This is a genomic window from Paenibacillus sp. FSL P4-0338 (assembly GCF_038002365.1).
Lineage (GTDB): Bacteria > Bacillota > Bacilli > Paenibacillales > Paenibacillaceae > Paenibacillus_AQ.
Genome location: NZ_JBBOCG010000001.1, coordinates 5024116 through 5081242, shown reverse-complemented (window position 1 = coordinate 5081242; position 57127 = coordinate 5024116). Strand labels below are relative to the sequence as shown.

The following is a 57127-nucleotide window of genomic DNA, read 5'->3' as shown; positions in this document are numbered from 1 at the left end:
CTCAGGCGCGGCAATGCGCATCGTGACCTTCCCGCCCCCGGAGGGTGCGGCGTTGCTGAGGCTCAGACTGCCTCCGTGCTGCTCGGCCACAGACCTCGCAATATAGAGCCCCATTCCGTGGTGATCCCCGGAACTGCGGCTCGGATCGCCCCGGTAGAATTGGTTAGTCGCCTCCCGGAGGTCGGCCGCTGAGAAGCCGCTGCCGGTATCGGTAACCGTGAACTGAACCGCCGCCGCTTCACCCTGGACGAGCAGGGCAATGCTTCCACCGGGCGGGGTGTGCTCGGCCGCATTGGCGATCAGGTTCATGATTCCCCGCAGCAGCAGCTCCTTGTGGATGTACAGGAATTCCGGCAGCTTCTCATGCCGGACAGAGGTCCGCAGGTCCCTGCCCGCAGCCAGGGCCTTCATTTGCAGCTCCAGCTCGGCCATGATCTCTGCCGCCGGGACCCGCGTCTGCTGGCGGGATGAGCCGGCCTGCAGGCTGGACAAGTCAATGACCTCCTGCACGAAGGCTTCAATGTCTTCGGCGCTGCGGCGGATATAGCCGCTGTATTCACGCTGCGGCTCAGTCTCTACAATCTCCTGCAGCAGTTCAGCGTTGCCCCGGATAATGGTCAGCGGCGTCTTGATGTCGTGGGCCAGCGCGGAGATCTGCTCCCTGCGGGAGCGTTCCAGCTCCCACTGCTTCTCCAGTGAAGTCTGCAGGGCATCCTTCATCCGGTCCAGGGAGCCCAATACCTCGTCAATCTCCCGGATGCCGCTGGGCTGGACGGTGAACTCCAGATTCTCGCGCCGGATATTATCGGTCGCTTCCTGCAGCCCGGTCATCCGCTCCGAGAGCTTCCGGCCGAACCTGGCCGCGAGCAGGGCGGCCATCAGCAGGAAAACGAGCACGAAGAGCGCGGGGGCAAGCAGCTGGGGGTTCGGCAACGAGCTGCGCAGCAATGGAGAAGCGTACTGCGGCGTCAAGATATAACGGAAGATCCACAGCTTCTGCCCATGCTCAGCGGTGGTGTAGTAGTAGGAGCTTCTGTTGTTCCCCTCCTGGACAATTCTCCAGGCTTGCCTCGACTCTTTAGCCGTCAGATTGCCGGCCAGCGGCTTCCCGTCCAAGGTGAATACGGTGTACTCCAGCCGGCCCGGGACCTGGGGGGACTTATCCGCTCCGCCCGCAGCCAGCTGCTGCTTGAACTGGGCGATTTCCTTCTCGTCATAGTTGGCAGGCAGCAGCGCCCCCCGGGCGAACGCCAGTGTGAATGCGCCAACCAATATTCCCAGCAGCAGAACGGTACCGAGGCTCAACAGCAGCAGGTAGTGCAGAAAAAAGGTGCGCAGCCGCACGGTTTTGCGTTGTTTTACAGCTTCCACTTATATCCGATCCCCCAGATGGTTTCAATGGCCTCAAGCCCGTACCGGCCCAGCTTGGCGCGGATGTTCTTGACATGCTCCGTAATGGCACTGCTGTCACTCTCCCCGTCATATCCGAAGACCCCTTCATAGATATTCTCTTTGGAGAAGACCTGACCGCGGTGGCGGGCCAGAAACTCGCAGATTTCATATTCACTTTTGGTCAGCGGCACCTTGTCCTCCCGGGCGTACAGCTCTTTACCGGAGAGGTTGAAGCGTACAGGGTCCATATACAGAATGTTGCGCTTCTCCCGGTTCTCCCGCCGCAGATGAGCGTTGATCCGCGCCCGCAGCGCACCTATGCCGAAGGGCTTCATAATATAATCATCCGCCCCCAGTCCCAGTCCGTACATCAGGTCACTTTCCAGCGTCTTCGCCGTCAAAAAAAGAATGGGACAATCCACCGCCGTGCGGATCTCCCGGCACAGGGTGAAGCCGTCCACACCGGGCATCATCACATCCAGCAGAATCAGGTCATATGCACCGAGGTCGGTCCCGCGCACCAGCGTGGAATCAGAGAAGGTGGTTACCAGATGGCGGTCGGTACTGAGTGCGTTGGCTATCAGGGACAGGATGGCGGGTTCGTCGTCTACCACAAGTATTTTGGCCATAATATTAATTCCTTCATTTACAGATTTGGAGGCTAGTTATCCGCAGAGCGGCCCTCCCACTTGTAGAACCATAACATACTGAGGAGTCCGGCAGCTATCGTTGCTACTATGCAGATGGATACGCCGGTGGCCAATCTCGTTTCGGCAAAAGGCGGCAAGCCTCCCGAATGCTGAATCTCCAGCAGGGAGAGGAAACGGCCGCCCCAGGCGAAGGGGATATACGGCCACAGGATATCGCCAAGACCGGTCAGCATCAGGGCAGCGAGCAGGCTTCCCGTGATTCCTATGCCGATAGAGACGCCCCGTCCGAAGCGCAGGCTGAGCGCGAAGTGAAGCAGATAGAGCAGGATATTGCTTGCGAACAGGATCACGGACCCGGTGAGATAAAAGGGTATGCCGTGCCGGTCCTGTCCCAGCATTCCGGCAAAGCCCAGGCTGAACAGGACGAAGATCAGCAGGACAGCCCCCAGGCTGAATCCCAGCAGGAGCAGCAGCTTGCTGGCATAGGTGGTATTTCTGGCCGCAGGCAGAGACAGCATTCCCTGGAATCCTCCGGAGACGGCCTCCTGCTCCGCCACCATTGCACAGACCAGCCCGATGAGGGTAGGAAACGCACAAGCGACTGCCTGCATGAACCCCATCACCTTGCCCGCTTCACTGGCAGGGGAGATGGAATAGTAGGCCAGGAACAAGGCAGCCCCGATCAGCGGGGTCAGCAGATGGATCAGGAGAAACGGGGTGCGCCGTATTTTGAGCAGATCGGCCCTGAGCAGACCCGGAAGTGCATTCATGCTACTTCGCCTCCTGTCTACGGAACCATACGGTGGTGAGCAGGAACAGGATGGCGAACCATCCGAGAGAGACCAGCGTACCCGGAAGAATCATATCCGTGCTGCGCAGCGGGCTGTCCGCCGGGACCGGCAGGCCGTTCGGCAGGATGGACAGCACGGGACACATAAGCTTGGCGGTAATCGCATAAGGAATGTAATCCCATAAGCCGCCCCTGTCGAATTGAACTACACCCAGAGTAGTACCGGCCATATTCAGCAGGACCGCTGCGAATAACCCGAAGCGTGCCGCCAGGAACAGGCACAGCGGAATCTGCCACAGGAAGGTGAGGAAGATCAGTGCGCTTCCCGCCAGGCTGCTCAGCAGTGTAATCGTCTGTCCGAACAGCAAGCCCCCGGCGGAAACGCCGGTTAGGAACACGAGGAGGGCAGCCAGGAGCCAATACGCACAGGCGATGATTTTCCCGGCCCAGAGCGTTCCCGGTGTAAAGGGCAAGGCCAGCAGTCCGCGGTACTTCAGCTTCGCATCCTTCTGCAGCGCCAGCGAACAGACCAGACTCAGCGCTCCGGGCAACAGCATCGTGTACCACCAGTTGTAAGAGCCGCTCTGAAAAAAGCCGCCGCCCATCAGAACAGCGCACAAGAACAGAGTGAATACAGGAGCGATCCAGGCCAGCTTGGGAATGAAGGTACGCCGCCATTTCAGGTGTTCCGCTCTAACGATATTAAGCATGAGCGGCACCCTCCCTCCGGTGGGCTGTTACGACCTGCATGAACAGCGCCTCCAGGTCCTGATCCGGGGAGACCGCCCCCTGATAGCCCAGCACGCCGCCCGCGATGATGCCGATATGGTCAGCCGTCTGCTCCACCTCGGAGAGCAGGTGGCTCGACAGAATGACGGTGATTCCCTGCTCCGGGAAGGAGCGGATCAGCTCCCGCAGCTCCTGAATCCCGATCGGGTCCAGCCCGTTCGTCGGCTCGTCCAGAATCAGCAGCTCCGGCTGGTTCAAGAGCGCAATCGCGATGCCGAGCCGCTGCTTCATCCCCATGGAGAATTGTCCGGCGCGTTTCTTCCCGGTAGCGGTCAGATCGACAACAGCAAGCACTTCTTCGATCCGCGACTGCGGCAGTCCGAGGGCTAGCGTGCGTACCTTGAGATTCTCCCGGGCAGTCAGATTATCGTACAGAGGCGGTGCTTCAATTAATATGCCGATCCGGCTTAAGTCCTTTCGGGTCCATTCCCGGCCCTGGAAGCGGATGGTCCCGGAATCGGGCCGCAGCATACCGGTAATCATTTTGAGCAGGGTCGATTTGCCTGCACCGTTCGGACCAAGCAGCCCGTAGACAGAATTGCGTGCAACAGTTAACGATACGTTGTTGACGGCTGTCTGGCGCTTGAAGCTTTTACATAGAGCCTGTATTTCCAGAATATTATCCTGCATAGTATATCATCCTTTCTCTCCCTCTACTCTAAGGGCGGATTCTAAGGATTGTGTAAGGATGACATGGTAGGGGCCCCTGCCTGGGTGAACAGGAGGGGCTCTGTGTTGACTTTGCAGCAGCCGTCAGGAAGGATTAACGACGCCGGAAGGCGCCGCCGCGGGCCAGGGCAAAGAAGATCAATAGCGCAACGATGGAGCCGATAATAGCCGGAACAATGTGGAAGCCACCTACTACAGGGCCCCTTGGACCAAGCAGCTCGGAGCCCAGCCAGGAGCCGATGAACCCGGCGATTATATTGCCGAGTACGCCTCCCGGAACATCACGCCCGATCAGATTGCCGCTTAGCCAGCCGATGAGTCCACCTACGATGATTACCCAGAGCAGATACATTGATTTGTCCCCTTTCTAGTTGGTTTATTCAAGGTATGTTGAGAAGCGGGCAAGGTGAACTATCTGTGAAGGTTTATTTTTGAAAAGTATATAGCTAGCGGTCCGGCAGCAGCCAAGGCTAGTTGTACATCAGGGCGGACCGATTGAATGCGAAAAACCGAATACAATGTGCCGGGGCAGGGTGCGCGGGCGCAATGTGTGTGAATAACTGAATACAATTGATCGTCACGGGGGTTCGAACGGTGACGGAGAGTCTAACGTTCTCTCGCGGTGTTAATATTAGGTAGAAGAGGAGGGATCGGATGAACAAAATTCTCGTAATCGATGATGAAGCGGCTCTGCGGGACCTGATCGAGCTTGTGCTCCGCAGAGAGAATTATGAGGTGCGGACTGCGGAGAACGGAAGTGCGGGGCTTACGGCCCTGGATTCTTTTCAGCCGGATTTGGTGGTACTGGATCTGATGCTGCCCGATTGCTCCGGCTATGACCTGTGCAAGGAGATTACCAAGCGGCAGGCGGTTCCCATCATTATGCTGTCGGCCAAGAATGAGATTATAGATAAGGTCCTGGGACTTGAGCTGGGGGCCGAGGATTACATGACCAAGCCGTTCGATAACCGGGAGCTGCTGGCGCGGATCAAGGTGGTGCTCCGGAGAGCCCAGAACAGCGGTCTGCCCGCAGATGCTGAAGATACCCGGATCACTCATGAGGAGCTGACCTTCGATCTGGAGACCCGGGTAGTGCAGAAGGGCGGCGTTCCGGTTGCCCTGACGGCCAAGGAATTCAGAATTCTGGAGACGCTGCTGAAGCGCCCGGACAAAATCTATACCCGGGATGAGCTGCTGGAGATCGTCTGGGGCTATGACTTCATGGGCGACAGCCGCAGCGTGGATATGACGATTATGCGCTTAAGAAAGAAGCTGGAGGATGATGCCGAGAATCCGAAATATATCAGGACCGTCTACGGCTTCGGTTATCAGCTGGGAGGTGGCTCCGCCTGAAATACGCGACCCGGCTGGTGCTAATGTATTTGCTGTTCTCGGTGTTGTCCTTTGCCGTTATCATTATTTCGGTGAATAAGGCGATTGACTATTTCAGCTTCGTAACGATAGAGAAGCAAATGATGGAGAAGGCAGATCTGGGCGAGATGTCCTTCAGAGAGGTGCTCTCCAGGCACGAACAAGAGGTGGATGCCGGGCAGATGGAGGCGGTGGCGAGAAGCGCGCTGGAGACGTTAAAAGCCTCCGTCAAGGAGGTGCGGATCTACGACAGCAGCCAGAAGCTGCTGGGACTCGCTGTTGACGGGATTGTGATTAATAACAAGACCCCCGTCATTTTCCCCGGGAATATCCAGAACGCTCTTAAGGGTAATTATGCGTACACGGTCTCCGGGGATCACCTGCTGTACTTCGCAGTTCCGATCCAAGACAAATATTATCAGAACAGCTATGTGTACGAGTTCGTGGAGGATGTCTCTTATTTCTATACGATGATGGATCAGATCCGCTATATCCTGTTCGCCGGTGCGGGAGGGTTCATTATCCTGATTACGCTCTCCAGTCTTTTCATCGCCCGTAATACGACGAAGCCGATCAAATACCTGCTTGGCGCGACAGAGAGCTTCTCCAACCAGCAGTTCAGGGAGGTGCGCCTGAACCGGAAGGATGAGCTGGGCATGCTGGCTGCGGGCCTGAACCGGATGGGCATTCAGCTCAGCGACTATATCCAATATCAGAAGCAGTTTGTCTCGAATGTATCCCATGAGCTGAAGACGCCGCTAGCTGCCATCAAGGGGTTCTCACAATATTTGTACGAAGGTGAGGACGAGGATGAGGAGCTGCAGCGGATCTACTTCCATCTGGTGAATGAATCGGACCGCCTGACCCGGCTGGTCAATGAGCTGCTCATGCTGTCGCGCTTCGATAAGGCAGGGCAGGATGGAATCGATGCCGAGAAGACGGACCTGGCACAGCTGGCCGCAGGGGTAACCGCTGGATTGAGGACCAAGGCGGACAGTAAGGGGATAGAGCTTACGATCCGGCAGGGGCCGCCCGTCTTCGTCTATGTCAACCGGGTATTGATGTCCCATGCGATCGCGAATGTACTGGACAATGCCATTAAATACTCCGGTCTCCGTACCCGGGTAAGCATTGAAACTTCGGTCCGGGAGCAGGAAGCTGTCGTGCAGATCAGCGATCAGGGCATCGGAATCAGCGCGGATGAACTTACCCGCGTCCAGGAACGCTTCTACCGGGCACGGAATGCCAGCGCGGCAGGCGGAACGGGGCTGGGGTTATCCATCTGTAAGGAGATCGCCGAGAAGTTCGGCGGGCACCTCAGCATAGAGAGCCAGCTCGGAACCGGAACCACCGTCTCCATCCATCTGCCGCTTAGTTGACGTTACAAGACTGATACAACTCTGTTATTACACTAATAAATGGTTTTCGTATACTAACCTCATACCAAACAAACAACGCGCTCATCGCGTACATTCATGGAGGGATTACTTATGGGAACATTTAAAAAACCGGCAGCGCTGCTGCTGCCCGCAGTATTATTAATGACACTTCTGGCCGGATGCCAGTCCGATTCGGCCGCTCCGGCGGCCACCCCTTCGGGAGAACCTACAGCTGAAGCGGTGTCCACAGCTGCACCGGAAGCTTCGGCTACCCCTGCTGCTGAGCCTGCGGCGACTGAAGCTGCTCCGGTCGAGCCAACCCCAGCGGCTTCAGCGGGCAGCTCCGAGGCGATCAAGGAGGGAACCATTGAGAAGGAAGGAAATGTGATTCTGAAGGAGCTGGCTTTTGTCCATAAAGATCACACTATCGCCCTCTCCGACATTGTGGATGATACCAAGCTGGAGAGTATGCTGGGCAAGGCAACGGCGAAGAAATCGCACACGTATTCCTTGGATGACGGTAAGAATATGGATACCCTGATCGGCAGAACAGAGAACACGTATACCTTCCCGGGCCTGGAGATTAAGACGATTGATTCGGGTGACGGCAAGCAGTTCTACATCTTCAGCATTAAGATTACCGATCCGAAGTACACTACGGTCCGTAATATCAAGGTTGGAGACAGCCTGGACACACTCAAAAAAGCCTATCCCGAAGGCAAACTGACCGGAGACGGGGCACCTGAGGAAGAGGATGACTACCGGTTCGCCCCAAGCAACTATGTGGATTATATTCTGTTCCATGTCAAGGGCGCTAAGATTGAAAGCATCAGCATCTCTACTCTGCTGGACTAAGAAGCCTGTACCCCAGTTCAGCCGGATTGAAAAAGAACAGCCCTGCCGCTTCATGGCCTCTAATGGTCATGAAGCGGTCAGGGCTGTTCGTCTGTGTATCTTATTTCCGGGCGGACTACCCTATTCCGCTGGAGCTGGCGCAAGCACCCGCACCGTCTCCCCCTCTATCAGCTCAGGCAGATAGTAGGTGCTGTTCTTCAAATCTTTTTTACCCTGGAGCTTCTTAATGACCCATTCGGCCGCATCCCGGCCCATCTGCTCCTGCGGGTGGGTTAAGGTCGTCAGCTTGATGCCTGCGTTCTTGGCGATATAGGAATTGTCCTGGCCAATGATTGACAGCTCCTCCGGGATCGAGATCTCCAGCTGCTTGCAGACGTTAACCACCTCGAGTCCCACCTCGTCGTTATAGCACACAAGGGCTGTCAGCACCTCCCGGTTATCCTTCAGGAATTGCTTGAGGTTCGCCGACAGGTCACACTTGGATTCCGTATCGAAGGAGAGCACCTGCTCCGGGTGGAAGCGCAGTTTGGCTTCGCCGAGCGCCTTGATATAGCCTTTCATGCGGTATTTGCCTTGGAGATCGTCCATTTTGGCGATAATCCCGATCTGGGTATGGCCCTTCGAGATCAGCTCCCGGGTCGCCAGATAGCTGGACTGTACATCATCCAGACAGAAGAACGGCACCTCCAGCTCCTCATAATAAGCGTTAATCATGATGAACGGGACATCCTGCTCCTTGAACGACAGGTAATAGGCGATGTTCGGGTTGTACAGATTGCTCTTCGTAGGCTCGATAATCAGCCCGTCTACCCCGAAGGACAGCATCATTTCCAGCGCCTTTTTCTCCTGGGCCACATCATTATTGGTGCTGGCGAGCAGCAGGGAATAGTTGTCCTCGTTGAGCCTGCCTTCAATCCCCCGGATAATGGAGGGGAAAATATAATCGGAGAGGTATGTGGTGATTACGCCGATGGTCCGTTTGCCCGCGCCATTCCCGGATTTGGACCGGAACTGGTGGCTGACATAGGTGCCTGAGCCCTTCTCGCTCCGCAGGAACCCCTCGTTGGACAGTTCCAGAATGGCCTTCCGCACGGTCTGGCGGCTGACGCCGTACATCTCCTGCAGCGCCGACTCCGTAGGAATTTGTTCGCCTACACTGTAGGTGCCGGACAGGATATTGCTTTTGAGTTCATCGAATATGATCTGGTACTTGGTTCGCACACGGGTCACTTCTTTCATAGTTGTTCTTATTTGAAATGGATAAATTATTGTAGTTGTACGTACATATTATAGCTTGAATATAAGCTTAATATCCTCCGGTGTCTACTATATATAATGATTTGCATAAAAAACGGGTGATTTCTCGGTAAATTTGTAGGTATATCTTATATATATTATTGACAAATGTACGAACAAAAAATATACTAAACCTGTTCATAAAGGAAGCGCATTCTTTAGATTCGTAAGTAACACAGTTTGGTTCAGAGAGGAGTAACGTGGGCATGGATCAGAACATCAAGCAAGCGATACTTAAGGGAGAGACATCACTGGGTATCGAATTTGGGTCCACACGTATCAAGGCCGTCCTGATTGATCAGCAGTTCGAGACGGTTGCATCCGGAAGCTACGAGTGGGAGAACCTGCTGGAAAGCGGATATTGGACGTATCCTTTGACGGATATTATTAAGGGCCTGCAAGCGGCTTACCGCGAGATGAAGCAGGAGGTTGCACAGAAATACGGGATTACGGTTACTACTGTCGGTTCGATCGGATTCTCAGCAATGATGCATGGATATATGGCCTTTGACAGCACGGGCGAGCTGCTGGTTCCGTTCCGGACCTGGCGCAATGCTACAACCGGTGCGGCGGCCAAGGAATTAACAGAGCTGTTCCAGTTCAATATTCCGGAGCGCTGGACCATTGCCCACCTGTATCAGGCGATTCTGAACGGGGAAGAGCATGTTCCGCAGGCAACGTTCGTAACGACGCTGGGCGGATACATCCATTGGCTGCTGACCGGCAGCAAGGCGATCGGGATTGGCGATGCCTCCGGGGTCTTCCCTATAGATGAAGCTTCGCAGAATTACCATCCGGCCATGGTCAGCCAGTTCGATGAGCTGATTGCCGCTAAGAATTACCCTTGGAAGCTGAGTGATCTTCTGCCCAAGGTCTACGCTGCAGGCGAGCAGGCGGGCGTGTTAACAGAGGCTGGAGCGAGACTGCTGGATGAGTCCGGGGACCTGCTGGCAGGCATTCCGCTCTGTCCTCCGGAAGGCGATGCCGGAACAGGAATGGTCGCTACGAACAGTGTCCGCAAACGGACCGGTAATATCTCTGTAGGCACCTCCGTATTCGCTATGATCGTGCTGGAGAAGGATCTTACGGCGGTATATCCTGAGATTGACATGGTGACCACCCCGGATGGTAGTCCGGTGGGAATGGTACATGCCAACAATTGCTCCAGCGATATCAACGCCTGGGTCGGCTTGTTCCGGGAATTCTCGGAGGCGATGGGCTTCAAGGTTGATCCGGCGCAGCTGTTCAGCGTTCTGTTCAATAAAGCACTGGAGGCAGACGCCGATGGCGGCGGCTTGCTGAGCTACGGCTATTTCTCGGGTGAGAATATTACCGGGCTGGACAAGGGACGGCCGCTGTTCGTCCGTTCGCCGGAGAGCCGCTTCACGCTGGGTAACTTTATGCGGACGCATTTGTTCTCCGCTTTTGGCGCACTGAAGATCGGGATGGATATTCTGACTTTGAAGGAGCAGGTGTCCATCGACAGCATTCTGGCGCATGGCGGCTTGTTCAAGACGCCTGTAGTCGGACAGAGAATTGTAGCTGCTGCGATGAATGTGCCGGTCTCTGTGATGGCAACAGCCGGAGAAGGCGGCGCATGGGGCATGGCGATACTGGCTTCTTATATGAAGAATAGAGGGCAGCAGGAGCGTCTGGATGATTTCCTCGACCAGAAGGTTTTCAAGGATATCGAAGGCGAGACTATTCATCCGGTTGCGGCAGATGTGAAGGGCTTTGAATTGTTCATGGAACGCTACACGGCGGGTCTGGCGATTGAGCAGGCCGCTGTAGATCATCTCGTAGAGAACGGGGGGAATTAACATATGCTGGAGCAACTGAAGGAAGAGGTATGCGAGGCTAATCTGGAGCTGCCTAAGCACGGGCTGGTCAAATACACCTGGGGCAATGTGAGCGCGGTGGACCGGGCGAGCAGCCTGTTCGTCATCAAGCCGAGCGGAGTCAGCTACGATAAGATGAAGCCGAGCGATATGGTCGTTGTGGACTTCGATGGCAATGTGGTGGAAGGAGAGATGCGACCTTCCTCGGATACAGCCACTCATGCTGTACTCTACAAGCATTATGCTGAGATCGGCGGCATCGTGCATACGCATTCCACATGGGCAACCATCTGGGCTCAGGCTGGACTGGATGTTCCGGTTATGGGGACGACACATGCAGATACCTTCTATGGTTCTGTACCATGCACACGGTTCCTGACCCAGGAAGAGATTGACCGCGGGTATGAAGCAGAGACCGGGCATGTGATCATTGAGACGTTTGAACAGCGGGGGCTGGATGTCATGGCGATTCCCGGCGTTCTGCTGAAGGGCCATGCGCCGTTCACGTGGGGCAAGGATGCCCACGCCGCTGTCATGAACAGTGTGGTGCTGGAGGAAGTGTCCAAGATGAATCTCTTCGCCCGCCAGCTGAATACGTTCGCCGAGGAGCTGCCGCAGCGGATTCTGGACAAGCACTACCTGCGCAAGCACGGCAAGGACGCGTATTACGGACAGAAATAACTGACTTTTACCAAACTAATAGAGAAGAGGATGAATATTATGTCAACAGTAAGCGACAAGCAATTCTGGTTCGTAGTAGGATCGCAGCACCTGTATGGAGATGAAGCGCTGGGTGAAGTGAAGGCTCATGCTCAGGAAATGACCGATGCGCTCAACAATAGCGGGGTGCTTCCTTATCCGCTGGTATTGCAGGATCTGGCCGTTAGCGCAGACAAAATCACTTCCATCATGAAAGAAGTGAACTACCGTGACGAGGTTGCCGGTGTAATCACCTGGATGCACACCTTCTCCCCGGCTAAAATGTGGATTCGCGGCACGAAGCTGCTGCAGAAGCCGCTGCTGCACCTGGCTACCCAGTATAATGAGAGCATTCCTTGGGCGACAATTGACATGGACTTCATGAACCTGAACCAGGCTGCCCATGGCGACCGTGAGTATGGTTTCATCAATGCCCGTCTGAAGAAGCAGAATAAGGTCGTTGTAGGATACTGGGAACGTGCTGAAGTCCAGAAGCAGATTGCAGAATGGATGGACGTTGCCGTAGCTTATAACGAAGGCTTCAACATCAAGGTTGCCCGCTTCGGCGACAACATGCGCAACGTTGGCGTGACCGAAGGCGACAAGGTAGAAGCCCAGATCCAGTTCGGCTGGACCGTGGACTACTTCGGCATCGGCGATCTGGTAGCTTATGTGAACGAAGTGAAGCAGGAAGAGATCGATGCCCTGTTCGCAGAATATACGAAGCTGTATGCCGTTGATTATGGCACGTACAGCAAGGAAGATTGGGAAGCCAGCGTGAAGGTGCAGGCGAGCTATGAGATTGCCCTTAAGCGCTTCTTGGATGCAGGCGGCTACAATGCCTTCACCTCCAACTTCGAGGATCTGCACGGCATGAAGCAGCTTCCGGGTCTGGCTGTTCAGCGCCTGATGGCACAAGGCTACGGGTTCGCCGGTGAAGGGGACTGGAAGACTGCGGCCCTGGACCGCCTGATGAAGGTCATGAGCCACAACCTGAACACCGGGTTCATGGAGGATTACACTTACGAAATGGCTGCCGGACAGGAAGCGATTCTCCAGTCCCACATGCTGGAGGTTGATCCGAGCCTGGCCAGCAACCAGCCGAAGATCATCGTGTCCCCGCTGGGCATCGGCGACCGCGAAGACCCGGCCCGTCTCGTCTTCGACGGCAAGGCAGGCGAAGGTGTCGTGGTATCGATGGCTGACTTCGGCACTCATTACAAGCTGCTGATCAACGAAGTTACCGCCTTCGAGCCAACCGTTCCAGCTCCGAATCTTCCGGTAGCACGCGTACTGTGGCAGGTGAAGCCTAACTTCCAGGACGGAGTCAGAGCATGGATCGAGAACGGTGGCGGACACCATACCGTCGTATCGCTGAACCTCACTACTGATCAGATCGTTACCTACGCCAAGCTGGTGGGACTGGAATACGTGATTATTAAGTAATAAGAGTTAATTGTTAAAGTAAAGCATGTTAAAAAGAGCGAAGGGGCGTATAGCCCTCTCGCTCTTTTTGTTTGGCAGGTATGGTGGGCGCGGCGGCGGTATGCAAAAGACATCTGCCTGCACCGCCGGGAAGCTTGTGCCAGGGTAGGCGGCCCAATGTAATCGAAAAACCGATCACAATGTGCAGGCTGGTATTATCCCCTTCAAGTAGACACTCGTAAAAACCCTCATGTGTTAACATGAGGAAGTGAGTGACCATGGAGGGGATTTTGGTATGGCCAAAAAGGGACAAGTATTTCAATCGTACACAGAGGAATTCAAGAAAGAGGCTATTCAAGCCTATTGTACAGGAGGGGAGAGCTATAAGGTCGTCTCCGACAGGTTGGGGATTGTGAACTGTACCCAGCTTAAAGTATGGGTAAAGAAATATCGGAATGGGGAGCCACTCCATACACCAAAAGGGGTAACAAGCCCCTTAAAAGGACGTCCACGATCTACATTTGCCAGTATAGAAGAAGAACGAGATTACTTAAAGGCACAGGTGGACTACTTAAAAAAGCGGTATCCAAATCTATAAAGGGAGGGAAGCTTGGACTACACGACAAATACGCCATCCTTGAAGAACTACGTGACCAACATGGCGTCACCCGCCTATTAGCCATTGCAGAGGTATCGCGGGCGAATTACTACAAGTGGCGAGGTACACAGGCTCGACGAATGGAGGCCCATGAGCAAGAGCACGCTATGAAAGAGCATATGGTGGCGATTCACCTGGCTCATCCCTATTTCGGGTACCCTCGAATGCAGGCAGCCCTGCGGGAGGCAGGCTACCTCGTCAACCACAAGAAGGTATGGCGGCTCATGAAAGAGCTATCGATCCAGTCCGTCATTCGCAAGAAAAGGCGTCGTGCGGGCTCTGCTCCTTCCGTGGTCTACCCGAACCGGTTAAAGCGTAAGTTTCATGCGACAGCCCCACAGCAGAAGCTAGTCACGGACATTACGTATATCTCAGACGGCACCCGCTTTTATTATCTGTCTGCGATTCAGGACCTCTTCAACAATGAGATTGTAGCTTGGCAGATCTCGGAGCGAAACGACGTAAACCTCGTCCTGGATACGGTGGAACAGTGGACACGGAAAAGAGACGTGTCTGAGGCCGTGCTCCATTCGGACCAAGGCTTTCAGTACACGTCTCAGGCGTACAACACACGATTAGAGGCATTCAGCGTCAAGGGCAGCCACTCTCGCAAAGCAACCTGCCTGGATAACGCCTGCATCGAATCCTTCTTTTCGCATCTGAAGACAGAAAAGTTGTACCTTCACCAGTGTAAGTCAGAAGCAGAGATTCATCAAGCGGTGGAGGAGTATATCTACTTTTACAATTACCAACGTTTTCAGGCAAAACTGAAACAGCGCGCGCCGATTGAGTATCGGCACGCGCTGGCTGCTTAGCTTTTTTTATCTGTCTACTTGACAGGGGTATGACCAGGCGCGGGGCAATCGGCTCGAATGTAATCGGAAAACCGATCACAATGTGCAGGCGCGGGGCAATCGGCTCGAATGTAATCGGAAAACCGATCACAATGTGCAGGCGCGAGGCAATCGGCTCGAATGTAATCGGAAAACCGATCACAATGTGCAGGCGCAGCGATCAGTCTGCTGAATGTGCTAGCGCAGCGGTTCCTATGCCTAGTGCTCCTGGTGTCACTAACGTCCCCGCGCCCCCGCTCACTTCCTATTCCGCGCACGGTATTGCTGCGGAGTGGTGCCGACGACCCGCTTGAACAGGTTGGAGAAGCTGCCGAGGCTGGTGTATCCGACCTGCTCGGCGATATCGGTAATCTTCAGCTCGGTCTCCTCCAGCAGTTGCTTGGCCTTCTGCAGCCGCTCCTGTATGATCACATCTGAGATCGACAGCCCGGTCTCCTTCTTGAACAGCCGCGACAAGTAGGCCGGGTTCAAGTACACATACGCGGCCAGCTCATCCCGGGTGATCTCCTCGCTCAGACGCGAGCGGATATACTGCCGGATCTTGGTGACTGTGGCCGAGGATACGTTATTGCTGGTCTGCAATAAGCGCATTACGGCTCGCAGGCATTCCAGCGCCCAATGCTGGAGCGAAGCGGAATGCTTCGGATAATTCTCCTTATCCATCAAGGGCTTCAGCTCGGCTGAGGCGTGTGCGGATAAGCCTTTTTTGGCGAGAACGGTGTGTACAATGAACAGGATGCCGTGAATAAGCTGACGGTGCAGTTCACTTGTCCAGCGGCCAGGCTCAATGCCCGAGAACCACAGGGTCACACGGCGCTCCAGCTCCTCCAGCTCGCCAAGCTCCAGGAGGGTCGCCCACTCTCCGAAGATGTGCATAGGCGCTGCCTGAGGCCCCGGCGCAAGCGGCAGATCTCGGCCATACGCCTGATCCTCCGGTCCGAACACCTGACGCGAACGGTTCAGGTTGCGTTGTTCCCGTTCAGTGACATCCGTATATGCGCTCATGATACCGGACAGAGGGACGCCCGCGCTGATGTAGATCGACAGGGAGCAATGCAGCAGCCGCCCGCAGGTATCCAGGAAGGTGCGGCCATTCTGCTCCAGCGTATGCCGGACGGCCTTCATATCGCCACGCACGTAGATGACCGCCAGATTATGGCCGACCTGATCCTGCAGCACGGTGCCTTCCAGCCCGCTTAGCAGCAGCTCATCGGCCATATTGCGCAGCGCATATTCCATAATCGTCTCATCCCGTGCACTAAGGTTCTCCTTCCACTGCTCCAGCCCCAGCAGAGCTAGGAAGTAGCGGTCCCCGGGCTGCAGATCCAGATTGTAGGTGTTCGCCGGAAGGGTGAGCGATTCCAGCACGGGCGCCGCCCGCTGGCTGAGAATATCCTGCCAGAACCGTTCCACCAGTAGCGGCAGCTGATGCTCCCACTGTCTCCGGTATTCCTGGATCAGGGTCTCGAACTGCTGCTGCTCCTTCTGCTTGCTGATCTCAGCGAGCGCCTCACGGGAGATCTTCATCAATTCCTCATAGTCTACCGGCTTGAGCAGATAATGGAAGGCACCGTGATAAATCGCGCGCTGGGCATACTCGAAATCGGCATGGCAGGTCAGCATAATCGTCAGCGTACCGGGAGCAGATTGCTTCACCCAGGCCAGCAGCTCAAGGCCGTTTCTGCCCGGCATTTCGATATCGCAGATCAGCAGATCTACGGGCTTCTGCTCAAGAATAGCAATTGCCTGATCCACATTCTCTGCCAGACAGACATCCGACACGCTAAGCGCGCTCCAATCCACCCCCTGCTGGAGGCCGAGCAAGGCGAAGTATTGGTCGTCAACGATTAGAACTCTGTACATTGAACGTCACAGCTCCTTTTGAACGGGTAGTCTGATTTCCACAACCGCGCCTCCGTCTGGAGCATTGTGGAAGGTAAGCCGTGCCCGGTTGTTATAGAACATCAGCATGCGTCTGTATACGTTCCATATTCCCAGATGGCGGTCTGTCGGCTTGCGCTCATACACGCCATGATTGAGCATGTCGAGCTGAGCTGCGGAGAAGCCCGGCCCGGAATCGCGGATCTGAATGGTAATGCAGGAATTTCCGCTCTCCCCTGCATCTTCACTGACGGTTATGCCAACGTTGAAGGGCTTCGAATTGTTGATGAATCCATGCTTGATCGCATTCTCGACGAAGGGCTGGATCAGCAGCGGCGGAATCAGTGTAGACTCAAGCTCCTGCGGAAGCTGCACCTCATAAGACAGCTTGTTGGGATACATGACCATCTGAATCTCGATATAATTCTGAATATGACCCAGCTCGCCGCGCAGCGGAATCCAGGCGTCATTGGTATTCATAATGAAGCGGAAGTGGGAGACCAGATGTCCGATCATCTTTTTGATCAGCGCATATTGCTTCAGCTCTACCAGATGAAAGACGATATTCAAGGAATTCATGAAAAAATGAGGATTGATCTGCGCCTGAAGATGCTTCAGCTCGGCCTGCTGCACCTTCATCTGCTCCTCATACACATCAATCTTGAGATTACCGATCTGCTCCGCCATCTGGTTGAATTGCATCGTAATGATCTGGAACTCTCTGCTGTTGCCATCCTTCAGCCGGTATTCCAGCTGCCCCTTCCCCAGGATGCGCATCCCGCTGGTCAATTGCTGGATAGGCTTGAACACCAGCCTGCTGAGCAGAGCCAGCAGAATAACCATTACGAGGATAATGACGAAAGGAATGACCTTGATGATCCGCTGGAAGATCGGCAGCTCGTCCAGAATCGATTTCTCGTCAAGCAGGAAGAAGACATTCAGATTGGAATACTGCGAAGGCTTGTCAATCAGCAAATACGAATTGCCGTTACTCAGGCGAATCGAGGCATCCACCGGACGGTCAGGACGGCCCAGCTGGTTGCGGATGAGCGCAAGATCTTCACTGGCGAACTGGCCCCAGAGCAATTTACCGTCATTGTCGATCATGCCCACCTGCCCGCTGCCTCCGGTAGACTCCAACTGGGTCAGCGGCTGGGCCAGAGAATCGATACTGACCAGTACCCCCATGAGAAGCCGGCCGCTCTTGTCCGGCAGCACCTTGAATAACACCGGCTCTCCGCCGAGAGTCACAGTCTCCCACTTCAGGGAGGCCTGGAGATTAGGGGCCTTGAGGTGTGAAGACAGCCCGGAGGCAATGACCTCCTTCTCCTGGTAATACTCTCTCTGGCTGCTGAGGAATAATTCATCCCGGTCCTGATGGTAGACGAAGACACTGCGGATAATGGTGTAGTAGCTGACATCGCTGTACCACTGGTCCATCAGCTTACGGATGGACAGATAATAATTGACGCTGTCGGGCCCGCTGTCCGAATAGAGCTCCAGCAGCATGTTCTCATTGGCGGTACGCAGCAGATAATGGCTGGTCTGCTCCAGCAGCTCATCGAGAGTACCTAAGTGCAGGGTCAACGTGTCCGAAGCAGACTTCGCAACCTTCTCCCGGACAATGTTGGTGGAATAGAGATTGGTGTAGGAGAGAAAGAGGAACAGCGGCGTGACCAGCAGCAGGACAAGGGCACTCACTTTGAATCGCAATGATAGTTTCACAGTCATCCCCCTTATCCTTAGGTACATTTACACGCTGAGCGGCAGGAAAGGGGAAGGACGGCTGCCGTCCTTCCCCTTAGCTTAAAATATAAGAATTTGTATGTTCCACACGACAACTTATCCTTATATTTCTCGCTGACACGATACCGTCCTTAAAAGGACGGCATAGTCGTTTCCACTTGTTTGTTTAGGATTGTTTGGCCTTCCAGGCATCATATTGCTTCTGAACCTCGGCTCGGATATCCTCAATACCGTTTGCCTTCAGCTTATTATTGTATTCCGTCAGCACCTTGTCTACTCCCAGGCTGCCCGTTTCCAGCAGCGGGCGGAATTCCTTGATAATATTGCTGACCACAGAGACCTGTGTTTTGACAGCGTCGGTATTGAAGTTGAAGCCGAAGGACTTCACCTTATGGGCACTCTCGTTATAAGCCTTGAACTTCTCCCATTTATCGGCACTTTCGCCTTCCCACAGATAGGTTATGGTCTGGTTGCCGAACATCCATTCAATTCCCGGTGCCCAGCCGGTATCGGCACGGGTAGCAATGCCGTCAGGCAGCTTGATGAAGTTGTCCTTGCCTTCTACCTTGACATACTGCCGGCCCTCTACGCCGAAGTCAATCAGATTGACCAGAACGGGGTCGGTATGCAGCAGGTTCAGCAGCATCATCGTCCGCTCGGGATCAATCGAGGTGCGTCCGATGGCCATCATGGAGTTGCTGACGCTGGCTGTGCTGATCTCGGGTTCATTCCCCTTCAGCTTCACCAGCTCAATGCCGGTGGCGATGGAATCTTCCTTGTCGGAGTCCGGCTTGTCAGAACCGAATTTCATCCAAGTCTTGCCGGCCTTGAAAGCGTCTTCAGTACTGGTCTTAGTCGTTGCCGCATCCTTATTAATGTAGCCCTTGCTGAACCAGTCGCCATAGAGCTTCATCCGGTAGATCGCGGTGTCGGACTCCATCGAGCTGATCACCATCTTATCGGTCTTGGTATCCAGGACGATTCCGGCAGGAGCGCCTGCCACCAGCTCATAACGGAAGTTCTCCTTCATGCTCTCTTTGGTCTTGTCGAAGTAGCCCAGGGTATCCGATCCGCTGCCGGATAGCCAGATAGGCGCGATGGCCGGTTCCTTCTCCTTGATCGTCTGCAGCCATGGCTCCAGGTCCTCCAGCGTCTCAATTGAGTTCACATCGAAGCCGTATTTATCTACCAGATCCTTGCGGAACATAATGGTATGGCTCTCGCCGATTTCCTTATTGGTAGGAATCGCATAGATTTTGCCGTCAACCGTTCCGCCGTCAAGGAAGCGGGGATCAAGGGTGTCCTTGATGCCTTGTCCATATTTGGCTAACAGATCATCCAGCGGGAGAAATGCGCCTTTGGCTACGTTATTGGCGAAATCCGCCCAGTTCGGAGCAAAGGTCAAATCGACCTGTTCACCGGATTGATAGGCTAGTGCCATCTTCTCGGCCCAGGAGGACCAAGGGAGTCCCTGGAAGTCAATCTCGGCGTTGATTTTTTCTTTGAGATACTTGTTGATCTCGTCCACAACCGCCTTGGTATCATTTTGCGGGAAATTCCCGACCGTGTAAACTTTCAGCTTCCGGAACGTTGAGGTGTCAGGATTAGTGCTGCCTTCCGTGCCTGCTGTTGTAGCTGCTGCTGTCGATTCTGCCTTGGAAGGTGCGGATGCACCTGAATTGCCCCCGCCGCATCCGGTAATGCCCAGTATCACGGCGGTTAGGGCAGCAAGCACCGCGCCCGAGCTTCTGGTTGTTCTCATTTGTATGAACCTCCTCAATGATAATTAGATCATATATTCTAACCGGCATTTACGCCAGAGCTAGACCAATTAACCTTTGATCGCACCAATCGTGAGGCCTTTGGTGAAGTACTTCTGGAAGAACGGATAGATGAACAGAATCGGACCAATCGACAGCACAACCATGGCCATCCGCAGACTTTCGGTCGGAACGGATTCCTGTACCATCAGGGCGACACCGGTGCCGGCAAGCTGGGTTTTGAAGAATTCGGCTTGGCGGATCATCTGAATCATGACGTACTGCAGCGAGAACTTATTGGTGTCATTAATGAATAGCATGGAGTTGAACCAGTCATTCCAGTACATCAGCGTAGTGAACAGTCCGATGGTCGCCAGCACAGGCAGGGAGATCGGCAGCACCAGCTGGAAGAAGATCCGCCACTCCGAGGCCCCGTCGAGCTTGCCGGATTCAATCATCTCCTCCGGAATCGTCTGCTGGAAGAAGGTGCGGGTGATGAAGATATAGAAGGCATTGGACAGGCCGGGCAGAATCAGCGCAACCAGCGAGTCCTTCAGATCGAGATAGTTCACATATAGCAGATAGAAGGGGACAAGCCCTCCCGAGAACAGCATGGTGATCAGCAGGTAGAAGTTGAATGTCTTTTTAAAAGGAAAATCCTTCCGGTAGAGCGGATACGCATACAGCGCAATCAGCAGCACGGCCAGAACAGTTCCGATAAGGGTAACGGTCAGGCTGACACCATAAGCCTTAACCAGTGTCTCCGAATGCTTGAACAAATATTGGTACGCGGACGCGTCGATATGATCGGGCCAGAACTTGTAACCCTGCAGCGTCAAGGCCTTCTCGTTGGTTAAGGAGATAGCGACAATGAGCAGGATCGGCAGGATACACGCCAGGCTGAAGGCGATGAAGAATACATTCAGAATAATCTGGGCGGTAGTAGAGCCTTTGGTATAAGGGTTGCTTCGGGATGCAGTAGTCATTAGAATCCTCCGTTTCTAGAAAAGCGCCGTATCGCGGTTCAGCTTACGGGCCAGAGCGTTCGCGCCGATGACCAGGAAGAAGCCGACGACAGATTGATAGAAGTTCGCCGCAGAGGACATCCCCAGGTCATTGAGCTGGATCAGGCCCCGGTAGACATAGGTGTCGATGACGTCCGTAGTCGAGCGCAGCGCACCGGAGTCCAGGGTCACATGGTAGAACAGCCCGAAGTCAGAGCGGAAGATACCGCCCATGTTAAGAATCGTGAGAATCACCATGATCGGCGTAAGCAGCGGCAGGGTAATCTTGGTAATCTGCTGCCATTTGCTGGCCCCGTCCATCACCGCAGCTTCGTACAACTCTTCGCTGATGCCGGTGATGGCTGCAAGGTAGATGACACTGCCGATCCCGATGGAGTGCCACATTTTGGTGATCCACAGAATGTAAGGCCATGCGTTAGGATGCATATAAGCGTTCACCGAGGAGTAGCCGAACATCGGCAGAATATGCTTGACCAGGAAGCCGTACTCCGGGTGCAGGAAGGCATAGACGATGAAGCTGACCACGACCATGGACAGGAAGTTCGGCATAATCATCACGGTCTGGAAGAACTTCGAGGCCAGCTTGTTACGCACCTCATTGATCGCAATCGCCAGCGAGACGGAGAGAATAAGGCCTGAGATAATGAAGACCACATTGTAACCCACGGTGTTGATGGTCACCCGCAGGGCGTCAGAGGTGGCGAAGAGGAACCGGAAGTTATCCAGCCCGGCCCAGGGACTGCCCATAATGCCATCAATGTAGTTGATGTTCTTGAAGGCAATGAATAATCCGAACATCGGAATATAGCAGTTGATGAAAAAGATAATCGACGTGGGCAGCAGCATCAACAGCAGCACCCGGTATCGCACGATATTGTGCAGCAGACGGCCGAAACGGCCCTGGGGCGGTGGCGCTAGCTTGGTGTTCATAGCTTGTGGTGCAGGATTTGCCATAAGTTCTAACCTCACTCTACTTGTTCTGGATGAATTTATTATAGTAGAGCGGATGAACGGAATTCTTTCTTGTAAATGACTCTGTTTATTCAAAAATGACTTTTATGCAGAGACGTTATTTCTGTACTTATGTCACAAACTAGCAGCCGGGAAGCGTTATTCTTGTATATTCTTCAAAAGCAAAGGAGAAAAGCTATGTACACGATCAGCTTAAATACGATGAAGAAAGCAATTATAGCAACAGCAGTAACCGCTGTACTCGGAGGGACAGTTGTCGGCGGGGGATACTCTTTACCCGTAGCGGCGGCAGCCGATGTTAACAAGGATAATAAGGCGGGCAGCGTGTTCGCGGCCAGCGATAACGCCACTCTGAAGGCGATTGTTCAGAAAAAGCTTGCTGCCGCCCCGAATCAGGCCGTGACCCAGGAGGGGGTAACCCTGACACTAACCGATCTGACCTATGACAGTAATCAATTTATCGCAGGCATCCGGCAGGACGGAGGGACGGTGGACAAGAACGGTTCTTTCCTAGACCAGACCAGGAATGTGGACGTGTTAATCAATGGGAAAAAGCTGTTGTACGATACTTCCATCAGTACAAATCCGGAGGATACGGACACAGCCTTGATCTATCTGAATAAGGGCGCGATGAAGCAGCAAATCCCGGATAAATTCGACCTTACGCTGAAGACTTACGCCAACGGGGTGAAGGAGCCGTTTGTTTTTAAAGTTCAAGTGAACAAGCTGGGGACCCTCTTAAGCTTGAAGCCGGGCGTCTCCAAGAAGAACAGCACATTCAGCTACACAGTGACATCCTTCCAGATGACCCCGTTAACAATGTCTCTGCAGGTGAGCTTCAAGGGCGCAGTTCCGGCGGCGGCCAAGTCCAAGGTGAGCCCGGAGAGAATGTTATATGACCTTGTGGATGAGAAAGGGAATGTGAGCTCGCCGTGGGGCAAGCCGTTTGAGAAGGTTAAGACAAGCGGTACTGAGGAGCAGAACTACGGTGCTTTTCCGGCCGTCCCGAAGACCATTAGTGTTAAGCCGTTTACGTATGCCAAGGATGCCAGCGGGAAAATGTTCAAGGACAAACAGGGCCAATGGGCTAAAACCTATTATAAAGATCTGGAAACCAAAATTACGGTTAAATAACAAGCGATGTAACTAATGTTATTGACAGAAGTCTGGGCTATGAATAGAATTGACAAATATTTAGATGAAGTCCGCTTCAAATAATTAAATATTCGCAAGCTATGAAGGCTATGGATCACACTATAGCTGGAGCAGCTTCTGGAGAGACTGCGGGAGACCGCAGCGCCGAAGGGTTCACAATCTCAGGCAAAAGGACAGAAGAGTACCGGATTTCTATTTCCCTGGCTGATTCCCTTCAGCGTGGGCAGATAGCTTATTTGGAACCTCTTATGAACCGGGAGATTGGATGATATCCAGTCTCCTTTTTGCGTATTTTCAGCATTGTATACATTAAGGGGGAAACAGGTATGGCACAGACAGAATTAAAAAGAGAGCTTGCAAACCGGCACGTCCAGCTTATCGCCATCGGAGGTACGATTGGCACAGGTTTATTCCTGGGATCGGGCAAGGCAATTCAGCAGGCCGGGCCCTCCATCATGCTTACGTATCTGATCGTGGGAATCGCCGTGTTTTTTGTGATGCGTGCGCTGGGGGAACTGCTGCTCTCGAAGGCGGGGTATCAATCTTTTACAGACATTGCTGAGGATTACTTGGGGCCGCGCGCGGCATTCATTACAGGCTGGACCTACTGGTTCTGCTGGATTATGACGGCGATGGCCGATGTGATTGCAGTGGGCGTCTATGTGCAGTACTGGTTCGATATTCCGCAGTGGGTACCGGCCGTGATCTGCCTGATCATTCTGCTCGGACTCAATCTGCTAACGGTCAAAAGCTTCGGGGAACTCGAATTCTGGTTTGCTCTGATCAAGGTAGTTACGATTCTGGCTCTGATCGGCCTGGGGATTGTCCTGCTGGTGACCCAGTTCAAGACGGATGCAGGCTCAGTGTCGGTCCGCAATCTCTGGGAGCACGGGGGCGTATTCCCGAACGGGGTGAAGGGCTTCCTGTTCTCCTTCCAGATGGTGGTATTCGCTTATGTCGGCGTGGAGCTGGTGGGGGTATCGGCAGCGGAGACGGCGAATCCTGAGAAAAACATCCCGTCCGCGATCAACAAAATTCCGCTGCGGATTCTGTTCTTCTATGTAGGCGCGCTCTTCGTGCTGCTGTGCATTAATCCCTGGACCCAGCTTAGCGCGTCTGAAAGTCCGTTCGTGCGCACCTTCAGTCTGGTCGGGATTCCGATTGCTGCGGGAATTATCAATTTCGTGGTCTTAACCTCGGCGGCCTCCGCCTGCAACAGCGGGATGTTCTCGACCAGCCGGATTCTCTACAATCTGAGCAGAAGGAATCAGGCCTCCCCTCAGCTCGGCAAGCTGAACCGGAATCATGTGCCTGCGAATTCCCTGTTTATTTCTACTATAGTAATCTCTGCCGGAGCGCTGCTCAGCAAGCTTATTCCGGGTCAGGCCTTCGGCATCGTGACTACAATCAGCGCCATTTGCTTCATCTGGGTCTGGGGCGTTGTGCTGGTCTGCCATATCAAGTATAAAAGGAACCGCCCGGATTTACATGCCGCTTCCAAATTCAAAGCGCCGTTCACCCCGGTGATTAACTATGCTGTCCTGACGCTGTTCGCCGCCATTCTAGTGATCATGCTCTTTGCCGACGAGACCCGTCCGGCGCTGCTGTTTACTCCGCTCTGGTTCATTCTGCTGTTCGTTCTGTACTCCATCAGAAGCCGTAAGGAGAAAAACGAACAGGAAATCAGTATAATCAATACATAAACTGATTTCAGGATGAAGAGGGTGCAGCCGCCGCATGAACAAGACAGACCGCATGTTAGCCATCGTACTGGAGCTGCAGCGCAAAGGGGTCGTACGGGCAGAGGATCTGGCGTCTGTCTTCGAGACTAGTGTAAGAACCATCTACCGCGATATCCAGGCGCTTAGTGAAGCCGGAGTGCCGGTGGTAGGAGCTACAGGTCAGGGATATTCACTGGTAAAGGGGTATTTCCTGCCCCCGGTCAGCTTCACAGCGGAGGAGGCTGTGACTCTGCTGATCGGGACAGATTTCGTGGAGCAGCGGTTCGATACGGAGTATGGTAACCGGGCATCCGCAGCAGGCAGGAAGATTGAAGCGATTCTGCCGGGTGATGTCAAGGAGAATGCTGCCCGGCTCCGCCAGAGCATCCTGCTGCTGAGTACCAGTAAAGATAAGCTGCAAGGACAGGAGAAGGAGTACATGGAGCAGATCCGCCGCGCGATTCTGGATCAGCGGAAGATCAGCTTCGGGTATACGAAGGGCAGACAGGAAGCTGACGGAAGTCACCGGAGTATCCGAACCGCCTCGCCGTATGGACTTGTCCTGAACAGAGGCGCCTGGACCCTGGTCGCCTGGTGCTGGCTGCGGCAGGAAATCCGTCATTTCCGGTTATCCAGAATGAGCGGGCTTACCGTTCTGGATGACCGGTTCGAAGTGCCTGCGGATTTCGATCTGCACGAGTATCAGCCGGAGGATGACCGCCATGTACGCGTGTGTATTTTGGTGCATCCCGAGATAGCTGACAAGGCGGCTGAATCGAATAACTTTTATCTGGAGGCCGTGGAGGACCGGGCAGACGGCAGGCATATGACCTTCCGCGTACGCCAGCCCGGGGACCTGCTGCAATGGGTGCTTGGCTGGGGAGCGGGGGCAGTTGTCCTGGAGCCGGAAGCCTTGCGGAAGCTTGTGCGGGAGGAAACGGTGAGAATGCTGGAACGCTACTGACATAACGTTGTCAGGAGCGGTTGTGTATATTCAGGTCAGACCTTAAGAATAAAGGAGTTGCCTGAATACTATGAATATGAATACGAAGATTACGGAAGCCTTACAGCAATTTGAAAAGACTGCGAATCACTATCTTATGGAATTAGATACCTTCAGTATGGAGCAGCTGCTGCGGCAGCCTGCCGAAGGAGAGTGGTCTCTCGGGCAGATGGTTCAGCACTTAATACAATCGGCGCTGTACATGCAGCTCCGTAATATCGATCAGTGTCTGGCCGGAAACGGGGAAGCGGCGGGGAAGGAAGCAGAGATGACTCCGGATGGTAAAGCGGTTTTTGCCGGGGGCAGCTTCCCGCCTGTACGCGTTCATGTTCCGCCGTCACCGCAGTATACGCCGGTGCAGCCGGAGAGCAAGGAGCAGCTGATCCAAGGCCTGAACACAGTAATTGAGCGGATGCGCGAGACCCTTCCGAAGCTTGCGCAGGCACCTGAGCACAGCACCGCCCCTCATCCCCGGTTCGGCCCCTTGTCTGCGGCAGAATGGTATCTGCTGATTGAGATGCACTACCGCCATCACTTGCTGCAGCTGAACCGGTTGAAGGATTTCATAGGATCAAGTGTAGCGCAATAGAAGAACGCCAATAAGCCGAAGCCTTCAGCAGTAGAGTGAGGGCTCCGGCTATTTTGCTACACTGATCACGTCGAGGGTTCACGTGCCCAATGTGATCGAAAAACCAGCCACAATGGTCAATTTTTAATTATTCATTTTTGAATAAAGGAGGTTTGTCGCAACATGTCGAACTTAACTCTTGATTTCGCTGTACCCTGAAGCTAACTGAATAAAAGGAGATCCGCACCTATGAAAAACATCGTACGCTCCCTTGAAGATATAATAAATCTCGCGCCCGTTCTGAAAGCTGCTTTTCCATACGATATCTCGATTGCCGTCTGTGATACCGAGAAGTTTCTCGCCTATTACCCCGGGGATTCCATTGATCTGGGGATTCGCGCCGGGCAGATTATTCACGCGGACGAACCTCTGTATCACGCACTGAAAAATGATGAATACTCAAGGGCCAATGTTCCCAAAGAGTATTATGGATACGAATTTGTGGGTACGGTCCTTCCGGTACATGGAGAGGATGAACGTGTCTGCGGGGCGGTCTGCATTCAGGTGCGCAGACAGACCGAGCTGCGGGAAATTGCTGACCGGCTTCTCTCAGAAGCTGCTGGTCCAGTCAGAGACCACTGCTGCAAGTGTCCACAAAAGCGATGAAGTGCTGGCCGTTCTGAGGAAGGTTGCCGACCAGACGCATCTGCTTGGAATTAATGCGGCCATTGAGGCCGCCCATGCCGGAGAGAAGGGCCGGGGCTTCGACATTGTCGCCAGAGAAATCCGCAAGTTCTCACAGGAGACCGAGCAATCCGCGCAGCGGATACGGGACACCCTGCGGGAGATCCAGACAGCGATGAAGGGAATCGGCCAATCCATCGGTCAGATTGCCTCAGTGGGGCAAGAGCAGGCAGCTTCAACGCAAGAGATGTCCAGCTTCATTGAGGAGATCCGGGCGATGTCGGAGCAGTTGAACCAGTTCGCGCAGAAGCTGTGAGGCAAGTGTGGAAGCTCCCTGCATAGTCCCGCGAATCTTACAGATGTGCGATCAGTGTGGCTGCCAGCGCCAGGAAGGCCGGGAGGCCTTGCATCAGCAGGATGGATCTCTTAGAGGTGAGTCCGCCGTAGATGGCCGCAACCGCCACACAGATCAGGAAGAACAATTGCAGCTGGTAACCGAAGTCTGCGCTCGGATGCAGCAGGCCCCAGACTAGACCGGCTGCCAGGAAGCCGTTATACAAGCCCTGGTTGGCAGCTAGCGACTTCGTCTCCCGGGAGAAGGCAGGGGTCAATCCGAACGCCTTCTGTGCCCTCGGGGTGGTCCACAGGAACATCTCCAGTACTAGTATGTACACATGCTCTAGTGCTACTAAGGCAACAAGAATTAAACTTACAGTCATCATAACGAGTCCCTCTTTTCAAGTAATGTGAATCAAATCAATTCTTTATTTAAATTGTGCAAAATATAATTTTACGAACTTAAATATACCGGACTTTTTGATATTTGTCAATTTACTACAAATCGTAAAATTGTAATGTAGAGGGGGCAAGAAGAATGATACATATAAGAACGCTAACCCCGTCTGATGCCGAAGCCTACCGGGCGCTTCGTTTGCAGTCGCTGCAGCAGCACCCGGAAGCTTTCCTTAGCTCCTATGAATCGGAAGTGAAATTGTCCACTGAGACGACCCGGATCAAGCTGGACCCCTCGGACGGGCATTTCACTCTAGGTGCTTTCTTGAACGGGGAGCAGAGGCTGGCGGGAATGGCCACCTTGTTCCGGGAGAGCAGGCTCAAGATTCAACACAAAGCACATGTCTATGCAGTATATGTAGATCCGGATGCCCGTAAACATGGCACGGGCCGTGCGCTGATGCTGGAGCTGATTGCACGGGCGAAGGCCGCGCCGGGACTGGAGTTGCTTACACTGACGGTAACGTCCAATAACGTTCCGGCCACAAGACTCTACGAATCTCTGGGATTCGTCCGCTATGGCACAGAGCCGAAGGCGATGAAGCTTGGCAGCGAGTATCTGGATGAGGATCTGATGGTGCTGATGCTGTAAAATACAGCAAAAGCCCCTCCGCCTTTTCGGCAGAAGGGGCAGAGATGAAGGGGCGGTTGCTTACTTCGCAGACTTTCCGCTCAGGATGGCCTTCACCTGGCTGACCATTGCCGCTGCGTCAGCACTGGTGACACCGTCCTGCGGACGGAAGCTTCCGTCTTGATCCAGCTTCACGATCTTGAGGGCAAGCGCGGTCTGAATAGCTCCCGAGTTCAGGATATTGATCTTGTCATTATCCTTGATCTCCACCGGGATCAGCTTGATCATCGGCAGTTGGCCGCTGGTCTGGAGTGTGTTAATGAGCAGATAGGTGAACGATTCGCGGGTCACGCTCATATTCGGGTCAATCTTGATCTGCAGGTTCGCTTCCCCGGCAGCATCCTTGATGTACTGGACGGCTTCGGTTGCGGTAATCGTCCCGCTCACTGCACCGGGTGCCGGATGTGCCTTCAGATAAGAGAGTGCATTGCTGATGGCTACTGCCGCTTCTGCACGGGTGATCTCCTGCTTCGGGTTAAGCTTGCCGCTGCCATCCAGCTTCAGTACACCGTAATTCAGCGCACGCTGCAGGGCACCGGAGTATTCAACCTTCACCTGATCCTGATCGGCATACTCCATTACTACTGGCTTAATCATCGGCAGACGGTTCGTGTTCTCCATCGCATCAATGAGCTGGTAGGTAAACTCTTCGCGGGTCAGCTTCTCACCAGGCTTCAGATCCGCAGGCAGGTCCAAGCCGTGCACACCGGCAATAATCAGCGCCTGTGCATACCAGGCGGAGTCACTCGCGTTCTTGAAATAGTCGGTGGCATGCGGCTCCTTCACGAACCGGATCGTATCCAGATTGAGATCAAGCGCACCCACGATCATCTGCACCCCCTGGGCTGCTGTGATGCTGAGGTTCGGGCCGAACAGATCCGCGCTGATGCCTTTAATCAGGCCGCTGTTCTGAAGCGCGATAATCTTGTCTTTATCCTGCACGTTATGGATATCCTTGAAGGCCGCGGCCGAGGCGAATTGTTGTCCTGTGAAGCTGAGCGCCAGAGCGGCTGCTGCGGATAGTGTGATCATCTTGAATGTCTTCTTCATGTCCAGTCACCTCGTAGTGTAGTTTGTGGTTTATTTGTGATCATAGACGGCGGCATAGTCAAAAAGGTTCCAGCAAAAATAAAATAATCAAAATCATAAAAAAAGCACTGGCCGCATCGGGCTAGTGCCGTTTTCTCATACAAATCTCCTGCCATCTCATAAGCCATCCATACTGCACATCACAGAATTCTTTCGTTACAGACTGTAGCCCCTGGCAGCGGACAATTCGGGATATAATCTGATAATGCCTTACCGCAATGAAGTCAAAAATCGCGTAGATCTCAATGTCACTCAGGGTTCGCACCTTAGAATACCCGGTATAGAAGCGTTCAAATAAACGCTGGGTAGCATCATACATGGAGTCGTGATATTGATTAAAATGAGTAGCGTCTGACATGTATGCCACGTCCATGCCTGGATAGTCTCCGGAGGCATCATCAAAATCCATAAAGACATACTGCCCATGGCGGTTCCTAATTATGTTGCCTGTATGAAGGTCGCCGTGACAAAAGCCTCTTGGGAGCTTTGACATACGGCCCCACAGTTCATTTCCATATTGTTCAAGATCGGACATGGAGTTTGAATCACAGTCCAGTTCGCTCATAATAGAGAGATAATCATCAATATATTCATCTTTTGTACGCATAATCAATTGTTCTACAGGGTAGTTCTGCATTAGCTTATGAAGCTCGGCTGTCTGGTAACCGATAAGCTCCGCTTCGGCAAATCCATCAGGATTGTCACCCTCTACATAGTCGTAGAGCACAGCGGTAAGCCAGCCCTCCTGAGCTTCAAGAAGAATGTGATTCTTAAGTCTGGCAGTCCTCAGGACCGTCACAGCCGGAAAGGAATGAGCCTGCAAATAGTCAAGAATTCGTATAGACTGCATGGCATCGGCTGTTTTGAAGCTGCGGTATATTTTGAGCACATAACGCTTACCCCCGCCCTCTGTCAAATAAACCGAGCCAATCATCTCCCGGTGAAGCTTGATCTGCTTCATACGTAACGAGTAGGATTGGTTAATCTCACGGATAAGATGATCATGGTTCATCTGGCAGCGTCCCCTTTAATAATGGCTCCAACTGCTATCCATTATCCTATGGGAGAAAGACAGGTGTATAGAGAAAGATTGACTATAATTATACCTCCACCGCAACAATCTGATTCCGGCCCTGATGCTTGGCGGCGTACAGGGCTTTATCGGCAGACTTGAACAGGTCGTTCAGGTAGGTGGTCGCATCCATGGCAGGCGGGATCTTGAATTCGGCGATGCTGAGCAGCCCCAGGCTGATGGTGATGGACACGGGCTCATCGATATAATCGATACGGATGGTGTTGTGTTCAACCTCTAATTTGAGCTGTTCGGCCAGATGCCTCGCCTCGGCTCCATTCGTATCCGGCAAATAGATGATGAATTCCTCTCCGCCGTAGCGGGCCAGAATATCGGAGGGCCGCAGGCTGCGGTGCAGCAGCTCCACCGTGCTGCACAGGACCACATCTCCGGCGAGATGGCCGTGCTGGTCGTTGATTTTTTTGAAAAAATCGATGTCGATCAGTATAATAGTCGAAGGTGTCCGGGTATCGCTGACCCGCACTGCCTCCTGCTCCAATTGCTGCATCAGATAATGCCGGTTGTAGCAGCCGGTTAGACTGTCGGTGATCGCCAGCTTCCTCAGCTTGCCGTTCGTCTGGAACAGCTCCTCCTGCACCTTCACCAGCGAGTCGTTGCGTTCCTTGAGGACGGCATTCTGCTGGTTCGTCTCATCGATGAGCCGCCGGATCTCGGTAACATTCTGGAAGGTGACGATCCGGCCGACCCGGTTGCCGCTTACTATGATCGGCGCTGCATGAATACTGACAACCATTTGGATAAGAGGATGCAGAATTTCCAGCTCAGCCGTCTCCAGCGGATACTCATGGTATTTCTCAAGGAAGGACTCGATCTTCATCGCAGGGTCATCCGGCAGATAGCTGCTTATATTGAACGCCGTACCCGTCACAAGCGGGATATAGGGATGCAGGGCATGATTGATCTCTACGACCTGCTCCTGGTCATCCAGCACGAGAATTCCGTATTCCATGGTATTGATAATATCCTGATGGGCGATGGTTACGATATCGAATACTTTGTCCTGGTGGATCGTAATCACAAAGAACGTAGCCGACACCACTATACCCAGTGAAGTGAAGCCCGGAATTACCGGCAAATAGTCATCCAGAATGACATTGAGAAGCACGTCGATCATAAGGAAGATGCATAGCGCCGTAATGCCTTTGAGCATGTACATAACCTGATTCTTGATCCGCGCGGCCTGGTTAGAGGTCAGAGCCACGTATATGACATACATGGACACGAGGGCATTAATCACAAGAAAGGTCATGCTGATCCAGAAAATAGGTCCGTAGATCCGCTCAACATACCCTCCATTTACCGGGCGAACGAACCATCCATAAGGATTGAGCACCACTCCAAGGGAGGTCAATACTGCAGGGATCACCAGCGCGGACACTATTTTTCTGCTAAGGAACTGGGATTGTCCCGCGAGCAGAATCGTGAAGAAGAACCAGCCCAGGCCCAGCAGGGAAGCATCCACGAAGGCAAGCTTCACATAAAAGAGCTGATAGATAGGATCATCGACGGTCCTGATGGCAAACTGGCAGTAGGGCCAGATCAGCATGGCGAAATGGAACCCTAAATAGACCTTGTGCAACTTGGTAATCGTGACCGTAGCCACGATATAGATGAGCAGCAGGAACAGAAGGAAGCACATAATCAGGTCAATCCAAGAGGCTAAGGCCAATATATTACACCTTCTTGATTTTAATAGTATTTATTGATTTTTGTGGGTCTAAGGTCTTATATATTGTTTTTAATATATAATTAGCGTGTGCAGATTACAAGATTTTTAGATAAATCCATCGGGAAATATTGGATTGGGAGGGGACCACATGAAGTCTATTAGCGTGCAGAGTCTTGTAGAGAAATTCCATCTGGAGGTACTCGCCGGAGCGGGCAGGATGGACCGGATCATCACCCGTCCACGGACGCACAGACCGGGTCTGGAGTTTGTCGGTTATTTTGATTTTTTTCCGATGGAGCGGGTGCAGGTCCTTGGACGTAAAGAGATTAACTACCTGTTAACGCTGAGTGTAGAGGAGCGGATGCTGCATATCGGCAACATCGTCAAATACCATCCTCCGTGCTTCATCGTGACCAGCGGCCAGCAGGAGATTCCTTATCTGACGCTGTTCTGCGACCAGGAGGGCATTCCGCTGCTGCGGACGCCGGAGGTGACTACCGAATTCATTGCCAAGCTGGACAGCTTCCTGGTGAAGACGCTGGCGCCGGAGCTGTCGATCCACGGGGTATGCGTTAACGTGTCTGGGATCGGTATTCTGCTGCGTGGCAAGTCGGGGATCGGCAAGAGCGAGACGGCACACACGCTGATCCGCAGGGGCCACCGCTTCGTGGCGGATGATATTGTGGTGCTGAAGAAGCTGGGTCCGGCGACGCTCCTGGGGACCCATAATGAGACCACGCGTGAATTCCTGGCGCTGCGCAGCATCGGCCTGATCAACGTCGTGCGGCAGTACGGGCGGCGGGCGTTCCAGGATGAGACGCGGATCGTACTGGATATTGAGCTTGCCCCCTGGCAGGAGAATTCGCTCAACAATGAACTGGAGCTGGTGCCCCAGTTCACCGAATATCTCGGGGTGCAGATTCCGCATATCGAGGTCCAGCTTCAGCCGGGCCGCGATGTAGCCGGTCTGATTGAAGCGGCTGCGAACAACTGGTATCTCAAGCAGCTCGGATATAGCGCGGTGGAAGAATTCATGCAGCGGATTGAGGACGGGATGCAGTCTTAAGGAACGGCAGGGAATGAAGACCCGCGCTCCTGGGCAACTTAGAGGAAAGACAGCAAGGGAGCGTGTCCGTAAATGGCGAGAAGAAACAGAAAATATGCTGTACCAGGGTCCGCCCAGGGAATGCAGACGTTCAAAGCGGAGGTTATGCGGCAGGAAGGATATCACGTAGATCCGAATCATCCGGACGACGTGAAATACGAGGTAGCCAAAGAGCTGGGCATCCCACTGCAGGCCGGAAATAACGGCAATCTGACCACCGGGTCGGCCGGACAGATTGGCGGCAGAATCGGAGGCTCCATGGTTCGCGAGATGGTGCGTCTGGCCCAGGAGCAGCTTGCGGGTAAGCAGAAGTCTTAGAATGGATTGGATCAAATCCATATTCATATTTATGCTAATAAGATCCCTTTCTTTGTTAAAGGGGTCTATTTGTGCGTATATTCACGAAAAGTTCTGCACTTAGACGTAAAAGCAGAAAAATACCCTATAACATCTCGTTCCATGTTATAGGGCAACAATCAGAGCTGACCTAACCAGCGCTTCGGAATTAAGCAGTAGGCGTGCCCTGAAGCAGACTGTTTCTGTAATTCATGAGCGGGGCCAGCCAGACCATGCCGGTTCCCCGGTACACGTTGACCAGGCCTTCGCCTGAGGCGGCGGAGCCCAGACGGGTCTTGCCTGACTTCTCGACCGTGAAGTCCAGAGAGCTCGACCACATGAGGGCGAAGTTACCGTCCACCTTCAGCACATCATTTTGCAGCTCGACCACAACGGCTTCCTCGGAAGGAATGGGAGCTTCGAGGGCGAGAATGCCTTTGCCGCGCGCGCTCAGGTTGAACAGCCCTTCACCGCCGAGGACGGCAGAGGAGATGTTCTTGCGTGCCGCAACGGAGATGTCGAGCGTAGTCTCGCAAGCCAGGAACATGCCGTCATCAATCACGATATGGTCGTTGTCCACATCAATCAGCCAGAGGTATTTGTAGGTGGTCTCCAGCAGGATGGTTCCGGTTCCCTTGTAGAGCGGTTTGACTGCGCTGGTTCCGGTTGCCGCCCCCGATAGCATATTGCGCATCAGTCCTCCTACGCCTTTGATGCCGGAGGTCATCTCGATATTGCCGATCATATACTGCATGGCCCCGGCGCTCAGCATCACCTCATTGTTATTCAGCTCAATCATCAACTGCTTGTTGCGCATGTTGCTTTTGCTCATGAAGAAGTTGGTCTCCGCTTCATAGCGGGAGGTAGTGCTGAGATCCTCTTTGTATTCGATGATGCTGAAGCCGCCTAGCTGCTCTTTAATAACAACGTTGGAATTGTCTTTCAGGTTATTAATGGTAAAAGCCATGGATACCCGCTCCTTCGGTAGCTGTAGTTATGCAATACTGTGTATCATGCCTTCAAAGCATACGTATTCGACACTTCTCGCGGGTATCCTTGAATTCCGGGAGAAAAAAACGCATACAATAATTCCTTTACTTCTAATATCAGGTTAGCGTAATGTTCTAAGTATAGTGCTCAGAATACAAACGTATCTCATGACACCAGCATTTGAACCGAAAGGAAGTTAGCCTTGTTTGAGACGCTGCTGCTCAATTTTTTGTTTATGCTGTTTCCGGTGCTGATATTTCTGATTTTCTTCGAGAACAGGCCCCACGCCTACAACCGTAAGATTCTTGTACTGCTCATTGCCGTCACCATGATCCTGTGTATCGCCAAGCCGATCCGGCTGGATACCGGGTTCATCTTTGACCTGCGGTATGTTCCGTTTGTGATTGCGGCCTTGTATGGAGGGTACAAATATACCCTGCCCTTATATGTGATTCTGAATGTGTACCGTTTCTATATAGGCGGCGCGGGAACCGTCCAATCCTTACTTTTTTCGACAGCAGTCCTCATTCTGGTTCCTTCCATAAGCGCCAGATTTCTCCGTTCTAAGCCTAAGGGACGGATCTTATGGGCTACCTCCATCGTGGTCCTGACTATGGGCTGTTATCTGATCATCCTGGGCCAGATCATGGATAAGCTGGATACCCAGTTCTGGACGCTTGCCTTCTATGCCTTAGCCACCCATGCAGTGGTTATGGCGATCCTAATGATCCTGCTGGAGCAGATCCTGGCCAACCTCAGGAACCGTGAGCGGATTATGCAGTCGGAGCGGCTGAATGTGGTCAGTGAGCTGGCGGCCAGCGTCTCCCATGAGATGCGCAATCCGTTAACCGTGACCAGCGGCTTCCTGCAGCTGCTTAATCTCTCCAAGAACCTCACCCCGGAGGAGAAGGGGTATGTCGAGCTGTCACTGCTGGAGCTGAACCGGGCGGAGAAGATCATCAGCGATTATCTGTCTTTTGCCAAGCCGCAGTCGGCGAGCCGGGTCTACTCCAACCTGATGGCTGAATGTGAATACACCAAGAATGTGATATTGCCGTATGCCACGATCCACAAGGTAGCGGTTGAATTCAGCTTCAACAACTCGCTCAGCACCCATTATGACAGCAATGAGATGCAGCAATGCCTGATTAATCTGTACAAGAATGCGATTGAAGCGATGGAGGGGGTGGAGGATGCTGTCCTGTCTATTGCTGTCTTCGCGAGCGGGCAGAATATTATCATTACCATCAGCGACACCGGTATCGGAATGACGAAGGATGAGATCTCGCGCCTGGGCAAGCCGTATTACTCCACCAAGGCGGACGGGACGGGGCTCGGAATGGTCATGGCGTATAACACGATTAACAAGCTCAAGGGCCGTATTGAGGTCACCAGCGAGAAGGGCAAGGGAACCGTCTTCAGGATCATCATCCCGGCCTAACGCACGGCAACAGTGGGAAACTTGGTGTGAAAATGATAAAGTATCTCTAAGAGAACTTGGAATGATTAACCGGGAGGCTATGGGTAATGAGAGAAGAATTAATCGCGCAATTGAACGCTTGGCATGAGGCGGACGAATATGAAGAAATCGTATCCCGCATCAAAGAGGTGCCGACACCGCTGATCGATGAGGAACTGGCAGTGCATCTGGGCCGGGCGCTCAACAATCTGGGCCGTTACCGGGAAGCGCTTAAATGGTTCAACAAGGCGGCAGATAAGGGTAAAAAAGACCCGCTGTGGCATTTCCGTGTCGGCTACGCCCACTATTATCTGGACGAGTATGATCTCGCGATCAAAGCATTCAAGAAGGCAAATAAGCTGGACCCTGAGGATCAGGATACCATCGAATTCCTGGAATGGAGCCGCAGTGAGAAGGAGGCGCTGGCCGCTGCGGACGAGGATAGCGAGGATGCAGAAGAAGCTGCCGAAGCGGATTCCAGTTCAGATGCTGGTTCAGATGCCAGTCCCGATGCGGATTCGGATGCGGCAAAAGAGACGAAGCACTAGGGATTGACGGCTGGTCTGGCCGAAGCATACAATGGAGTCAATCTTATCAAAGAGGTGAAATGGATGCCATTCCGTACCGTTGCAAGGAACTAGTTATCGGGCTGGGTAGAACGCGTACCAGCCACCAAGGGGGAGGTCTGTCCTCTTGGTCACAGATAACTGGATTCTTGAACGGTGCCTGGAAGGTCATTCTTTGTGAGCCGGGACACTGAGTTATTCCGCTTGAAGACTACACTGCTGAGGCAGGAGTCTTTAATGCGGAGTGGCGAGGAGAGTTCCCGGCTTTTTGCCATACTCTTATGAATAAGATTGGAGATTGTGATCATGTTAAAAAAATGTCTTGTCCACCTCAGAGGGTGGGCCGCTCTGTATATAGTTCTCGGCTGTGCCATTCAGCTCTTAAGCAGCCTGGGCATTGTTGTCTTTCAGCGGATTCTGGATCAGGCGGTGGCGGGAACGGGCTTCCGTGAAATCCTATACGGGGTTGTCGTCTACGGGATGCTACTCGGCCTGAACGTCCTGCTGAACTATGCGGATGAATATCCCAGCGCCTATCTATCGAACAGCATCACAGAAAGACTGAAGATTATGGCCTTGTCCAAAATCTCCAGAATGGATTATTCCGCCTATCAGAACATGGGCACAGGCCAGATGATCAAGGTGATTGAGAACGGCGCGGCGGCCGGGAACAGTATTTTATTTTCTTTTATCCTCCATACGCTGCATGAGTTGCTGCCCACGATTCTCTTCAGCCTGCTCTTCATCAGCTACTATGACCTCAGAATCATGCTGGTGATTGCGGGCGGGTACGTGGTTATCTTCCTGTTAACGAATGTTCTGCTCAAAGTTCTCTACCGGATCAAGGAATCGGTGCTTATGCAGCAGGAGGCCATGTCCCGATACGGGGTCCGCGGCTTCATGGAGCTGGTTGTCTTCCGCACCAACAAGAAGTACGCGCAGGAGATCGGCAGACTGAATAAGGCGGCACAGCAGATTATCAGGCAGAGCGCGAAGCTGCAGATGATTCATGAATCCTTCTTCGCCTTGTTCGAATTGTTCATTACGGTCATTAAGGTGGTTGTGCTGCTGTACGGCGTGAAGAATGTGGTCTCCGGGCAGGCCTCTGTTGGGGTCATGGTCGCACTGTTCATGTTCATTGAGAAAATCTATACGCCGATCGCCATCTTCAACGTATTATTCGTCGGCTATAAGCTGAACAGGGTCACCTATCAGCGGTTCGAGGCATTCCTGAATGCTCCCGAGGACCGGAATCTGGAGCAGGGCAAGGCGCTTGCGCAGCTAGAGGGCAGCATTGAATTCAAGGATGTATCATTCAGCTACGGAGAGGTGCAGGTGCTGGACCGGCTGTCCTTCTCGGTTGCGCCCGGAACCTCAGTGGCTCTGGTGGGCTTAAGCGGCAGCGGCAAGTCAACGGTCATTAAGCTGATTACGGGCCTGCTCAAAAAAAGCGGCGGCCAGCTGCTGGTCGACGGCACGGATATCGACGAGCTGAGTCTGGACAGCTACTATGATCACATCTCTTATCTGTCGCAGGACAGTCCGATCTTCGATACTACCATCCGGGGCAACATGGTGTTTGAGCAAGACGTCCCGGATGAAGAGCTGTATGCGGTGCTGGATAAGGTTCACCTGAAGGAGAAGGTACTGGAGCTGCCGGAGAAGCTGGAGACGCGGGTTGGGGAGCGCGGGCTGAAGCTGTCGGGCGGGGAGCGTCAGCGGCTGGCTTTTGCCCGGGCGATCCTGCAAAAGCGGAATCTGATCATCCTCGATGAGCCGGTATCGGCCCTGGATAATATTACGGAGCGCAGCCTGATGGAGACGGTGTTTGCGGAGTTCAGGCATAAGACGGTCATTATTATCGCACACCGGCTGAATTTCATCAGCGGCGTGGACCAGATTCTGGTCATGGAGCAAGGCAGGCTGGCGGGGGAAGGGGATTTCGATTCCCTGATCCGGGACTGCCCGTCCTTCCGTACGCTGTGGAATAACGGCAGGGGACAAACGGATTAAACTATCTTTTACCTTGTGGACTATCCTGCGCCTGAACTATGCTGGGTGTCAGATAGAACTTGAAGGTGAGGTTATGTGTATTATGAATCTGGCATTGTCCAGGATGAAGCTCGAAACAGAGCGGTTAATCATCCGTCCCTATATGGAAAGTGATCTGATGGCTTCGTTCGAAATAATGCAGAACCCGGAGGTGCTGGCCTTCATGCATATGGAGGTCATGCAGAGGCATGAGTATGAGGGGATGTTCCGCTGGCTGATGTTCAGCTATCATACACCGTTTGAACTGCCGTTCAAGTATTCATTTGCCATCTGTGATAAGGCAACCGGGCAACTGATCGGCTGGTGCGGGGCCGGTGTGCTGGAGTTCAGGGCGCCGGATGCGGAGCTGTATTATCTGATTGGGCGTGAACACTGGGGCCGGGGCTATGCTACCGAAGCTGCTGCGGCGATGGCGGACTACGCCTTCGATGTAATCGGACTGGAGCAGCTATACGCCAAGGCAGATCCGCGCAACACCGCGTCGCTCGGGGTGCTCCGTAAGCTGGGCTTCCAGGTGGAGCAGGAGCTGGCCGGGTTGACCGGCGATTATGAGGATTGCAATGGGGAGCTGCTGCATGTGCTGACGAAGGAGCGGTTTGTAGAGCGGGCCTTCAAGGCGGGAAATGACCATATACTGAGGGGGCGGGCGATGAACTGACGAGGGATATGCGCGGAATGTATAATTGGAAGAAGCGTGGAAGAAGACCGGAAGATTAGAGAATACGGCTTGCTAAGCCGTATTTTAGTAACAGGTGCCGTCCTTATAGGATGGCACCTGTTGTGTATGAGCAGGACTCCCTATCGCTGTCTCATGCGGCATTGCAGCAGTTTTTTAGACTGATTGTATTTTCTGCAATAGAATTCGGGCTTAGCTAAGCTAAATAATCATCTGTTGTATTTTATACAATGGTTTTCTTGAATTCTGCCCGAAAGCCCTTATTTGTCCAGATTCTGCTGTACAGAGTGCAATAGAATCAATTTTTAGACCAATTTCGGGGTCAGCTAATGTACAAAGTGCAACAGAAGTAGAGTCCAGCCAGTTCTGAACCCGCACATCATTCAGGCGTAAGTGTTCGTTTATAAGAAAACTTACGTCCGCGGATTAACTCTAACCTGTGCGCCCTTGCCGCTGGTCTGCAGCCCGGAGGCCTTGGTTCCGGCCTCCTTCAGATCGGCCACGAGCCGCTCCAGCACTGCCTTCGCAGCGGCGGCTTCCTTGGCGCCGGAGGACTTCACGACGAGCTGCACCGGCTTGCCGGAGCGCAGATGCTTGTCTGCCTGACGCAGCTTCGTGTCGTAGTCATGCTCTTCAATATGGGCGGTGAAGCGCAGCTCCTTCACCTTCTCCTGGCTGCTCCCGCCGCCTTGTTGCGGACGGGTGGTATTCCCCTTGCGGGCAGCTTGTGCCGCCGCCTTGCCTTTGCCCTTGGCGACCAGGCTGCAGGGCGGCGGGCTGCTCATCAGCGAGGTGCAGACCAGGTCGGCCCCTGCGGCTCTGGCCTTGGAGAGCGCCTCGGTTCTGGATACGGTGCCGAGCTTCTCGCCCTTCAGCCCGGTCAGCTCGACCTCGGCTGCCTTAATCTGTTCATTAATCAGTACGGCCACGGAAATGATCCTCCCTTTGCGGATATGATATAGCTATCATATATGGAAGCGGGCAGGGCTTCAATAACAGCTGCCTGCAGCCGTCAGGCCGGCAGGTTGAGACGGTTGTGCAAAGCGGTTATACTCAGTGGACGCAGGTTTTTCAGCATGGAACCACTGGCACTACTATATTTTCTGTTGAATGGGGGATGGCAATTGAATGACACAGCTGACGATAAGCAGTTAATTCTGCTTATTGCACAGAAAGACTCGAATGCCCTCGAACTGCTCTATGACCGGTATGAACGGGTCATTTATAGCTTTGCTTACCAGATCGTGAAGGATTCGATGGCTGCCGAAGAGGTTATGCAGGAGTTGTTCCTGCGCCTGTGGAAGAATGCGGGGCAGATTGACTTCGGCAAGGGCAAGCTGCTCACCTGGATGTTCGCGGTGACCCGCAATCTGGCGATCGATTACCTCCGTAAGCGGGACGCCAGGCTGCCGCGGCAATCCGCCGATTCCGGGAATCTGGAGCAGGTTCAGGACCACAGCGCGCTTACCGAGGATCTCGTTGAGCTGCAGATGGCGGGGGAACAGATCAGAGAGGCGCTGCTGGGATTAAGCCGCGACCAGCAGCAGGTAATGGATATGATCTATTACCAGGGCTACACCCAGCAGGAGGTAGCGCAGCTTGCGGCTATCCCGCTGGGAACGGTCAAGGGAAGAGTCCGGCTGGCGATGAAGCAGCTTCACAAATCTTTACGGCACTGGGGAAGGAGGGATCATGCACATGAGTGAACACAATGAGGAACTCTGTGAGTTGGCCGAATTATATACGCTGGGTGCACTGACGGCTGAGGAAATGCAGCAATTCGCTGCCCATGCGGCAGAATGCGCGGAATGCAGAGAGCTGGTGGAGGAATACCGGCAGGTACTGGACCATCTTCCGCTTGCCTCTGAGCCGATAGACCCGCCCTCCGGCATGAAGGAGCGCATCTTGTCACGGGTGCTGGAGTCCGGGAAGGCGGGTGCACCGGCAGCAAGGCCGGAGACCCGTCTGCTGAATATCCAGCCTGATGCAGAGCGGGCTATGGAGCATGAGCCAGCGAGGACTCCTCCGGCAGAGCAGGGCTTGCCCCAGTTAAGCATCCCGCAGCCTAGAAGAACCCGCTTCTGGGGGTACCTGAGCCTTGGACTGGCTGTGGCTGTGCTGCTCTTGGTCGTCTACACCGGCCAGCTGCGCGGGAATGTGTCTGAGCTGAAGCAGCAGCTGGCTTCCGGCACCGGACCGCTCCAGGGGCTTAAGGTGAATGAGGCGGTAGCGCTAAGTCCGGCGGGAGAAGGGGTTACCGCCAAGGGTACAGCAACGATTGTCGCAGACCCTACCGGCACCCACCTTGTGCTTCAGGCAGAAGATCTGCCGGAGCTTACCGGCACCGAGGTCTACCAAGTGTGGCTGATCAAAGGGGACTCGCCGGTGAATGCAGGCACCTTCATCTCACAGGGCGGAAACGGGGCACTGTATTATTCGTTTGACCCGAAGGCCTATGATACCATAGCCGTTACACTGGAACCGGATGGCGCGGGCGTTACCCCGCGCGGGAAGATGATTCTCGCAGCTCCGATTAAGCAGGGGTAGCAAGAGTAGCTGGTAGTATAATGCCGCAGGCAAGCGAGCGGAGTTGAATAGACTTGAAGCAGAACAGCCGGGAGGATGGATTCCCGGCTGTTTAGGTATTATACAGAAGATTAGTCAGTACATGAAATGAGGAGAAACGGCGTGGTAAAGTTAATCGTTGCGATGAATATCTATGCTTCCGGGAGGAAATCCATGTGTTCTGCTGCGCCTTGCTATCCATAAGGAAAGAACCAGCAAGACAAACAACGCCCAAGGAAATGTCATAACACCCGTTGTTTCGAGAAGAATTCCACCAATTACACCGCCCCCGCCAATGGCCAGATTCCATGCGGTTACAAGCATGGATTGCGCTACATCTGCGCTCTCTCCGCCAGCTGTGGCCATTGCTGTTTGCAGCAGCGTAGCTGCTCCTCCGAACGTTAAGCCCCATACAGCAACTACCAGATAGATCACCGAAGGTTTGCTGCTGCCTATGCTGAGCAGGACAGATGCCAATGCAAATGCAGTGAGGCTAATCAGAACCAACAGCCTCAGGTGACGATCAATCCAGATACCGGTTAACCAGATGCCAAGAAGTGCTGTAATACCGAAAATAAGAAGCACCAAATCCACGATCCCGGGCAGCCCGGCCTGAGTAAGGAACGGTGCTATATAGGTATACAGGATATTATGGGCCAATACCCAGGCCAGCACTACAAACAGGACCGGCCGCACTCCAGGCCTTGTGAAGACCTTACGTAGAGGAGGACGATGGTCTGCAGCTTCTCCCGGATAATCCGGCAGCTTCCAGAGTATCCAAATAGTCAGCAGCAGAGCGAACAGCGACAAGACGCCAAAGATATTACGCCAGCCTGCAAGGTCACCCAAAAACGTTCCGGCTGGCACGCCAAACGCCAAAGCAAGCGGTGTTCCCGCCATTGCAATAGCCATAGCCCGTCCCTTAAGCTGCTCCGGTACCATGCGCCGTGCATAACCTGCGATCATTCCCCACAGGACACCAGCGGACACACCTGCGAAGAAACGGGACGTTAGCGTCAGGGGATAGCTCGAAGATAAGGCAGTAACGGTATTGAATATGAGAAAACCAAGGATGCATACTAGCAGCAAGGGTCTCCGCCTCCAGCCGCGTGTTGCCGTGGTCAATGGAATGGCGGCGACTAACGAGCCCAGGGCATAGAGGGTAACAAGCTGACCTGCCATGGCCTCTGTGACTCCAAGCCCCTTACTGATCTGAAGCAGGAGCCCGGCGGGAATCGTCTCAGTCAGAATACAGATAAACCCGGTCATCGCCAGGGCAAGTAACCCGGCCCAGGGAAGGCGTACGGAAGCAGGAGAACTGGAGCTCTGTTGCGGGGAAGCAATGGTGCTGCTGCTCATCCCGGCGTTCTCTTTGGTATTGTTCATGACGGGTCCAATCTGCCATAGATGGCATTACACAGGTCAACCGTGAACGGACCCGACATGCCCTCCAGTGCTGTATTGGTGAATGCTACCACGCTTAGTCGCTGCTTGGCATCGACGAACCACGAATGGCCATAGGTACCGCCCATGCGCCATGTGCCTAGGGACTCTGCAGTATCTGCAGCAGCAGGATCTTTAAGCACTGTGAATCCCAGGCCGAAGCCTCGTCCCGGCCAGAAGGGCATGGAGAGGTCACCAATCTGGTTGGTAGTCATTTCGCGGACCAGCGATTCCGGCAGCAGGGGCGCCCCGCCCTTCCGCAACGTCTCCAGCAATTGGAGGAAATCTCCGGCGCTGCCGATCATACCGGCTCCCCCGGAAGCATAGGCAGTACTGTCTAACGCCCGGCTCGGGGCGAGCCGGAATCCCGCCGTTCCTTCTACAAAGGCCAACCTGTCCGGATTCTCCATAGGCCGCAGGCCCGGAACATCATCGGCGTAAGCGGTGGCCAGCCGCTGCGGTTCCACTGCAAGGAAGCCGGTATCCTTCATGCCGAGTGGCCGGGTCACGAGCGTATCTATGGCTTCATTGAGCGTGGTTCCGGTAACCCTTGCGATCACCGCCCCCAGCACATCTGTTGCGATAGAATATCTCCACTCGGTGCCTGGCGTATAGAGGAGTGGAACAGACGCTAGCCGCTTCAGATTCTCTTCAAGCGTGATACCAGACTGATCCATGCCATCGGATACCCCGGCCTGCTCATAGGAGCCGCCTTCTTCCTGAAAGAAGCGGTAGGTTAGACCAGCGGTGTGCGTCATTAGGTGGCGTATCGTGATTTCCGCCCGCTTGCCGTTCTTCAGACGTGGCTGAAACTCCGGCAGCCAGCGGTCCACCCGCTCATCAAGCAGCAAGCGGCCTTGGGCCACTAGTACCAGAGCAGCTGTTGAGGTAATCGGCTTGGAAACCGATGCCAGCCGGAATAAGGCATCCTCCCGCATGGGCTGCTTCAGTTCACGGCTTGCAAGGCCGGCAGCCCGGCTATACAGGAGCTTCCCATCTACTGCTACCTTGATGACTGCGCCCGCCAGGCGCTTGTCGGTAAGCGTCTGCTCAATAACTTTATCAATGCGCGCCGGGAGGCGGTCTGGATTAATCGTGTTCAAATACTGTGTACTCAACAGTTATCATCCTTTCACTATAGTTAAAGCAAGGTTTGCTTTACTAATGTAAGTATATTATATAAAATAAGTTAATCGGCTTACATAGGGCAACCAAGCTATACTAGCCGTCCGGCGATTTAAAACAAGGCAGATTGCACAAAGTTCCTTAAAATTAAAGGAGTTGAATGGAATGGACCATACGGATAAGCAGATTCTGTTTCATCTTCAGAGCCAAGCGAGAATATCTATGACGGAACTCGGGAAATATGTGGGCCTATCACAACCCGCAGTGACAGAAAGAGTTAGACGTATGGAGGAAAATGGGGTAATCAGCGGGTATCGCACCATAATCTCACCGGAGAAGATTGGAAAACATGCGGCTGCCTATATGCTGTTCCACTCCAGAGAATGTACTGCCTTCATGGAATTCTGCCGCTCCTCTCCGGAGGTCGTTGAATGTTACCGGATCAGCGGAGAGCACAACTATCTGTTAAAAGTAATGACCGATTCCACGCAAGCCTTGGAGCAATTCGGCAATGAATGCGATAAATACGGGAACTATACGATTCTAATTGTGATGTCATCGCCCATAGACCATAAATATCTTATTCCTTCGCTGGAAGCGGCAGGCGTTAACCTGCTCGAATAGACAACAAGTAATGAGAAGCAAAAGAGCAGCAGAAGCCGTCTGACAATTTTAAAATATTCCTTGACGGGAATATTCCCATTAGGGTATATTGTGCATGTACCCGAAATACTAAAAGGCTTGATTAAAGGAATGCTGAAATGATGGACACAACGACATTTAGCGCACTTGCTGAGCCTACGCGGCTGCGGATGGTAGAGATCCTGAAAGACGGGCCGATGAGCGTAGGCGATATCGCCGAGCGGCTCACGCTCCGTCAGCCTCAGGCCTCGAAGCATTTGCGTGTGTTGCTGGAAGCCGGACTGGTTGAGGTGGAAGCGGCGGCTAACCGCCGGAACTACAGGCTGCGTACGGAGCCGCTGAAGGCTATGGATGCCTGGCTGGAAGCTTACCGCAGGCTGTGGAGTGAACGCTTCGACAATCTGGATGACTATCTGCGGCAGTTACAGTCCGAAGACAAATGAATGACTATCAGGAGGGATTAGGAATGTCTGGCACAATGATTTCCCGAGTAGAAGGTCTTGAGCTGGTTCTGGAACGTGTATTCGATGCCCCGCGTGAGCTTGTATTCAAAGTATTTTCTGAGGCAGAGCATCTGAAGCAGTGGTGGGGCCCGCGCGGCTGGATTGTTCCCTTCTGCAGCGTTGATTTTCGTCCGGGCGGTATTTGGCATTACTGTATGAAGTGTGTCGATGAGAAGCAGGGGGAATTCTTCGGAATGGAATCCTGGGGCAAGGGCGTCTATCATGAAATTACTGATGGCGAGAGCTTTGTCTACACCGATTACTTCTCGGATGCCGAAGGCAATGAAACCGAAGGGATGCCGTCTACTTTGGTCAGCATGATCTTTGAAGAGACGGAGGGAGGCGGAACGAAGCTGATCAGCCGCTCGAAATATGAGTCTGAAGAAGCGCTCCGCACTGTCATGGATATGGGGATGATCCAGGGAATTACCGAAACCTGGGACCGTCTCGGGGAGCATCTGCAGTCGATTCAGTAAATTGCCGGAATGTATAGGTATGATATTATAGGGGGCTGTTCTGATGCCGGATATAGGCAGGGACAGCCTCTTTTTGGTATAGAAGCCGAAGCTAAAGCCCCGTTTTGCGGGGTTATTTTGAGCCGGGAGATATCTATGTTAACCGGGGCCTGTTTAATTTCCCGATTTTCCGGTGAATGGGTAATAGTGAATGAACTGACGGCAAGCGCACCTGCGGAATGTGGGAACGGGCTTGCTTTACAGTGTCCAAACAGGGAGGCTACAGGGATGGATAAGGTATTGCTTGCACAAGTGAAGCGTTGGCATGACAAGAATGAATATCAGCAGATTGTGGACCGTCTTTTGGAGATTCCACCAGAGGCAAGAGATTATGAATGTATCAGCCAATTGGGCAGAGCTTATAACAACCTGGGAGATTACGACAAAGCGCTGGAGCTGCTGCTCAGCATTGCAGAGGAAGGCAAAGAGGATTCGCTTTGGCATTTTCGCGCAGGGTACTCCTACTATTATCTGAATCAGTACGAGCAGGCGGTCCAAGCGTTTGCACGTGCAGATGAACTGGAGCCGGGAGACGGAGATATCCAGAACATGCTGGAGTACAGCCGGGAAGGCGCGCAGCGTGAGGCCAGAGAGCAGGCCAGGCGTGCCGAAGCGATACATAATGCTAAATTACTCAGAGAGAGCGGCGGCAGAGACCTAGGGTCTTTCCTTGATTTTTGTGCCGATTTCTGGGAAGACAGCGATTATGCCCTGAAGTCGTACGTGTCCCCGCTGCCCAGTGATGAGCTGATTGCTTCTGTGGAGGAAGAGCTGGGCTATAAGCTGCCGGCCTCTTACATCGCCATGATGAAGCAGCATAACGGGGGGATTCCCCGCAATACCTGTTTCCCGGTGACTGAATCTACATCCTGGGCTGAGGATCATGTTGCTATCTCGGGAATAGCCGGAATCGGCCGTGACAAAAGCTACTCCCTCTGCGGAGACCTGGGAAGCCGCTTCATGATTGAGGAGTGGGGTTACCCCGATATTGGCGTGGTCTTCGGAGACTGTCCTTCTGCCGGACATGATGTCATCATGCTGGATTACCGCCACTGCGGGCCGGAGGGTGAACCTGAGGTGATTCATGTGGATCAGGAGGGCAACTATGAGATTACGTTCCTGGCCCCTGACTTCGAGACCTTTATCCGTGGGCTGGTGAACGATGAGGTGTTTGATACCTCGGAAGAGGATAAGGAGGATGACCTGAAGACAGTGGCGTCCGGTGCGTTCTCACCGCTGCTGCAGGAGCTGTGCGACAAGGTTACGGAAGTGGACGATATAGAGGGCATTATCCGCAGGATCTGCACCGCCATTGTGGAGGAGAAGGGCCATTTCTCTCTTCATGCGGACGAGCGGTCCACCTTGATGTATGATCTGCAATTCTGGCTCTATACCCGCGTCTACCCGAATACGAGCCGTGACCAATATCTTGAGGTGTATTCCAAAATGATCGCGTTCGGCGGTGAATTCAGCACTGGCGGATATGCCCCGGGCTTCATCACGGACTGGCTGGACGACCGTGTCCGCCAAGGCATGATCGTGAAGACGAACGGGACGCTCCGGTTCACGGATGAGGCAAAGGAACAGTTATTGAAGAAGCTGAAGGAGGCGGAATCGGCGGGAGCTGCGGATCTGAAGCCTTTTATTATCGTGGAGCAGGATAACGGCGGCAAGTCCGTGATTCTGAATGCAGGAAGCTATAAGACGGAGGTATTCGCCGCACGGGAAGACGAGGGCTTCGAGGGCAACGGATATGATTGGGCCTCTCTGGCTGCGGTCTTCCTGGAGGAGCAGATGCCTGAGCTATCCGGAATTGTCCGCTTCGATCCGGAGGCCGGTATGTTCTGCGCCTATTCCTCTGACGGTGAGGCACTGGTCAAGTTCGCCACTGCCTTCAAGCGGGCCTGTGAGGATGACGCGCTCATCCGCGATCTGTTCTCGCGCGCGGAGCTGGATTAGGACGAATCAGACGGGGCTGCCTGTATATGGGCAGTCCTGTTCTTTATTAATTGTGAAATAAGTTTAAGGAAAGTAGAGCAATACCAATGATAAACATAATAATTGCCAGTACTCTTACCATTATAAAATAGGAGGAGGATGGCTCTCTGCGTGTCTTCCATCCTTGCAGAAGCTCCCAAGACTTAAAGGGGAATATTGCTATTAACAGAGCTCCGATAACCCATACAACCAAAAATACAGTTGATATTGCTGAGAAAATAATCATTCCACTCGGAGAGCCCATAATACTCCTCTTTTCTCAAAACCGATTTCAGTTTACTAAGCGGCATCCTTTTGGGTTTGGATTCATCGGGCATCTTTTTTTTCGGAGCTATCCAGGGTAGCCAGCACTTCCCGATTGAAAAATTCCGCTCTCCACGCTCAACTGCTCCTATGTACGCATCATCCAAGTTAGATATTGACAGCATGTCTGGAGCAGGTCGTTTTGAAGCTTCCTGAAACACCGTGTGTGGAAGTCTAAGGTCAGATGGACTTCTTTTTCAGTAAAAGAAAGAGAATGCCGCCAATAATAAAGCCGCTTATTACACCAGCCAATACAGATTTGAGAATACTGAGTGCAATGTCCATTCCCGTACTGTCAGGCGGCGATATGATATTCATAATGAAAAGAAAGCTGAACAGGATGGATGTAATCAGAAAAGACTTTGATTTTAGGAATCGTTTCATGGTTCTCCTCCATTCATAAGTATTTCTCAGTTATATATGATAATGTAAGACTTTTTGCATACAGATGTCTATTTTTTCCTGCTATACTGGGTTTATCTCAGGCGACAAGGGGACAAGAACCAGTATGGGCGGGATCACCAGACATGATGTGAATGAGGAGTATGCATACTCCGGTTTAGTAGAGGCGGGGGATTTTATTTTCCTGAGCTTCTGTGTGGGCAATGTGGGCGGAACGGTGGAAGAGCAGGTGGAAGGTGCGCTGAATGATATGAGTGATCGTCTCGGACAGGTGGGACTTACACTCACAGATGTGGTGAAAGTGGACATTCTGCTGCGGGATGTGTGGGAGATTCCGGTTATGGAAGAGGTATTCAAGCGCAGATTCCAAGGCAAGTACCCTGCCCGCAAAACGATCTCCACCGAGTTCGCGCATGTGGGCGGTCCGGATGGACTTAAGGTCCAGATCGACGGCATAGCATACCGACCGCGCGTGTAGCGGGGGGAGGATAAGCTCCGCAACAATCATACGCCCAGCTCCAACTGCAACAGCAGCCCCTCCTGCCGGAGTGGGCTGCTGTTTGGGTTGCCTCAATGTAACAATCTTACGGTTTCAAAAGCACCCGGTGAACCCCTTGGCTTCCGCCCGGTGCCGTTCCGAGATATAAATATCCTCCCTGGCTTACGGCAGTGGTGATCCCGTACAAGGTCCCTTCCGGATCATGCCAGCTGCTCACAAGCTCGCCTTCGGGGCCGTATTCTGCGACAAGTCCGTGCTTCACCGGGGCACTTGCTCCATTTAACAGGGACTGTGGCACCTTGGACATCGTCGCTGCTACCCAGGGATGACTATGCATGTAATCGGCAAAAGCCAGACGGGTTGTGAATACTCCTACCCAGAAATGTCCCTGAGCGTCGCGAGTGATATTGTCCGGGAACCCTGCCAGATTCTCCGCGAAAATATCCGAGGTGCCTTGCTTGGGCCCCTTCAGCCAGTATCGGGTCAGCTGGTAATGGTACGATTCAGCAACAAGCACGAAATCTTCTTCAGCAGACAATGCGACCCCATTGGCAAAATATAAATCCTTCAGCAGAACGGTGGTCTGCCGGGTCTGCGGATCATATCTCAACAACCGTCCATGCGGTTTGTTCTCGGCGATCTCTTTGAACATGACCTTGCCGTAGTTAGAGGTATCGGAGAAATAGATCATTCCGTCCTGCGCGATGTCCAGCTCGTTCGCCAGATAGATCGGCCCTCCGTCCACTTCAGTGGCCAATACTTCAATCTTCCCATCCTTGTCAATCGACAGCAGTCCCTTCTGAATATCCGCCACAATCAAATTTCCGGCAGCATCGAATTTCAGCCCGTTAGGTGTTCCCTGGGTATCGGCGAACACTTCGGCTGGCTGCGCCTTACCTTCCGCATCGAAGGCTACTCTGTATATTTTGCCGTCAGAGTCGCCCGTGTACAGCAGCCCCGCAGCATCAAAAGTGATAAATTCCGGGAACTTCGCGCGATCTGTCACAAGCTCTGCGGAGCTAAGCTTGCTGTTCTCTTTCCAAGGGCCCTCCTGCTCAAAAGAAGGGGCGGCAGGTGCAGACCATACGGCAGGCTCTACCGGGGCTGGCATCAGCAGGAATCCGGCGATTCCCAGCACGATTATTCCGAGCAGGATCAAGCTCCATCTGCGGATATGCTTACCGGCGGACCGTTTGCGTTGATTAGTTTCTGTAGACATTACACATTCTCCTTAGGGTTTGTAGGGCGAAGCATACCACCGACCAAGCGCAGGCTTTGTCTGCGGGTCATGAACCGGGTAATCTGGGCACTCAGGTAATTGCGGAGCCCCGGAACAACGTACTGTTTTCCTCTGGCCATAGCGCGCAGTGTAAGGGCCACTACCCGCTCCGGTGAGTCCTTCGCGCCGCCGACAGAGGCATCCTCCGTGCCCACCACGTTGAAGAAATTGGTCTCCGTCGAGCCTGGACACAGGGCGAAGAATTGGACGCCGCGATCACGATTCTCCCAGTAGAGGGCATCGGTGAAGGACAAGACAAAAGCTTTGGTCGCCCCATAGACGGCCATATAAGGCAGCGGCTGAAAGCCTGCGGTAGACGATACATTGATCACAGCGCCTGCTCCTCTGTGGAGCATTCCGGGAAGGAAGAGATGCGTCATATCGACTACAGCGGCTACGTTGAGCATGACCTCTTCATGCTGGCGCTCGCCGGAGACCTGCTCGAACAGGCCATGGGTGGCAAAACCCGCATTGTTCACCAGCAGATCGATATTCAGGCCAAGCTGCTGGCATTGCTGGTACAGCTCTCCGGCAGCGCCTTCGAGCGATAGGTCCTTGGGAATCACCCGGCACTGAATTCCATGGCTTCGGGTCAATTCGGCTGCGAGTGCATCCAGTTTGACTTTGGATCTGGCTACAAGCACCAGATGACTGCCCTCCTTGGCTAATTGTCTTGCAAACTGTTCTCCGATTCCCGAAGAGGCTCCGGTGACCAATGACCATTTCCCTTTAATATTCATTTTTACTTCTCCTTCTGAATCAACGTTTTGTTTTGGTAACAACGTTACCTATGTGAATCATAGTAACCAAAACATCACGCGTGTGTCAATCTAATTTTTTCACGTAAGGGTTCAATTGACATCCTAGGTGCGAATGTTTAGAATTCCTGTTAGAACCCGGCAACCTTGTTGCTGGTCAATAACATTGATAACCGAATGAAGGTGATTCCTATCCATAACGAAGACAAGTCCTCGCCATCCACGGGCCGGACACTGAAGACCTATCAGGAAGCCCGCCTGCAAAATACGGAGAATCTCCGTAAGCTTGTGGTGGATGCGGCCGCGGCCATTCTGCAGGAAGAGGGGCCGGAGGCCGTCACTGTACGCAGAGTATCGCAAAGAATGGGCTGTTCCACCAAAATTATCTATAGTCTATTTGTTAATAAAGAGGGGCTGGCCCAGCAGTTATATCTTGAAGGTTGTAAGCTGCTGGCCCTGCGGTTTGAAGAGGTGCCGCCGCATGCTGACCTGCAGCAGCATCTGCTGGAACTGGGCGAAGCCTTCTGGCAGTTCGGACAGGATTACAGCAGCTACTACAAGCTGATGTTCGGAGGGGCTTTTGCCGAGTTCAAGCCGGATGCGGAGAGTATGCAGGGAACGTTGACCGCCATACGCCGACTACAGGTTCTAATCATTACCGCCCAGCAGCAGGGGCTTATTTCGGACAAGGAAGAGACCGGGGCTCTTGTCGCCGCCATATGGTCCTCGCTGCATGGTGTAATCCACCTATACATGGGCGGGTTCCTTGGAGATGCCGTAGCCGCCCATACTGTATACAGGCAAACGATGGAGCTGCTGTCCAGAGCCTTATTCGCAGCATCCACACCAGACAGAGGAGCGGATCGAGGATGATCGCATTAATCTTGGCTGCGGGGTATGCCACCCGTCTGTATCCGTTAACGCTAGACACCCCGAAGCCGCTGCTGCCGGTGCAGGGAAGCCGGACGATTCTGGATCTGCTGGCCGCGCGGCTGGAGGTGCTGGAGGAGATTTCCGAGATTCTTGTGGTGACGAATGAGCGGTTTTTCCATGCTTTTGAACAGTGGGCCGGGCAGTACCAGGGGAACAAGCCGGTTCGTATCCTGAACGACGGCACTTCTTCTCCTGAGGGGCGGTTAGGCGCGATTGGCGATATCCAGTTTGTGCTGGAGCGGGAGCAGCCGCAGGAGGATCTGCTGGTGCTGGCAGGCGATAATGTGCTGGGCTTTGGCCTGGCGGGGTATTTGGACTATTTTCACAAGGTGGGTACAGACTGTATTCTGGTGCGGACGGTAGATGATCCGGCAGAGCTGCGCAGTATCGGCGTGGCGGAGCTGGATGCGCAGAATCGGGTCTTATCCCTTGAGGAAAAGCCGCAGGCGCCCCGCTCCAACATTGGTGTATTCGCGCTGTACATCTACAAACGGTCTACGCTGCCGCTGTTCTCCCGTTATCTGGCTGAAGGGGGCAACCCGGATGCGCCGAGTTATTTTCCCGAATGGCTGCATTCCCGTCAGGAGATGCGGGCCTACTATACGGAGGGCACGATAGAGGATGTCGGCACCCCGGAGGCCTATGCACAGATGCGGGCGAGGCTGGAGGAACAGGCAGAGTAACCTGGGTTAAAAATCAAAAAAACGCACGGGCAGAGGGCGAACCTCTCTATACCCGTGCGTTTTGTTTTACGGCTCTATGCCGTAGATCAGCGTGCCGTTATGGTATACAGTGATCCGGTCATTGGCAGTGAAGCTGGTCAACAGCGGCCGGAAGGAGTAGTCGTTAGCCTGGCTGTAATTGGCATAGTTATCCTTGTGAATACGGAACTGGATCTCACCGGTTGAGCCGGAAGCAGCCAGGCTGCCTGCCCCGTCCTTGAAAGAGATTTCAGCGTAGGCATCGGCATCGGGGACCGGAACCGCGAGCGGAACGATGGTGGTCTGGATATTGTTTTTGCCGACGACGGCGTAGTCAATCTCCATGGTGTGTGCAGAGCTGCCGTCCTGGGTGAACCAGTAACGGATCGTGAATTGGCTGAGCGGGACGGGAACGGTGGAAGTACTCTTCAGCTGGAGACTTGCCCGGATGGAGCCCACATTGTTGCCGGTCTCATCACTGCGGTAGAGCGGAGTGGCGGTTACAGGTCCTGTCCCGGGGCCGCCGGGCTCCTCAATAGGAGGGAAGGTGACCGTCTTCATGATCCGGTTCAGCATGAGCTGCTTCGGCCGGTTCCAGGTTGCCCAGTCATCCTGCAGCAGACCGCCGGTATCCCCGCTGTTGGGGTTCAGTGTCCAGTAGGTCCAGTAGAGATCATTCGTGCCGATGTAATCGACTAGTTTATTTTGCCACTTCCCTTCCACCGAGAGGGTGTCCACGCTGCGGCCTCCGAATTCACCCATGATTAGAGGGGCGATGTTCTCTTTGCTGATATAACCCCAGGTCTGATCCCATATCGCAGGCAGGTTCGCCGGAAAAGCAGGATCGCTGAACCACGGCTGCTCCGCCACCCCGGGACCGTAATCATGCGGGGAATAGACCACTTGATTCGGAACGGTAAGCGTTACCGGATAATTCCGCACCCCGGTGAGGTTGCCGCCCCACCAGTACTTGCTGGTGTTACCCTGCACATTCTGCTCGATCCCTTCGACGATGATCAGCCAGTGCGGATTCACTGCAAGGATTGCATTCCCTGCCCGCTGGGCCGCGAGCCGCCAGTCAGTGCTGAGATCACCGGTCCCCCAGCTTGCCGGGCCATGAGGCTCATTATGCAGGTCGGCACCGATTACCGTAGGATTATTCGCATAACGTGCAGCCAGCATCACCCAGTCACTGATCCAGCGGGATTCAGGATATGCGGCCGTATACCAGAGCGTCGACTGCCCGCCGGAATCGGGGCGGTGCCGGTCCAGGAAGATTTGAATGCCGCGCTGGCCGGCTTTTTCGATTAAGGTATCCATAATTTCGATGGGAGTCAGACCGGCCAGGTCCGGGTTTTTGGCATAATCAATGCTGTTGGCCTGGGAAGCGGGGTCGAACATTTGACTGCTGAACGGCAGGCGAATCAGGTTGTACCCTTCTGCGCGGACCTGATCGAGCACATCATCCATGGAACGCGACCATAATCCGTGCGGGGAATAGTTCGGCGTCTCGAAGCCAAACCAGTTCAGTCCGTTGAACACGGCCGGGTTCCCCTGAGAATCTACAATCCGGCTGCCCGAGGTGTGATAAAAAAGCTTCGTTGCCCCCTCAGCCTTCACCGGCTGTCCGGCAATAGCGGCGGTACCTGCAAGCAGTGTTAGAGCCAAAAGCATTTTCCCCAGTGTCCTGAAACCAAAGGTCATTCATCTTCCTCCTCGTATATGGTTCTTGATAAAGTCGAACTTTATATCATACGGATAAAATGAAAACCTATTCATCCCGGACAGGTCTTAATTATGGAAAATTATTGAATAAAGGAGGATCTTATGCCAGAACTGCATAATCAGGATTTGACATCTTCAACGTATATTAATATTGATTTCATCTACCATATACCTGAAGATATTGAAGGCAGTAAACTCAATATCACTTTTATACATGATGAGAAGATGGTGAAATCCTTTACATTAGGCTGGGCTAATATCACTTTAAATGCCTTTATTGATTTACTGAAGGACTTTCCCGGAGAATATACTGGGGAATTTACACATTCTGATGAGTCCTTTGGAGTGCAGTGGGTTCATGAATATGGCACAGGTTCGTTTATTCTCTATTTCGAACATCAAAGCTTATTTCTTCCTCCGTTAAAAACCAATAAAGAATTTCTTTTGCAATTTGCAAATGAACTTGAACAAGCAAAATTAACTGCTCCATCGTTATAGCTGAGATTGTTTAGCACAAATTACAAGAATCGCATCTAGCTTAAAAAGGGAATAATTGCTATAATTACTAATGTAAGCGATTGACTTCAACGGAGCGAATACATACTGTTACAGCCTTAACGGGTACAGTCAGGAAACTATTCAAGCCGAGAGGGGAATTAGGAGAATGTTTAGAATGAAAGCTATACAATGGGCAGCTATCGGGTCGCTTGTCGTGTCTTTATTTGTGGGGTCGCTGGCGGTAGGCGGGGAGAAGGTGTTCGCCGCCGATTGCTCGGCCGGCTATGTAGCTCTAACGTATGATGACGGGCCGAATCCAAGCAACACGACGAACCTGCTGAATGCTCTGCAGCAGAATGGCCTGCGCGCCACGTTCTTCAATGTCGGGCAGAATGCGCAGAACAATCCTTCGCTCGTACTGGCCCAGAAGAACGCAGGGATGTGGATTGGCAACCATTCCTGGTCGCATGCGAATCTGACCCAGGTGGGCAACTCCCAGATTACATCGGAGATTACGAATACCCAGCAGACGCTGCAATCCATTACCGGCACTGCTCCGAAGCTGTTCCGTCCGCCGTACGGGGCGACTAACGCGACTCTCAAGTCCATCGAGGCCCAGAATGGCCTTACTGAAGTGCTCTGGAATGTGGATTCGCAGGACTGGAACGGAGCGGGAACCGCCCAGATCGTGGCTGCTGTGGGCACGATGAAGAATGGGGATGTCATCCTGATGCATGACCAATACCAGACCACACTCCAGGCGGTACCGCAGATTGCACAGAATCTCAAGAACCGTAACCTGTGCTCAGGCATGATCTCGCCGTCCACCGGCAGGGCGGTTGCGCCAGATGGCGGCAATGGTCCTGGCCCCGCTGCAACGAAGGTAGAGGCGGAGAACATGACTAAGGCGGGTCAATATACTGCTAACATCAGCTCACCCTTCTCCGGAGTTGCCTTGTACGCGAATAATGATTCCGTGAAGTACACCCAGAATTTCACCAGCGGCACCCATAATTTCTCCCTGCGCGGGGCCTCCAATAACGCCAATATGGCCAGGGTGGACCTCAAGATCGGCGGGGTGACGAAGGGGACCTTCTACTATGGCGGAAGCAGCCCTGCGGTCTATACGATCAGCAATGTCAGCCATGGAACCGGCAACCAGGTGATTGAGCTGGTGGTTACCGCCGATGACGGGACTTGGGATGCTTACCTTGATTATCTGGAAATCAATTAAAGCAACAATACTGAAGGGGGTGCCCCAGCCAGCTAGCGCATAGCTGACGGGGCACCCCCTTTTATAGCCCAATCCTTCTCTGTCAGTCTTCGGAGCTGCTGCAGCTCCCTGAAGGCAACTGCACATAGAATGTCACGGACTCTCCGGCTACACTCTTCGCATAGATTTTCCCTTTATGCTGGTCCACAATGGACCTCGCGATAGCCAGACCCAGGCCGTAGCCGCCCTGCTTGCGCGCTCTGGAGGTATCCGTACGGTAAAAGCGGTCAAAGATCCGCGCCAGATGCTCTGCCGCGATGCCTTCCCCCGTATTCGAAACGGAGAGGAGCACATCGGTGTTCAGCTTATAGAGCGAGATGTGTACAG

56 protein-coding genes and 1 riboswitch (2 of these 57 running past the window's edge) are annotated in these 57127 nt (G+C 53.4%); of the genes, 32 read left to right on the top strand and 24 right to left on the bottom strand.

What is annotated here, in order from left to right:
• The 6 genes from MKZ07_RS22325 to MKZ07_RS22300 all read right to left on the bottom strand — a co-directional run.
• On the bottom strand, positions 1-1371 hold the 5' portion of the coding sequence (locus MKZ07_RS22325; protein ID WP_341027563.1) for a HAMP domain-containing sensor histidine kinase. Its footprint begins 42 nt before the window's first position; the window shows 1371 of its 1413 coding nt (coding positions 1-1371); it begins with the start codon at positions 1369-1371; its stop codon lies off the left edge, out of view.
• Positions 1359-2021, bottom strand: coding sequence for a response regulator transcription factor (locus MKZ07_RS22320; protein ID WP_036691656.1), 663 nt, complete (start codon positions 2019-2021; stop codon positions 1359-1361). Before MKZ07_RS22320 ends, MKZ07_RS22325 begins: the two co-directional genes overlap by 13 nt.
• Positions 2022-2053: 32 nt before the next feature.
• Complete coding sequence (locus tag MKZ07_RS22315; protein WP_036691659.1) at positions 2054-2812, bottom strand: lantibiotic immunity ABC transporter MutG family permease subunit; 759 nt, start codon at positions 2810-2812, stop codon at positions 2054-2056.
• Between the two features lies 1 nt (position 2813).
• Positions 2814-3542 carry a lantibiotic immunity ABC transporter MutE/EpiE family permease subunit gene (locus MKZ07_RS22310; protein WP_036691662.1) on the bottom strand — a complete coding sequence of 243 codons (729 nt, stop codon included), beginning with the start codon at positions 3540-3542 and terminating at the stop codon, positions 2814-2816.
• The gene (locus tag MKZ07_RS22305) at positions 3535-4251 is read right to left on the bottom strand and encodes a lantibiotic protection ABC transporter ATP-binding protein (RefSeq protein WP_036691664.1); all 717 of its coding nucleotides are present in this window, start codon (positions 4249-4251) and stop codon (positions 3535-3537) included. The genes MKZ07_RS22310 and MKZ07_RS22305 overlap by 8 nt, the downstream gene beginning before the upstream one ends.
• 133 nt (positions 4252-4384) lie before the next feature.
• The gene (locus tag MKZ07_RS22300; RefSeq protein ID WP_036691667.1) at positions 4385-4642 is read right to left on the bottom strand and encodes a GlsB/YeaQ/YmgE family stress response membrane protein; all 258 of its coding nucleotides are present in this window, start codon (positions 4640-4642) and stop codon (positions 4385-4387) included.
• Positions 4643-4944: 302 nt separating this feature from the next.
• On the opposite strand from MKZ07_RS22300, the gene MKZ07_RS22295 reads away from it, so the two are divergent.
• The 3 genes from MKZ07_RS22295 (at position 4945) to MKZ07_RS22285 (ending at position 7895) form a co-directional block, all read left to right on the top strand.
• Complete coding sequence (locus MKZ07_RS22295; protein ID WP_036691670.1) at positions 4945-5643, top strand: response regulator transcription factor; 699 nt, start codon at positions 4945-4947, stop codon at positions 5641-5643.
• 23 nt (positions 5644-5666) lie between these two features.
• Entirely contained in the window at positions 5667-7040 is a 1374-nt protein-coding gene (locus tag MKZ07_RS22290) for a sensor histidine kinase (protein ID WP_235218349.1), read from the top strand.
• A 111-nt stretch (positions 7041-7151) separates the two neighbouring features.
• Positions 7152-7895: a hypothetical protein gene (locus MKZ07_RS22285; protein WP_036691673.1), complete on the top strand. Its 744-nt coding sequence runs from the start codon at positions 7152-7154 to the stop codon at positions 7893-7895.
• A gap of 120 nt (positions 7896-8015) precedes the next feature.
• Here the strand turns inward: MKZ07_RS22285 and MKZ07_RS22280 are convergent, their stop codons facing one another.
• Positions 8016-9116, bottom strand: a complete 1101-nt coding sequence (locus tag MKZ07_RS22280) for a GntR family transcriptional regulator (protein ID WP_076156559.1) — start codon at positions 9114-9116, stop codon at positions 8016-8018.
• A 281-nt stretch (positions 9117-9397) separates the two neighbouring features.
• Here MKZ07_RS22280 and MKZ07_RS22275 point away from each other — a divergent pair, with 281 nt between their 5' ends.
• The 5 genes from MKZ07_RS22275 to MKZ07_RS22260 all read left to right on the top strand — a co-directional run bounded on the left by MKZ07_RS22275 (position 9398) and on the right by MKZ07_RS22260 (position 14626).
• Positions 9398-11011: a xylulokinase gene (locus MKZ07_RS22275; protein ID WP_036691676.1), complete on the top strand. Its 1614-nt coding sequence runs from the start codon at positions 9398-9400 to the stop codon at positions 11009-11011.
• 3 nt (positions 11012-11014) lie between these two features.
• Positions 11015-11710 carry an L-ribulose-5-phosphate 4-epimerase gene (locus MKZ07_RS22270; protein ID WP_036691678.1) on the top strand — a complete coding sequence of 232 codons (696 nt, stop codon included), beginning with the start codon at positions 11015-11017 and terminating at the stop codon, positions 11708-11710.
• Positions 11711-11749: 39 nt separating this feature from the next.
• Positions 11750-13174: an L-arabinose isomerase gene (gene araA / locus MKZ07_RS22265; protein ID WP_036691681.1), complete on the top strand. Its 1425-nt coding sequence runs from the start codon at positions 11750-11752 to the stop codon at positions 13172-13174.
• Positions 13175-13448: 274 nt separating this feature from the next.
• A complete protein-coding gene (locus MKZ07_RS33640; RefSeq protein ID WP_076157211.1) occupies positions 13449-13751 on the top strand; it encodes a transposase in 303 nt (100 codons plus the stop codon).
• On the top strand, positions 13667-14626 hold the full coding sequence (locus tag MKZ07_RS22260; RefSeq protein WP_445670302.1) for an IS3 family transposase: 960 nt from the start codon (positions 13667-13669) through the stop codon (positions 14624-14626). Before MKZ07_RS33640 ends, MKZ07_RS22260 begins: the two co-directional genes overlap by 85 nt.
• A gap of 276 nt (positions 14627-14902) precedes the next feature.
• On the opposite strand, the gene MKZ07_RS22255 is transcribed toward MKZ07_RS22260, so the two are convergent.
• The 5 genes from MKZ07_RS22255 to MKZ07_RS22235 all read right to left on the bottom strand — a co-directional run bounded on the left by MKZ07_RS22255 (position 14903) and on the right by MKZ07_RS22235 (position 22031).
• Positions 14903-16528: a helix-turn-helix domain-containing protein gene (locus MKZ07_RS22255; RefSeq protein WP_036691682.1), complete on the bottom strand. Its 1626-nt coding sequence runs from the start codon at positions 16526-16528 to the stop codon at positions 14903-14905.
• Positions 16529-16534: 6 nt separating this feature from the next.
• A complete protein-coding gene (locus MKZ07_RS22250; RefSeq protein WP_162174440.1) occupies positions 16535-18271 on the bottom strand; it encodes a sensor histidine kinase in 1737 nt (578 codons plus the stop codon).
• A 187-nt stretch (positions 18272-18458) separates the two neighbouring features.
• On the bottom strand, positions 18459-20054 hold the full coding sequence (locus MKZ07_RS22245) for an ABC transporter substrate-binding protein (protein WP_036691684.1): 1596 nt from the start codon (positions 20052-20054) through the stop codon (positions 18459-18461).
• 69 nt (positions 20055-20123) lie between these two features.
• Positions 20124-21038 (bottom strand): carbohydrate ABC transporter permease, encoded by a 915-nt coding sequence (locus MKZ07_RS22240; RefSeq protein WP_036691686.1) that lies wholly within the window; start codon positions 21036-21038, stop codon positions 20124-20126.
• Positions 21039-21053: 15 nt separating this feature from the next.
• Positions 21054-22031 carry an ABC transporter permease gene (locus tag MKZ07_RS22235; protein ID WP_235218350.1) on the bottom strand — a complete coding sequence of 326 codons (978 nt, stop codon included), beginning with the start codon at positions 22029-22031 and terminating at the stop codon, positions 21054-21056.
• A gap of 195 nt (positions 22032-22226) precedes the next feature.
• Between MKZ07_RS22235 and MKZ07_RS22230 the strand changes: the two genes are divergently transcribed.
• From MKZ07_RS22230 to MKZ07_RS22205, 6 genes are all read left to right on the top strand, one after another.
• Positions 22227-23183, top strand: coding sequence for a DUF5643 domain-containing protein (locus MKZ07_RS22230; RefSeq protein ID WP_036691688.1), 957 nt, complete (start codon positions 22227-22229; stop codon positions 23181-23183).
• Positions 23184-23311: 128 nt separating this feature from the next.
• A riboswitch (glycine riboswitch) is annotated at positions 23312-23391 on the top strand.
• Between the two features lie 139 nt (positions 23392-23530).
• The gene (locus tag MKZ07_RS22225; RefSeq protein WP_036691689.1) at positions 23531-24907 is read left to right on the top strand and encodes an amino acid permease; all 1377 of its coding nucleotides are present in this window, start codon (positions 23531-23533) and stop codon (positions 24905-24907) included.
• Positions 24908-24941: 34 nt separating this feature from the next.
• Complete coding sequence (locus MKZ07_RS22220; protein WP_076156412.1) at positions 24942-25889, top strand: helix-turn-helix transcriptional regulator; 948 nt, start codon at positions 24942-24944, stop codon at positions 25887-25889.
• Positions 25890-25965: 76 nt separating this feature from the next.
• The gene (locus tag MKZ07_RS22215) at positions 25966-26517 is read left to right on the top strand and encodes a DinB family protein (protein ID WP_076156561.1); all 552 of its coding nucleotides are present in this window, start codon (positions 25966-25968) and stop codon (positions 26515-26517) included.
• Positions 26518-26745: 228 nt separating this feature from the next.
• Positions 26746-27162: a hypothetical protein gene (locus MKZ07_RS22210; protein WP_051493228.1), complete on the top strand. Its 417-nt coding sequence runs from the start codon at positions 26746-26748 to the stop codon at positions 27160-27162.
• Between the two features lies 1 nt (position 27163).
• Positions 27164-27496, top strand: coding sequence for a methyl-accepting chemotaxis protein (locus MKZ07_RS22205; RefSeq protein WP_051493229.1), 333 nt, complete (start codon positions 27164-27166; stop codon positions 27494-27496).
• A 37-nt stretch (positions 27497-27533) separates the two neighbouring features.
• Here MKZ07_RS22205 and MKZ07_RS22200 read toward each other — a convergent pair whose 3' ends face one another.
• Complete coding sequence (locus tag MKZ07_RS22200; protein ID WP_036691693.1) at positions 27534-27902, bottom strand: DUF1304 domain-containing protein; 369 nt, start codon at positions 27900-27902, stop codon at positions 27534-27536.
• A 152-nt stretch (positions 27903-28054) separates the two neighbouring features.
• Here MKZ07_RS22200 and MKZ07_RS22195 point away from each other — a divergent pair, with 152 nt between their 5' ends.
• Complete coding sequence (locus MKZ07_RS22195; RefSeq protein ID WP_235218351.1) at positions 28055-28564, top strand: GNAT family N-acetyltransferase; 510 nt, start codon at positions 28055-28057, stop codon at positions 28562-28564.
• 60 nt (positions 28565-28624) lie between these two features.
• Here the strand turns inward: MKZ07_RS22195 and MKZ07_RS22190 are convergent, their stop codons facing one another.
• From MKZ07_RS22190 to MKZ07_RS22180, 3 genes are all read right to left on the bottom strand, one after another.
• Positions 28625-29653: an S-layer homology domain-containing protein gene (locus tag MKZ07_RS22190; RefSeq protein WP_341027552.1), complete on the bottom strand. Its 1029-nt coding sequence runs from the start codon at positions 29651-29653 to the stop codon at positions 28625-28627.
• A 121-nt stretch (positions 29654-29774) separates the two neighbouring features.
• Entirely contained in the window at positions 29775-30704 is a 930-nt protein-coding gene (locus tag MKZ07_RS22185; RefSeq protein WP_341027550.1) for a phosphotransferase enzyme family protein, read from the bottom strand.
• Between the two features lie 88 nt (positions 30705-30792).
• Positions 30793-32454 carry a histidine kinase N-terminal 7TM domain-containing diguanylate cyclase gene (locus tag MKZ07_RS22180; protein ID WP_341027548.1) on the bottom strand — a complete coding sequence of 554 codons (1662 nt, stop codon included), beginning with the start codon at positions 32452-32454 and terminating at the stop codon, positions 30793-30795.
• Between the two features lie 148 nt (positions 32455-32602).
• On the opposite strand from MKZ07_RS22180, the gene hprK reads away from it, so the two are divergent.
• A complete protein-coding gene (gene hprK / locus MKZ07_RS22175) occupies positions 32603-33520 on the top strand; it encodes an HPr(Ser) kinase/phosphatase (protein WP_036691698.1) in 918 nt (305 codons plus the stop codon).
• Positions 33521-33592: 72 nt separating this feature from the next.
• Positions 33593-33877: an alpha/beta-type small acid-soluble spore protein gene (locus MKZ07_RS22170; protein ID WP_036691699.1), complete on the top strand. Its 285-nt coding sequence runs from the start codon at positions 33593-33595 to the stop codon at positions 33875-33877.
• A gap of 187 nt (positions 33878-34064) precedes the next feature.
• On the opposite strand, the gene MKZ07_RS22165 is transcribed toward MKZ07_RS22170, so the two are convergent.
• The gene (locus MKZ07_RS22165) at positions 34065-34862 is read right to left on the bottom strand and encodes an AIM24 family protein (RefSeq protein ID WP_036691702.1); all 798 of its coding nucleotides are present in this window, start codon (positions 34860-34862) and stop codon (positions 34065-34067) included.
• A 225-nt stretch (positions 34863-35087) separates the two neighbouring features.
• Between MKZ07_RS22165 and MKZ07_RS22160 the strand changes: the two genes are divergently transcribed.
• From MKZ07_RS22160 to MKZ07_RS22145, 4 genes are all read left to right on the top strand, one after another.
• Positions 35088-36326 (top strand): ATP-binding protein, encoded by a 1239-nt coding sequence (locus MKZ07_RS22160; RefSeq protein ID WP_036691704.1) that lies wholly within the window; start codon positions 35088-35090, stop codon positions 36324-36326.
• An 86-nt stretch (positions 36327-36412) separates the two neighbouring features.
• Positions 36413-36892 carry a tetratricopeptide repeat protein gene (locus MKZ07_RS22155; RefSeq protein WP_341027543.1) on the top strand — a complete coding sequence of 160 codons (480 nt, stop codon included), beginning with the start codon at positions 36413-36415 and terminating at the stop codon, positions 36890-36892.
• A gap of 324 nt (positions 36893-37216) precedes the next feature.
• Positions 37217-38923 carry an ABC transporter ATP-binding protein gene (locus MKZ07_RS22150; protein WP_076156427.1) on the top strand — a complete coding sequence of 569 codons (1707 nt, stop codon included), beginning with the start codon at positions 37217-37219 and terminating at the stop codon, positions 38921-38923.
• 82 nt (positions 38924-39005) lie between these two features.
• The gene (locus MKZ07_RS22145; RefSeq protein ID WP_076156567.1) at positions 39006-39620 is read left to right on the top strand and encodes a GNAT family N-acetyltransferase; all 615 of its coding nucleotides are present in this window, start codon (positions 39006-39008) and stop codon (positions 39618-39620) included.
• 431 nt (positions 39621-40051) lie between these two features.
• On the opposite strand, the gene infC is transcribed toward MKZ07_RS22145, so the two are convergent.
• A complete protein-coding gene (infC, locus tag MKZ07_RS22140) occupies positions 40052-40567 on the bottom strand; it encodes a translation initiation factor IF-3 (protein ID WP_036691710.1) in 516 nt (171 codons plus the stop codon).
• A 195-nt stretch (positions 40568-40762) separates the two neighbouring features.
• On the opposite strand from infC, the gene MKZ07_RS22135 reads away from it, so the two are divergent.
• The gene (locus tag MKZ07_RS22135; protein WP_036691711.1) at positions 40763-41344 is read left to right on the top strand and encodes an RNA polymerase sigma factor; all 582 of its coding nucleotides are present in this window, start codon (positions 40763-40765) and stop codon (positions 41342-41344) included.
• Complete coding sequence (locus tag MKZ07_RS22130; RefSeq protein ID WP_341027541.1) at positions 41337-42185, top strand: anti-sigma factor; 849 nt, start codon at positions 41337-41339, stop codon at positions 42183-42185. Before MKZ07_RS22135 ends, MKZ07_RS22130 begins: the two co-directional genes overlap by 8 nt.
• Before the next feature lie 150 nt (positions 42186-42335).
• Here the strand turns inward: MKZ07_RS22130 and MKZ07_RS22125 are convergent, their stop codons facing one another.
• Complete coding sequence (locus MKZ07_RS22125; protein ID WP_341028082.1) at positions 42336-43562, bottom strand: MFS transporter; 1227 nt, start codon at positions 43560-43562, stop codon at positions 42336-42338.
• A gap of 23 nt (positions 43563-43585) precedes the next feature.
• Positions 43586-44764, bottom strand: a complete 1179-nt coding sequence (locus tag MKZ07_RS22120; RefSeq protein WP_235218352.1) for a serine hydrolase domain-containing protein — start codon at positions 44762-44764, stop codon at positions 43586-43588.
• 172 nt (positions 44765-44936) lie between these two features.
• Between MKZ07_RS22120 and MKZ07_RS22115 the strand changes: the two genes are divergently transcribed.
• The 5 genes from MKZ07_RS22115 to MKZ07_RS22095 all read left to right on the top strand — a co-directional run bounded on the left by MKZ07_RS22115 (position 44937) and on the right by MKZ07_RS22095 (position 49612).
• A complete protein-coding gene (locus MKZ07_RS22115; RefSeq protein WP_036691783.1) occupies positions 44937-45395 on the top strand; it encodes an Lrp/AsnC family transcriptional regulator in 459 nt (152 codons plus the stop codon).
• Between the two features lie 140 nt (positions 45396-45535).
• Positions 45536-45856, top strand: coding sequence for an ArsR/SmtB family transcription factor (locus MKZ07_RS22110; protein ID WP_036692208.1), 321 nt, complete (start codon positions 45536-45538; stop codon positions 45854-45856).
• 23 nt (positions 45857-45879) lie between these two features.
• A complete protein-coding gene (locus MKZ07_RS22105) occupies positions 45880-46392 on the top strand; it encodes an SRPBCC domain-containing protein (protein ID WP_036691785.1) in 513 nt (170 codons plus the stop codon).
• A 267-nt stretch (positions 46393-46659) separates the two neighbouring features.
• Positions 46660-48390, top strand: coding sequence for an Imm51 family immunity protein (locus tag MKZ07_RS22100; protein ID WP_341027538.1), 1731 nt, complete (start codon positions 46660-46662; stop codon positions 48388-48390).
• Between the two features lie 850 nt (positions 48391-49240).
• Positions 49241-49612 (top strand): RidA family protein, encoded by a 372-nt coding sequence (locus MKZ07_RS22095; RefSeq protein WP_036691799.1) that lies wholly within the window; start codon positions 49241-49243, stop codon positions 49610-49612.
• A 106-nt stretch (positions 49613-49718) separates the two neighbouring features.
• Here MKZ07_RS22095 and MKZ07_RS22090 read toward each other — a convergent pair whose 3' ends face one another.
• Together MKZ07_RS22090 and MKZ07_RS22085 are read right to left on the bottom strand one after the other, a co-directional pair.
• Positions 49719-50852, bottom strand: coding sequence for an SMP-30/gluconolactonase/LRE family protein (locus MKZ07_RS22090; protein ID WP_036691801.1), 1134 nt, complete (start codon positions 50850-50852; stop codon positions 49719-49721).
• A complete protein-coding gene (locus MKZ07_RS22085) occupies positions 50852-51652 on the bottom strand; it encodes an SDR family NAD(P)-dependent oxidoreductase (protein ID WP_036691804.1) in 801 nt (266 codons plus the stop codon). The genes MKZ07_RS22090 and MKZ07_RS22085 overlap by 1 nt, the downstream gene beginning before the upstream one ends.
• Before the next feature lie 195 nt (positions 51653-51847).
• On the opposite strand from MKZ07_RS22085, the gene MKZ07_RS22080 reads away from it, so the two are divergent.
• Positions 51848-52543, top strand: a complete 696-nt coding sequence (locus MKZ07_RS22080; RefSeq protein WP_179090425.1) for a TetR/AcrR family transcriptional regulator — start codon at positions 51848-51850, stop codon at positions 52541-52543.
• Positions 52540-53286, top strand: a complete 747-nt coding sequence (locus MKZ07_RS22075) for a nucleotidyltransferase family protein (RefSeq protein WP_036691806.1) — start codon at positions 52540-52542, stop codon at positions 53284-53286. The genes MKZ07_RS22080 and MKZ07_RS22075 overlap by 4 nt, the downstream gene beginning before the upstream one ends.
• A 66-nt stretch (positions 53287-53352) precedes the next feature.
• Here the strand turns inward: MKZ07_RS22075 and MKZ07_RS22070 are convergent, their stop codons facing one another.
• Positions 53353-55008: a cellulase family glycosylhydrolase gene (locus MKZ07_RS22070; protein WP_036691809.1), complete on the bottom strand. Its 1656-nt coding sequence runs from the start codon at positions 55006-55008 to the stop codon at positions 53353-53355.
• A 123-nt stretch (positions 55009-55131) separates the two neighbouring features.
• Here MKZ07_RS22070 and MKZ07_RS22065 point away from each other — a divergent pair, with 123 nt between their 5' ends.
• Complete coding sequence (locus MKZ07_RS22065) at positions 55132-55527, top strand: hypothetical protein (RefSeq protein ID WP_036691813.1); 396 nt, start codon at positions 55132-55134, stop codon at positions 55525-55527.
• A gap of 166 nt (positions 55528-55693) precedes the next feature.
• A complete protein-coding gene (locus MKZ07_RS22060; protein ID WP_036691816.1) occupies positions 55694-56761 on the top strand; it encodes a polysaccharide deacetylase family protein in 1068 nt (355 codons plus the stop codon).
• 82 nt (positions 56762-56843) lie between these two features.
• Here the strand turns inward: MKZ07_RS22060 and MKZ07_RS22055 are convergent, their stop codons facing one another.
• A protein-coding gene (locus MKZ07_RS22055; protein ID WP_341027531.1) for a sensor histidine kinase crosses the window boundary here: on the bottom strand, positions 56844-57127 show its end. The gene runs 1015 nt beyond the window's last position; 284 of the gene's 1299 nt are visible here — the last part of the coding sequence; its start codon lies beyond the right edge, outside the window — the gene reads right to left on this strand; it ends in the stop codon at positions 56844-56846.

Coding starts and splice junctions, on each gene's coding strand:
- MKZ07_RS22255 (WP_036691682.1), bottom strand. CDS start 16,528: ATGTACAGAGTTCTAATCGTTGACGACCAATACTTCGCCTTGCTCGGC.
- MKZ07_RS22220 (WP_076156412.1), top strand. CDS start 24,942: ATGAACAAGACAGACCGCATGTTAGCCATCGTACTGGAGCTGCAGCGC.
- MKZ07_RS22125 (WP_341028082.1), bottom strand. CDS start 43,562: ATGAGCAGCAGCACCATTGCTTCCCCGCAACAGAGCTCCAGTTCTCCT.
- MKZ07_RS22295 (WP_036691670.1), top strand. CDS start 4,945: ATGAACAAAATTCTCGTAATCGATGATGAAGCGGCTCTGCGGGACCTG.
- MKZ07_RS22145 (WP_076156567.1), top strand. CDS start 39,006: ATGAATCTGGCATTGTCCAGGATGAAGCTCGAAACAGAGCGGTTAATC.
- MKZ07_RS22240 (WP_036691686.1), bottom strand. CDS start 21,038: ATGACTACTGCATCCCGAAGCAACCCTTATACCAAAGGCTCTACTACC.
- MKZ07_RS22065 (WP_036691813.1), top strand. CDS start 55,132: ATGCCAGAACTGCATAATCAGGATTTGACATCTTCAACGTATATTAAT.
- MKZ07_RS22110 (WP_036692208.1), top strand. CDS start 45,536: ATGGACACAACGACATTTAGCGCACTTGCTGAGCCTACGCGGCTGCGG.
- MKZ07_RS22310 (WP_036691662.1), bottom strand. CDS start 3,542: ATGCTTAATATCGTTAGAGCGGAACACCTGAAATGGCGGCGTACCTTC.
- hprK (WP_036691698.1), top strand. CDS start 32,603: ATGAAGTCTATTAGCGTGCAGAGTCTTGTAGAGAAATTCCATCTGGAG.
- MKZ07_RS22165 (WP_036691702.1), bottom strand. CDS start 34,862: ATGGCTTTTACCATTAATAACCTGAAAGACAATTCCAACGTTGTTATT.
- MKZ07_RS22190 (WP_341027552.1), bottom strand. CDS start 29,653: ATGAAGAAGACATTCAAGATGATCACACTATCCGCAGCAGCCGCTCTG.
- MKZ07_RS22105 (WP_036691785.1), top strand. CDS start 45,880: ATGTCTGGCACAATGATTTCCCGAGTAGAAGGTCTTGAGCTGGTTCTG.
- araA (WP_036691681.1), top strand. CDS start 11,750: ATGTCAACAGTAAGCGACAAGCAATTCTGGTTCGTAGTAGGATCGCAG.
- MKZ07_RS22075 (WP_036691806.1), top strand. CDS start 52,540: ATGATCGCATTAATCTTGGCTGCGGGGTATGCCACCCGTCTGTATCCG.
- MKZ07_RS22315 (WP_036691659.1), bottom strand. CDS start 2,812: ATGAATGCACTTCCGGGTCTGCTCAGGGCCGATCTGCTCAAAATACGG.
- MKZ07_RS22285 (WP_036691673.1), top strand. CDS start 7,152: ATGGGAACATTTAAAAAACCGGCAGCGCTGCTGCTGCCCGCAGTATTA.
- MKZ07_RS22245 (WP_036691684.1), bottom strand. CDS start 20,054: ATGAGAACAACCAGAAGCTCGGGCGCGGTGCTTGCTGCCCTAACCGCC.
- MKZ07_RS22275 (WP_036691676.1), top strand. CDS start 9,398: ATGGATCAGAACATCAAGCAAGCGATACTTAAGGGAGAGACATCACTG.
- MKZ07_RS22230 (WP_036691688.1), top strand. CDS start 22,227: ATGTACACGATCAGCTTAAATACGATGAAGAAAGCAATTATAGCAACA.
- MKZ07_RS22115 (WP_036691783.1), top strand. CDS start 44,937: ATGGACCATACGGATAAGCAGATTCTGTTTCATCTTCAGAGCCAAGCG.
- MKZ07_RS22060 (WP_036691816.1), top strand. CDS start 55,694: ATGTTTAGAATGAAAGCTATACAATGGGCAGCTATCGGGTCGCTTGTC.
- MKZ07_RS22200 (WP_036691693.1), bottom strand. CDS start 27,902: ATGATGACTGTAAGTTTAATTCTTGTTGCCTTAGTAGCACTAGAGCAT.
- MKZ07_RS22185 (WP_341027550.1), bottom strand. CDS start 30,704: ATGAACCATGATCATCTTATCCGTGAGATTAACCAATCCTACTCGTTA.
- MKZ07_RS22270 (WP_036691678.1), top strand. CDS start 11,015: ATGCTGGAGCAACTGAAGGAAGAGGTATGCGAGGCTAATCTGGAGCTG.
- MKZ07_RS22320 (WP_036691656.1), bottom strand. CDS start 2,021: ATGGCCAAAATACTTGTGGTAGACGACGAACCCGCCATCCTGTCCCTG.
- MKZ07_RS22170 (WP_036691699.1), top strand. CDS start 33,593: ATGGCGAGAAGAAACAGAAAATATGCTGTACCAGGGTCCGCCCAGGGA.
- MKZ07_RS22090 (WP_036691801.1), bottom strand. CDS start 50,852: ATGTCTACAGAAACTAATCAACGCAAACGGTCCGCCGGTAAGCATATC.
- MKZ07_RS22070 (WP_036691809.1), bottom strand. CDS start 55,008: ATGACCTTTGGTTTCAGGACACTGGGGAAAATGCTTTTGGCTCTAACA.
- MKZ07_RS22305 (WP_036691664.1), bottom strand. CDS start 4,251: ATGCAGGATAATATTCTGGAAATACAGGCTCTATGTAAAAGCTTCAAG.
- MKZ07_RS33640 (WP_076157211.1), top strand. CDS start 13,449: ATGGCCAAAAAGGGACAAGTATTTCAATCGTACACAGAGGAATTCAAG.
- MKZ07_RS22085 (WP_036691804.1), bottom strand. CDS start 51,652: ATGAATATTAAAGGGAAATGGTCATTGGTCACCGGAGCCTCTTCGGGA.
- MKZ07_RS22225 (WP_036691689.1), top strand. CDS start 23,531: ATGGCACAGACAGAATTAAAAAGAGAGCTTGCAAACCGGCACGTCCAG.
- MKZ07_RS22155 (WP_341027543.1), top strand. CDS start 36,413: ATGAGAGAAGAATTAATCGCGCAATTGAACGCTTGGCATGAGGCGGAC.
- MKZ07_RS22195 (WP_235218351.1), top strand. CDS start 28,055: ATGATACATATAAGAACGCTAACCCCGTCTGATGCCGAAGCCTACCGG.
- MKZ07_RS22290 (WP_235218349.1), top strand. CDS start 5,667: ATGTATTTGCTGTTCTCGGTGTTGTCCTTTGCCGTTATCATTATTTCG.
- MKZ07_RS22215 (WP_076156561.1), top strand. CDS start 25,966: ATGAATACGAAGATTACGGAAGCCTTACAGCAATTTGAAAAGACTGCG.
- MKZ07_RS22210 (WP_051493228.1), top strand. CDS start 26,746: ATGAAAAACATCGTACGCTCCCTTGAAGATATAATAAATCTCGCGCCC.
- MKZ07_RS22130 (WP_341027541.1), top strand. CDS start 41,337: ATGAGTGAACACAATGAGGAACTCTGTGAGTTGGCCGAATTATATACG.
- MKZ07_RS22100 (WP_341027538.1), top strand. CDS start 46,660: ATGGATAAGGTATTGCTTGCACAAGTGAAGCGTTGGCATGACAAGAAT.
- MKZ07_RS22150 (WP_076156427.1), top strand. CDS start 37,217: ATGTTAAAAAAATGTCTTGTCCACCTCAGAGGGTGGGCCGCTCTGTAT.
- MKZ07_RS22300 (WP_036691667.1), bottom strand. CDS start 4,642: ATGTATCTGCTCTGGGTAATCATCGTAGGTGGACTCATCGGCTGGCTA.
- MKZ07_RS22095 (WP_036691799.1), top strand. CDS start 49,241: ATGGGCGGGATCACCAGACATGATGTGAATGAGGAGTATGCATACTCC.
- MKZ07_RS22080 (WP_179090425.1), top strand. CDS start 51,848: ATGAAGGTGATTCCTATCCATAACGAAGACAAGTCCTCGCCATCCACG.
- MKZ07_RS22235 (WP_235218350.1), bottom strand. CDS start 22,031: ATGGCAAATCCTGCACCACAAGCTATGAACACCAAGCTAGCGCCACCG.